This window comes from Gracilibacillus suaedae, from assembly GCF_017599345.1.
Classification (GTDB): Bacteria; Bacillota; Bacilli; order Bacillales; family Amphibacillaceae; genus Gracilibacillus; species Gracilibacillus suaedae.
Genome location: NZ_JAGFVL010000057.1, coordinates 57,672 through 115,342, shown reverse-complemented (window position 1 = coordinate 115,342; position 57,671 = coordinate 57,672). Strand labels below are relative to the sequence as shown.

The 57,671-nt window shown below is 36.8% G+C and carries 53 protein-coding genes and 1 riboswitch (2 of these 54 cut by a window edge); of the genes, 19 read left to right on the top strand and 34 right to left on the bottom strand.

Annotated elements, in window-relative coordinates:
• The 5 genes from J5J03_RS17315 to J5J03_RS17295 all read right to left on the bottom strand — a co-directional run.
• Window positions 1-704 carry the 5' portion of an acyltransferase family protein gene (locus J5J03_RS17315; RefSeq protein WP_208591219.1) on the bottom strand. 448 nt of this gene lie to the left of the window's left edge, so only the first 704 of its 1,152 coding nucleotides appear in the window; the start codon lies at window positions 702-704; its stop codon lies off the left edge, out of view.
• Window positions 705-711: 7 nt separating this feature from the next.
• On the bottom strand, window positions 712-1,365 hold the full coding sequence (locus J5J03_RS17310; RefSeq protein ID WP_208591216.1) for a GDSL-type esterase/lipase family protein: 654 nt from the start codon (window positions 1,363-1,365) through the stop codon (window positions 712-714).
• 351 nt (window positions 1,366-1,716) lie between these two features.
• The gene (locus tag J5J03_RS17305; protein ID WP_208591214.1) at window positions 1,717-2,451 is read right to left on the bottom strand and encodes an ABC transporter permease; all 735 of its coding nucleotides are present in this window, start codon (window positions 2,449-2,451) and stop codon (window positions 1,717-1,719) included.
• A gap of 12 nt (window positions 2,452-2,463) precedes the next feature.
• Window positions 2,464-3,222 (bottom strand): ABC transporter permease, encoded by a 759-nt coding sequence (locus J5J03_RS17300; protein ID WP_208591212.1) that lies wholly within the window; start codon window positions 3,220-3,222, stop codon window positions 2,464-2,466.
• On the bottom strand, window positions 3,219-4,130 hold the full coding sequence (locus J5J03_RS17295) for an ABC transporter ATP-binding protein (RefSeq protein WP_208591209.1): 912 nt from the start codon (window positions 4,128-4,130) through the stop codon (window positions 3,219-3,221). The genes J5J03_RS17300 and J5J03_RS17295 overlap by 4 nt, the downstream gene beginning before the upstream one ends.
• 256 nt (window positions 4,131-4,386) lie before the next feature.
• On the opposite strand from J5J03_RS17295, the gene J5J03_RS17290 reads away from it, so the two are divergent.
• From J5J03_RS17290 to J5J03_RS17280, 3 genes are all read left to right on the top strand, one after another.
• A complete protein-coding gene (locus J5J03_RS17290; RefSeq protein WP_208591396.1) occupies window positions 4,387-5,100 on the top strand; it encodes a response regulator transcription factor in 714 nt (237 codons plus the stop codon).
• Window positions 5,097-6,518, top strand: a complete 1,422-nt coding sequence (locus J5J03_RS17285) for a sensor histidine kinase (protein WP_208591207.1) — start codon at window positions 5,097-5,099, stop codon at window positions 6,516-6,518. Before J5J03_RS17290 ends, J5J03_RS17285 begins: the two co-directional genes overlap by 4 nt.
• 1,104 nt (window positions 6,519-7,622) lie before the next feature.
• Window positions 7,623-8,144, top strand: a complete 522-nt coding sequence (locus J5J03_RS17280; RefSeq protein ID WP_208591204.1) for a GNAT family N-acetyltransferase — start codon at window positions 7,623-7,625, stop codon at window positions 8,142-8,144.
• 216 nt (window positions 8,145-8,360) lie between these two features.
• Here J5J03_RS17280 and guaA read toward each other — a convergent pair whose 3' ends face one another.
• The 7 genes from guaA to J5J03_RS17240 all read right to left on the bottom strand — a co-directional run bounded on the left by guaA (window position 8,361) and on the right by J5J03_RS17240 (window position 18,465).
• A complete protein-coding gene (gene guaA / locus J5J03_RS17270) occupies window positions 8,361-9,941 on the bottom strand; it encodes a glutamine-hydrolyzing GMP synthase (RefSeq protein ID WP_269435846.1) in 1,581 nt (526 codons plus the stop codon).
• Between the two features lie 172 nt (window positions 9,942-10,113).
• Window positions 10,114-10,215, bottom strand: a riboswitch (purine riboswitch).
• 61 nt (window positions 10,216-10,276) lie between these two features.
• Window positions 10,277-12,496, bottom strand: a complete 2,220-nt coding sequence (locus J5J03_RS17265) for a transglutaminase TgpA family protein (protein ID WP_208591198.1) — start codon at window positions 12,494-12,496, stop codon at window positions 10,277-10,279.
• Window positions 12,493-13,761 (bottom strand): DUF58 domain-containing protein, encoded by a 1,269-nt coding sequence (locus J5J03_RS17260; protein ID WP_208591196.1) that lies wholly within the window; start codon window positions 13,759-13,761, stop codon window positions 12,493-12,495. Before J5J03_RS17260 ends, J5J03_RS17265 begins: the two co-directional genes overlap by 4 nt.
• The gene (locus J5J03_RS17255; RefSeq protein ID WP_208591194.1) at window positions 13,758-14,708 is read right to left on the bottom strand and encodes an AAA family ATPase; all 951 of its coding nucleotides are present in this window, start codon (window positions 14,706-14,708) and stop codon (window positions 13,758-13,760) included. Before J5J03_RS17255 ends, J5J03_RS17260 begins: the two co-directional genes overlap by 4 nt.
• A 445-nt stretch (window positions 14,709-15,153) precedes the next feature.
• Window positions 15,154-16,521 carry a TrkH family potassium uptake protein gene (locus tag J5J03_RS17250; RefSeq protein ID WP_208591193.1) on the bottom strand — a complete coding sequence of 456 codons (1,368 nt, stop codon included), beginning with the start codon at window positions 16,519-16,521 and terminating at the stop codon, window positions 15,154-15,156.
• A gap of 50 nt (window positions 16,522-16,571) precedes the next feature.
• Window positions 16,572-17,942 carry a TrkH family potassium uptake protein gene (locus J5J03_RS17245; RefSeq protein WP_407927851.1) on the bottom strand — a complete coding sequence of 457 codons (1,371 nt, stop codon included), beginning with the start codon at window positions 17,940-17,942 and terminating at the stop codon, window positions 16,572-16,574.
• 76 nt (window positions 17,943-18,018) lie between these two features.
• Complete coding sequence (locus tag J5J03_RS17240; protein WP_208591192.1) at window positions 18,019-18,465, bottom strand: hemerythrin domain-containing protein; 447 nt, start codon at window positions 18,463-18,465, stop codon at window positions 18,019-18,021.
• A gap of 113 nt (window positions 18,466-18,578) precedes the next feature.
• On the opposite strand from J5J03_RS17240, the gene J5J03_RS17235 reads away from it, so the two are divergent.
• Window positions 18,579-19,358 (top strand): ion transporter, encoded by a 780-nt coding sequence (locus tag J5J03_RS17235; protein ID WP_208591191.1) that lies wholly within the window; start codon window positions 18,579-18,581, stop codon window positions 19,356-19,358.
• Between the two features lie 407 nt (window positions 19,359-19,765).
• On the opposite strand, the gene J5J03_RS17230 is transcribed toward J5J03_RS17235, so the two are convergent.
• The 4 genes from J5J03_RS17230 to J5J03_RS17215 form a co-directional block, all read right to left on the bottom strand.
• Window positions 19,766-20,455, bottom strand: coding sequence for a uracil-DNA glycosylase (locus J5J03_RS17230; RefSeq protein WP_208591190.1), 690 nt, complete (start codon window positions 20,453-20,455; stop codon window positions 19,766-19,768).
• Between the two features lie 5 nt (window positions 20,456-20,460).
• Window positions 20,461-21,330 carry a ribokinase gene (gene rbsK / locus J5J03_RS17225; RefSeq protein WP_208591189.1) on the bottom strand — a complete coding sequence of 290 codons (870 nt, stop codon included), beginning with the start codon at window positions 21,328-21,330 and terminating at the stop codon, window positions 20,461-20,463.
• 15 nt (window positions 21,331-21,345) lie between these two features.
• Window positions 21,346-22,278: a nucleoside hydrolase gene (locus J5J03_RS17220; RefSeq protein WP_208591187.1), complete on the bottom strand. Its 933-nt coding sequence runs from the start codon at window positions 22,276-22,278 to the stop codon at window positions 21,346-21,348.
• A gap of 87 nt (window positions 22,279-22,365) precedes the next feature.
• A complete protein-coding gene (locus J5J03_RS17215; RefSeq protein ID WP_208591185.1) occupies window positions 22,366-22,695 on the bottom strand; it encodes a winged helix-turn-helix transcriptional regulator in 330 nt (109 codons plus the stop codon).
• A gap of 138 nt (window positions 22,696-22,833) precedes the next feature.
• Between J5J03_RS17215 and J5J03_RS17210 the strand changes: the two genes are divergently transcribed.
• Window positions 22,834-23,364 (top strand): YceI family protein, encoded by a 531-nt coding sequence (locus J5J03_RS17210; RefSeq protein WP_208591183.1) that lies wholly within the window; start codon window positions 22,834-22,836, stop codon window positions 23,362-23,364.
• Between the two features lie 24 nt (window positions 23,365-23,388).
• Here the strand turns inward: J5J03_RS17210 and J5J03_RS17205 are convergent, their stop codons facing one another.
• Both J5J03_RS17205 and J5J03_RS17200 read right to left on the bottom strand, forming a co-directional pair.
• On the bottom strand, window positions 23,389-24,645 hold the full coding sequence (locus J5J03_RS17205; protein WP_208591182.1) for an MFS transporter: 1,257 nt from the start codon (window positions 24,643-24,645) through the stop codon (window positions 23,389-23,391).
• Between the two features lie 51 nt (window positions 24,646-24,696).
• A complete protein-coding gene (locus J5J03_RS17200) occupies window positions 24,697-25,653 on the bottom strand; it encodes a LacI family DNA-binding transcriptional regulator (RefSeq protein ID WP_208591181.1) in 957 nt (318 codons plus the stop codon).
• A gap of 80 nt (window positions 25,654-25,733) precedes the next feature.
• Here J5J03_RS17200 and J5J03_RS17195 point away from each other — a divergent pair, with 80 nt between their 5' ends.
• Window positions 25,734-25,904 (top strand): hypothetical protein, encoded by a 171-nt coding sequence (locus J5J03_RS17195; protein WP_208591180.1) that lies wholly within the window; start codon window positions 25,734-25,736, stop codon window positions 25,902-25,904.
• A gap of 72 nt (window positions 25,905-25,976) precedes the next feature.
• Here J5J03_RS17195 and J5J03_RS17190 read toward each other — a convergent pair whose 3' ends face one another.
• Entirely contained in the window at window positions 25,977-26,738 is a 762-nt protein-coding gene (locus J5J03_RS17190) for a DUF817 domain-containing protein (protein ID WP_208591179.1), read from the bottom strand.
• A gap of 2 nt (window positions 26,739-26,740) precedes the next feature.
• Window positions 26,741-27,100 (bottom strand): nuclear transport factor 2 family protein, encoded by a 360-nt coding sequence (locus J5J03_RS17185; RefSeq protein ID WP_208591178.1) that lies wholly within the window; start codon window positions 27,098-27,100, stop codon window positions 26,741-26,743.
• 55 nt (window positions 27,101-27,155) lie between these two features.
• Here J5J03_RS17185 and J5J03_RS17180 point away from each other — a divergent pair, with 55 nt between their 5' ends.
• The 4 genes from J5J03_RS17180 (at window position 27,156) to J5J03_RS17165 (ending at window position 32,577) form a co-directional block, all read left to right on the top strand.
• On the top strand, window positions 27,156-28,139 hold the full coding sequence (locus tag J5J03_RS17180; RefSeq protein ID WP_208591177.1) for an NERD domain-containing protein: 984 nt from the start codon (window positions 27,156-27,158) through the stop codon (window positions 28,137-28,139).
• A 191-nt stretch (window positions 28,140-28,330) separates the two neighbouring features.
• A complete protein-coding gene (gene nrdD / locus J5J03_RS17175; protein ID WP_208591176.1) occupies window positions 28,331-30,274 on the top strand; it encodes an anaerobic ribonucleoside-triphosphate reductase in 1,944 nt (647 codons plus the stop codon).
• Entirely contained in the window at window positions 30,271-30,924 is a 654-nt protein-coding gene (locus tag J5J03_RS17170; protein WP_208591175.1) for a 4Fe-4S cluster-binding domain-containing protein, read from the top strand. Before nrdD ends, J5J03_RS17170 begins: the two co-directional genes overlap by 4 nt.
• Window positions 30,925-31,026: 102 nt before the next feature.
• Window positions 31,027-32,577 carry a BCCT family transporter gene (locus J5J03_RS17165; RefSeq protein WP_208591174.1) on the top strand — a complete coding sequence of 517 codons (1,551 nt, stop codon included), beginning with the start codon at window positions 31,027-31,029 and terminating at the stop codon, window positions 32,575-32,577.
• A gap of 238 nt (window positions 32,578-32,815) precedes the next feature.
• Here the strand turns inward: J5J03_RS17165 and J5J03_RS17160 are convergent, their stop codons facing one another.
• The 11 genes from J5J03_RS17160 to J5J03_RS17110 form a co-directional block, all read right to left on the bottom strand.
• Window positions 32,816-34,873 (bottom strand): CocE/NonD family hydrolase, encoded by a 2,058-nt coding sequence (locus tag J5J03_RS17160; protein WP_208591173.1) that lies wholly within the window; start codon window positions 34,871-34,873, stop codon window positions 32,816-32,818.
• A 29-nt stretch (window positions 34,874-34,902) separates the two neighbouring features.
• Entirely contained in the window at window positions 34,903-35,550 is a 648-nt protein-coding gene (locus J5J03_RS17155) for an ABC transporter permease (RefSeq protein ID WP_208591171.1), read from the bottom strand.
• A gap of 13 nt (window positions 35,551-35,563) precedes the next feature.
• The gene (locus tag J5J03_RS17150) at window positions 35,564-36,475 is read right to left on the bottom strand and encodes an ABC transporter substrate-binding protein (RefSeq protein WP_208591169.1); all 912 of its coding nucleotides are present in this window, start codon (window positions 36,473-36,475) and stop codon (window positions 35,564-35,566) included.
• 14 nt (window positions 36,476-36,489) lie between these two features.
• Window positions 36,490-37,131, bottom strand: coding sequence for an ABC transporter permease (locus J5J03_RS17145; protein ID WP_208591167.1), 642 nt, complete (start codon window positions 37,129-37,131; stop codon window positions 36,490-36,492).
• Window positions 37,131-38,246, bottom strand: a complete 1,116-nt coding sequence (locus J5J03_RS17140; RefSeq protein ID WP_208591165.1) for a betaine/proline/choline family ABC transporter ATP-binding protein — start codon at window positions 38,244-38,246, stop codon at window positions 37,131-37,133. Before J5J03_RS17140 ends, J5J03_RS17145 begins: the two co-directional genes overlap by 1 nt.
• Before the next feature lie 75 nt (window positions 38,247-38,321).
• On the bottom strand, window positions 38,322-39,029 hold the full coding sequence (locus J5J03_RS17135) for a TetR/AcrR family transcriptional regulator (protein WP_208591162.1): 708 nt from the start codon (window positions 39,027-39,029) through the stop codon (window positions 38,322-38,324).
• A gap of 100 nt (window positions 39,030-39,129) precedes the next feature.
• A complete protein-coding gene (locus J5J03_RS17130; protein ID WP_208591160.1) occupies window positions 39,130-40,572 on the bottom strand; it encodes a HAMP domain-containing sensor histidine kinase in 1,443 nt (480 codons plus the stop codon).
• The gene (locus J5J03_RS17125; RefSeq protein WP_208591158.1) at window positions 40,556-41,236 is read right to left on the bottom strand and encodes a response regulator transcription factor; all 681 of its coding nucleotides are present in this window, start codon (window positions 41,234-41,236) and stop codon (window positions 40,556-40,558) included. Before J5J03_RS17125 ends, J5J03_RS17130 begins: the two co-directional genes overlap by 17 nt.
• Before the next feature lie 203 nt (window positions 41,237-41,439).
• On the bottom strand, window positions 41,440-43,623 hold the full coding sequence (locus tag J5J03_RS17120) for a carbohydrate-binding domain-containing protein (RefSeq protein ID WP_208591156.1): 2,184 nt from the start codon (window positions 43,621-43,623) through the stop codon (window positions 41,440-41,442).
• A 15-nt stretch (window positions 43,624-43,638) separates the two neighbouring features.
• Window positions 43,639-44,334, bottom strand: a complete 696-nt coding sequence (locus J5J03_RS17115) for a DUF4956 domain-containing protein (protein WP_208591153.1) — start codon at window positions 44,332-44,334, stop codon at window positions 43,639-43,641.
• A gap of 18 nt (window positions 44,335-44,352) precedes the next feature.
• The gene (locus tag J5J03_RS17110; RefSeq protein ID WP_208591151.1) at window positions 44,353-45,033 is read right to left on the bottom strand and encodes a polyphosphate polymerase domain-containing protein; all 681 of its coding nucleotides are present in this window, start codon (window positions 45,031-45,033) and stop codon (window positions 44,353-44,355) included.
• Window positions 45,034-45,323: 290 nt separating this feature from the next.
• On the opposite strand from J5J03_RS17110, the gene J5J03_RS17105 reads away from it, so the two are divergent.
• From J5J03_RS17105 to J5J03_RS17085, 5 genes are all read left to right on the top strand, one after another.
• Window positions 45,324-45,584: a CD3324 family protein gene (locus tag J5J03_RS17105; RefSeq protein ID WP_208591149.1), complete on the top strand. Its 261-nt coding sequence runs from the start codon at window positions 45,324-45,326 to the stop codon at window positions 45,582-45,584.
• 91 nt (window positions 45,585-45,675) lie between these two features.
• Window positions 45,676-46,302, top strand: coding sequence for a FusB/FusC family EF-G-binding protein (locus J5J03_RS17100; protein WP_208591147.1), 627 nt, complete (start codon window positions 45,676-45,678; stop codon window positions 46,300-46,302).
• A 142-nt stretch (window positions 46,303-46,444) separates the two neighbouring features.
• Window positions 46,445-47,209 carry an ABC transporter ATP-binding protein gene (locus J5J03_RS17095; protein WP_208591145.1) on the top strand — a complete coding sequence of 255 codons (765 nt, stop codon included), beginning with the start codon at window positions 46,445-46,447 and terminating at the stop codon, window positions 47,207-47,209.
• 17 nt (window positions 47,210-47,226) lie between these two features.
• Window positions 47,227-49,083, top strand: a complete 1,857-nt coding sequence (locus J5J03_RS17090; RefSeq protein ID WP_208591143.1) for an FtsX-like permease family protein — start codon at window positions 47,227-47,229, stop codon at window positions 49,081-49,083.
• A gap of 66 nt (window positions 49,084-49,149) precedes the next feature.
• Entirely contained in the window at window positions 49,150-49,359 is a 210-nt protein-coding gene (locus J5J03_RS17085; protein WP_208591141.1) for a DUF3951 domain-containing protein, read from the top strand.
• A gap of 862 nt (window positions 49,360-50,221) precedes the next feature.
• Here J5J03_RS17085 and J5J03_RS17080 read toward each other — a convergent pair.
• Window positions 50,222-50,884, bottom strand: coding sequence for a hypothetical protein (locus J5J03_RS17080; protein ID WP_208591140.1), 663 nt, complete (start codon window positions 50,882-50,884; stop codon window positions 50,222-50,224).
• 50 nt (window positions 50,885-50,934) lie between these two features.
• The gene (locus J5J03_RS17075; RefSeq protein ID WP_208591139.1) at window positions 50,935-51,597 is read right to left on the bottom strand and encodes a reverse transcriptase-like protein; all 663 of its coding nucleotides are present in this window, start codon (window positions 51,595-51,597) and stop codon (window positions 50,935-50,937) included.
• 94 nt (window positions 51,598-51,691) lie between these two features.
• On the opposite strand from J5J03_RS17075, the gene J5J03_RS17070 reads away from it, so the two are divergent.
• Together J5J03_RS17070 and J5J03_RS17065 are read left to right on the top strand one after the other, a co-directional pair.
• Window positions 51,692-52,309, top strand: a complete 618-nt coding sequence (locus J5J03_RS17070) for a LysE family transporter (RefSeq protein ID WP_208591138.1) — start codon at window positions 51,692-51,694, stop codon at window positions 52,307-52,309.
• 56 nt (window positions 52,310-52,365) lie between these two features.
• Window positions 52,366-53,697, top strand: coding sequence for an amino acid permease (locus J5J03_RS17065; RefSeq protein WP_208591137.1), 1,332 nt, complete (start codon window positions 52,366-52,368; stop codon window positions 53,695-53,697).
• 159 nt (window positions 53,698-53,856) lie between these two features.
• On the opposite strand, the gene J5J03_RS17060 is transcribed toward J5J03_RS17065, so the two are convergent.
• Window positions 53,857-54,954 (bottom strand): GerAB/ArcD/ProY family transporter, encoded by a 1,098-nt coding sequence (locus J5J03_RS17060; RefSeq protein ID WP_208591136.1) that lies wholly within the window; start codon window positions 54,952-54,954, stop codon window positions 53,857-53,859.
• Between the two features lie 227 nt (window positions 54,955-55,181).
• Between J5J03_RS17060 and J5J03_RS17055 the strand changes: the two genes are divergently transcribed.
• Window positions 55,182-56,762 carry a spore germination protein gene (locus tag J5J03_RS17055; RefSeq protein WP_208591135.1) on the top strand — a complete coding sequence of 527 codons (1,581 nt, stop codon included), beginning with the start codon at window positions 55,182-55,184 and terminating at the stop codon, window positions 56,760-56,762.
• Between the two features lie 14 nt (window positions 56,763-56,776).
• Window positions 56,777-57,671, top strand: the 5' portion of a protein-coding gene (locus tag J5J03_RS17050) for a Ger(x)C family spore germination protein (RefSeq protein WP_208591133.1). The gene runs 311 nt beyond the window's last position; only the first 895 of its 1,206 coding nucleotides appear in the window; it begins with the start codon at window positions 56,777-56,779; its stop codon lies beyond the right edge, outside the window.

Below are 57,671 nucleotides of genomic sequence, written 5' to 3'. Positions count from 1 at the left end.
TGATCGGCAATCCTCCCCTCAAACATTTGGCTAGGTAAGCATAATGCAAGTATCGCTCCAATCAGCAAGGCAAACGCACGAGTATCAGTCCCGAAATATACCCTGCTTGTATCCATTAATCCCGGTTGATAAAAGAATGCCATTCCTAATACGGAAGCTAATGTACCAACAAGGATAAACCCAATAAGCAGCTTGCGATTATGAACGAAACGTAGTCCAAGTAAGAGCAAAAATGGCCAAACCAGATAAAACTGCTCCTCGACAGCCAGTGACCAGAAATGTAATAGAGGTGAAGGCTCACCAAAATTAGAAAAATAGCCAACATCATTAAAAATGAACCACCAATTCGTAACATAAAAAAACGAAGCTATAAAGTCACCCCAAATATTGGTTAATTGGGAAAAATAAAACAGCAACATCCATACCGCCACTACAATCAATACAAAGATTTGTCCCGGTAAAAGGCGTCTAGCACGTCTGATCCAAAAATGACGCAAATTAATCTGTCCGTTATTCATCCATTCCATATTCAACAGATCTGTAATGAGATACCCAGATAAGACAAAAAACACGCCTACACCTAAAAAACCTCCAGAAGCCCATTCAAAATTGAGGTGGTAGGCGATCACTGCAAATACAGCGATCGCTCTTATCCCATCTAATCCCGGCATATAACGACTTTTCTTGATTTCATTTCCAGCCATTTCTACTTTACCCTTCATTGCTTTGAGAAGACTGGACATGTTCTTTAATATGGTTCAACAAAATAGGATAAAAATCCGTCTTGAAATGTATTCCATCTTCTTTATACAGAGTCTGATTTTTTTCGAATATAGAAGACAAATCGATGTAATCAATCTTCTCAGTTACCGCCATTTTTTCAAGTTCCTTATTATAGTCTGGGATATGTTTATAACGTGGTTCTGTCTTTATTGCTTCTTTTGTCACCGGGGGAACCGATAAAACATGTATCTTCGCATTCGGCAGATTTTCCTTTAACTTTTCTATTAATTTAGCGTAATTCTTTAATGAATCTTTCTTCGGATTGTCTACAGGCATTAACAAATCATCTGAACCCAACATGATATATACATGTTCCGGTTTTTTATTTGCAATATTAGCAACTTCTTCAATGGCGAATAGAGCTGTGGCACCTGCATTGCTAATAACATTAGATTCTTCCAACACATCAGATAAACCGATTAAAAGTGAATCACCCAAAAAAACACTTTTACTATAAAAAGATTTATACGATTCCTTCACATCAGTAGTAACTGTTTCTTTTTCGTCCTGATTGTTTCCGCAGGCAGTAGCAAATATTGCAAAGACTCCAATAAGCACACTTAAAACTACTTTTTTGACCATAACAATGTACCTCCTAAATTTTTGGATTAAAGGACACTAAGATGCCTTTGTTAAAACAAACATGGTTTCTGTTACATGAGAAAGATTAATATAAGGAAATAAAGATGAGGTAAAGACGAGGACAATATCATTTAAAGAATGACAAATGGTTGTTTTGGCAAGAAATTGTCGTAATAAAAAACATCCGTACAATACTTTTGGTAAAAGTGCATTGTACGGATGATTCAAATGATTAGAATAGTGGTTTGCTCTCCAACGTCAACACTTTCAGCTACCTCTATAAGCAAAGGTTTTGTCAAAAGAACAAATAGAGCATTCTTTTGAATTCGCTCGGGGAGCCAATAGATGTAATTAAAAAGTATCCCGCTTCGTAAAATTCCGTAAACCATATATTAATAAAACTATGAATGTCCCAATCAATAGTGTATAAAATAATAAGTAAGATTGAATAGGTGATTCGTCTTCGGGTGACATGGCTAGCATAGGTTGTGTCCAAGGATAAATCTGCCCTAAAGGTGTGCTGGCAACAATAATTGCTGGGAGAGTAAAAACAATACTAACAGCTAATGGTATGCCAAATGTTTTAGCCCTTATGGATATAATTAGTTGTAGAAGAATCAATGGCAAACAAGCTAAAATCCCCCTAATCATGAACTCAAATATTGTAAATATCGGAAGACTGCCTTCTACTCCTTTTATAAACCCGAATCCTATAAAAAGGATTAATAAGATGATCATTGTAATAACTACCATTTTTACCACTGTTAGAAATTTCCCTAAAAAGATCTCCGAATGTTTAATCGGTAAGGCTAATAGTTGCTTCCATCCGCCCCCGACATGTTCACTTCTACAAACAAGAGCTGTGTAAATCCCAACTAGGATTGGCAATACAAAAGGGCCCATAAACAACGCTACTTGTGTCCACGCTTCGATCCATGCATTATCTCCAGGTTGCATAAAGAGATCATAGTTTTTAAAGAAATTAATATAAGCCAGAAACACACCTAATAAGGGACCTATTAAGTAAAGTAACCATAACTTGGAGCGTTTTAATTTTAATTGTTCAACATATAAAATATTTTTCAAAGTAATCTCTCCTTACTGGACATTTCGTTTAGCAAAATGCCTAGAACCTATAAATATTAGGATTATACCTAATATTAAATTGATAACGAGGTAGGCTGAAAAATCCGGATTATACCCTATACCCTCATATTGCAATATAACCGTTGATGATTGGATTGGATAAGCTAAAGGGAACCACCTTGTTGTTTGAGCAGCTGCTAAAAAAAGACCCATAATAGCTGAAATTGAACCAATAAGAATCGAGAAAGCCTGATTTTTAATGGTCATGGATAACCAAAATTGAAAAGCCATCATTGGTAATACTGTGATCAACATACCGTAACAATCGCCCATCAATAACACCAAAGGAATATTTCCTTCAAAACCTAGTAACTTTCCTAATAAAACCATGCCAATTAGAAAAATAGTAGTGGACAGGAATAGACTAATCGTAAGCCAAATAAATTTACTCAAATAAATTTTCCCTCTTGATATAGGCATTGAAAGTGTTTGTTTCCATCCATTTGCCTGATGTTCAATATTGGCTATCACTGATGCAGCAAGTGTGACAGCTAATGGGCAACCTAGACCAAATAATAAACTATTGTCATACAATAAAAACATCCACATAGAACCTGCACCGAACATCTCAGCTTGTTTTTCCACAAACTCGGCACGATAAGTGAAATTCACCAATTCATATGCCAAGATAAGTAAAGGAACCAATAAAACAATAATCAATAACGACGAACGTTTTAGTTTTAATTGATCTGCTTGTAATATCTTTTTCATAAGCTTCCCTCTGTACCAGTTAATTCCAGGAAGATATCCTCAAGAGTTTTTGTCACTTCTTCAAGTCGATATACAGATACACCCGCATGAACCAAAATGGAGTTAATTTCTGAAACAAATGCTGGTTCCGTTTGAGATAACCACAAGAAATCACCTTGTAAATTAGCCTTTAATTTTCGTTCTTTTAATATTTCATTTGCTTTCATTCCATCACTAACTCCTACTTTTAATAGAGGTTTCCGCTTTTGTCTTAAGCGTTCAATAGAGTCCTGGAAAATCATTTTTCCATTGTTAATGATCCCCACTTGTGTAGCCATTTGGTCAATTTCACTCAACATGTGGCTGGATACAAGGACACTCATTCCTGCCTTCGGTAATTCTTTTATCAACTCTCTAATCTCTTGGATACCCGACGGATCTAAACCATTAGTCGGTTCATCCAGTATTAATAAATCTGGATTACTAAGCATTGCAACAGCAATCCCCAGACGCTGCTTCATTCCAAGAGAATATTCTTTGGTTAGTCTGTTTGCCACTTTAGTTAATCTTACAATTTCCAACACTTCATTCACACGTTTTTCTGGAAGATCTCGTAACCTACGAACCGCCTCTAGATTTTCACGGCCAGTTAAGTTTCCATAGTAAGTTGGGGACTCCACTAACGATCCGATCCGTTGTAAAATTTGAAGACGATTCTTTTTCAGGCTTTGACCAAAAATTTTAATAGTTCCCTGTGTCGGTTTTATCAAACCTAGTAACATTCGAATCGTTGTCGTTTTTCCAGCCCCATTAGGTCCAAGAAATCCGTAAATTTGTCCACGCTCGATCCGTAAATTGATTCCATCTACAGACGTATGCTTCATATACTTTTTGGTTAGATCATTTGTCATTAATATTTGTTCATTCATCTTTTCCTCACCTCATTTCTATCGTAAACGAAATAAATTAAACATGAATAAAACTTTCCCTAAACATTTGCTTAACTATTTATTACTAATATTTTTCTATCTAGATTACATACTTAGAATGACTTGGGTTATGGAGTGATTACACTTTTCAGAAATTTGAACAGGATATAAATTCTTTACTCAACAGTCTCCTTTTATTTATGATTAATGTACAATAGAATGAAGATAGGAAGGAAGATGAAGTGTGACTTTAAAAATCGAAGATCATAAAATTCTTATCGTTGATGATGATCAGTATATTTTAGATTTATTAATGACAGTATTTGAAAAAGAAGGTTTTCAAAATGTCTTAATAGCCACTACTGGAGCAGAAGCATTTTCAATGACAACACAAAATACTCCTCACATTTTATTGTTAGATGTTATGTTACCTGATATAGACGGCTTTACTCTATGTGGCAAAATTCGTTCGGAGACAGATGTGCCTATATTGTTTCTTACAGCGAAAACCACAGATTTAGATAAGTTGCAGGGGTTTAGCTTTGGAGGAGATGACTATATCACAAAGCCTTTTAATCCATTAGAAGTTGTAGCTCGTGTGAAAGCTCAATTAAGACGTTCTATTCAAATTCCATCTCAACGTACACGAAAACAAATTTACGATTATGGTTTTTTTAATATAGATCCTAATACTGGAAGACTTATTGTTAATGGTGCACGGGTAGAGTGTCCTACTCAGGAAATGAAACTTTTACTCTACTTTTGCGAACACCCTAACCAAATTTTAAGCAAGCATCAAATTTATAAAGATGTATGGGGAGAATTATATGGTGGGGATAGTACAGTGATGGTACATGTACGACGTTTGCGTGAAAAAATAGAAGAAGAGCCAAGTAGGCCGAAATGGATAAAAACAGTTCGAGGATTAGGATATATATTTGAATCCAATACAAATGAGGAATGGTTGTGAAATTAAAAAACCGTGTTGCCTATTACTTCGTATCACGACTTTTCTGGTTAATGCTTATTTGGGGCTTACTCATCGTACTCAGTGTTATCTTGTTCAGCTTTTTTCTTGGTCATAACAAACAAGAAACTCCACGATTATCGATTAGCAACATCGTTGAAGATACGATTGTTGTGGATCAAAAACTTTCAATAGGCTCGAAGACAAAAGAGGATTTGGTAAAAAACAACATGTGGGTGCAAGTATTGGATGGGCAAGGCAATGAGGTCTTCTCCTTTAATGCGCCTAAAAGTATACCAAATCATTATACACCCGGGGAAATAGTGTCTGATTACTTGTATCCTGCTAAAAAGGGTTTTCAGTTGTCTACATGGTATAAAACGATAGGTAATCAGGACCTAACATGGGTTTTAGGGAAACCGATAACAAGTAATAATCCTTTTCAATATTGGGTGAATAATCTATGGGTTCTCTCCATCATTATAGTCGGAATATTAATTGCCTTATTCTTCGGAAAAAAATTAGGTGCTCCCTTGCTTTATATCGTATCTTGGATTGAAAATCTATCAATAGGCAAATATGAAGAACCTTATTATTATCGGAAATTTAATTCAAAGCAACGCCGGAGACATAACACCGAATATAAAACGTATCAAGAGTTGACGCAGGCTCTTTCCAAGCTCACATCAACCCTTCAGAGAAATACAGAAAAACGAGAGTTATTAGAAAAGACAAGGGAAGAATGGATGACAGGAGTCTCACATGACCTTAAGACGCCTTTGTCTGTTATCAAAGGCTATACTGTACTCCTTTCTTCGCATGAACATGATTGGGAACAAGACAAAGTACGTCACTTTTCAAAAATCATGACAGAACGTGTGGAGTATATGGAACAACTAATTGAAGATTTCAATTTAACTTTTCAATTGAAGAATGATGCGATTCCGATACAACTTGAACAAAAAAACCTCGTTAATGTTCTCAAAGATATTTTAGAACAACTGAAAAGATTGCCAGAATCAAAAAATAAGGTGTTTTTATTTGAAACGAATAAGGAACAAATATTTCTTGATATGGATATGAAATACTTAAAGAGAGCATTTGAAAACTTAATCGCTAATAGTATTAAACATAATCCGCCTAATACGAAAATTAAGGTCATACTGCAAGAAGACCTGTCTCATTTAAGACAAATTCGTATTTTAATTGAAGATGATGGAGTCGGTATGGATCAAGAAACGATTGAACATTTATTCGACCGGTACTTCCGGGGGACGAGGGCAACTTCTGATAATTCCGGAACAGGATTAGGAATGGCCATTGCAAGGCAAATTATTATAGCTCATGGCGGAGATATTGAAATAAATAGCAAACCTCAACTGGGAACCCAGTGCAATATTACTTTTCTACAAGAGGAATGATTAATCCTGTTTTTTAAGAAAAAGATAATTGGGACATAAAGATGTACAGACCACCTCAGGGGACTTATGGACCCCTTTATCCAAACAGTAACTTTCAAGTTGCCAATAGGTTAAGTAATGTGATTCCGTTTAAAAACAAGCGAGGATACACAAATTGAACATTACAGCAGTAACCAATTTGTGAGAATTTTCGAAGTGTGGCATAACTGTCCACAGAGAATATAAAAGCCCTAAAAACCCAGTGTTAACAAGGATTTTAGGGCTCCTATTATTATTCCCATTCTATAAAGTTTTTAGAGACTTAGGTAACACATCCCTTGATTTAATAGCACTTTGATACAATAGAAAGTAATTAAAACGGATGAAAACGGTTTAAGTGATGACCTTTCTGTCTGACCTCTCCCACCCTCTATCTAAATTCACCCATCTATTATTTACTATCACCTCAAATAATACCAACATCATTTATATATATTACCACTATAATGAGTCTCTATGAAGAAAAAGGCAACTATATTAACTGTTATTCTCCTAGCTTTAATCGGTAACGGCAGCGGATCATATTATATATGCTGAGAACCAAATTGCTGCAGCTATGAGTACCTTAAATGAAGAACAAGAAGCTTGAGTATCTATAAAAAATGACACACAAAACATAATATCTGATGAGGGATATCTACAAACGGATTTATCTGACGAATCTATCGTTGGGGTGTCGATTATCTTATTTGTCTATGGTTGACAATAGGAGTTTCACCTCCTTTATTTTCAAGAATTATAAGTAACGAATACAATGAACATAGAGGAACAGCTTTGGGGCTTTTTAATTTTTATTCGGTATACAGGTATCGAAATCGGTGTAATGTTCGCCGGACCTATCTAGTTCTATCACCTTTTGTTGTGTAGGTATCATACTTTTTCTCGCTTCCGTTTTATACTATTCTAGTTAAGGGCACGTGTAGCTAAAGAAACAGGTGAATTAAAGGAAGCGCACAATTTAAAACCACTTGCTATCCTCTTTTAGAAGTGCGTTTTGCTTGTTAAAACGGTATAAACTCGGTAATAATAAGAAAACACATTTTTAAAAAATCGGAGGATTAAACTATGTTCGTCTATACACGAAAAGCAACAATACATGACGCAGAAGCAATCATGTCGATTTTAAATGATGGAATTGCCTATTTACAGGAGCAAGGGGTGCCACAATGGCAAAATGGGGATGGCCCGACACTTGAATTAATTAAACAGGATATCAAAAAAGGATATGCACATGTCTTAATCTATGATAACAAGGTAGCGGGGTACGGTGCGTTAGTTCCTGGACCAGAAGCGCCTTACGAAAATATAACGGAAGGATCGTGGGAAGAACAAGAAGATTCTTACATCGTTATCCATAGAATTGCGGTAGATTTACATGTCCGTGGGAAAGGGTTATCTAAAATATTATTACATGATTTAATTGTACTCTCACGTCAAATGGAATTTAAAGATGTGCGTGTTGATACATATCCGAAAAATGAGATTATGCAAAAAGTGATTGTGAATGCAGGATTTAATTATAGTGGAATGATCTATTTTCCTATTGAACACGGTGAGCGTAAAGCATATCAGCTTTTGCTTGATTGATAGTTAGCCTAAAAATAGCCCAAACCTGATGGTATGGGCTATTTTTTACTTATTTAGTCAAAACATATAATACCTTGATTTTCAATTGCTTGGGCGTGCTTATTACCTATACCTTTCACTCGTTTTAAGTCACTGTATGATGAAAATGGACGGAGACTAACAATTTGCGATGCTCGTTCAGGACCAACCTGGTAAATAGCTAAATATTCTCTTTTTTTATTCCCACTCAATAGTAGCTGGTGGCTTACTTGTCACATCATACAGCACACGATTAATATGATCCACTTCATTAACTAATCGAACAGATATCTTCTCCAAAATATCCCATGGAATACGTGCCCAATCAGATGTCATACCATCAATCGACGTTACAGCACGGATACCAATCGCATAATCATACGTACGCGCATCTCCCATAACACCTACACTGCGAATGTCCGGTAAGACCGTGAAATACTGCCAGATGTCACGATCTAATCCAGCTTTTTTAATTTCTTCACGTAAGATCGCATCTGATTCGCGGACAATTTCAACTTTCTCTGGCGTAATTTCACCTAGTACACGGATACCAAGGCCAGGTCCCGGGAATGGTTGACGCCATACGATCTCATCAGGTACTCCAAGTTCTGTTCCTAAAGCACGTACTTCGTCTTTAAACAACGTATTTAATGGTTCAATTAATTGAAATTCCATATCTTCCGGCAACCCGCCAACATTGTGGTGAGATTTAATCGTTTGAGCAGTTTCCGTACCACTTTCGACAATGTCTGTATACAGCGTTCCTTGAGCTAAGAAATCCATGTTCTCTAGCTTTGCTGCTTCATCATCAAAAACATAAATAAATTCATTACCAATAATTTTACGCTTCTGTTCAGGGTCGGACACACCTTTTAACTTGGAAAGGAAACGTTCCTGGGCATCGATTTTGATAATATTCATATTAAACTGATCACGGAAGGTGCGCATTACTGTCTCACCTTCATCTTTACGTAATAAGCCGTGATCAACAAAAATACATGTTAACTGATCACCGATCGCTTTATGAATAAGTGCTGCAACAACAGAAGAGTCAACACCACCACTTAATGCACATAATACATTACGGTCACCGACTTGCTCTCTAATTTTGTCTACTTCCATATCAATGAAGTTTGCCATTGTCCAATCGCCTGCACAGTTACAAGCTTGGAAAACAAATGATTTTAATAAGTCATTGCCATACTCGGTATTGCGTACTTCTGGATGGAATTGTACACCAAATAGCTGCTTATCTTTATTACTCATTGCTGCAACTGGTGTAGAAGAGCTTGTTGCTTCAATATCAAAGTCTTTTGGCGGCTCGATAATCTTGTCACTATGGCTCATCCAAACTACTTGTTCTTCCGGAGTTCCTTCAAAAAGTAATGCTCCCTCTTTAACATGAATATCTGCTTTACCATATTCGCGCTCATTGGCACGTTCTACTACACCACCGAAATGATGGGTCATCAACTGCATGCCGTAGCAAATACCTAAAACCGGTATTCCTAAATCAAAAATACGCTCATCGCAACGGAAGCTGTTTTCACCGTACACGCTATGAGGGCCACCTGATAAAATAATTCCTTTTGGATTCATATCTTTTATTTCATCGATTGTTAAACGATGAGAATGCAGTTCACTATATACCCCAAATTCACGGATACGTCGTGTAATCAATTGATTGTATTGACTACCAAAATCTAATACTAATATCATTTCGTTATTTACTTCCAAGTTGTCCACTCCTTCAGTTTGATTCCATTCTATATCATACATGCATGATGATAGTTACTCATTAATTGTTGTGAAATCTCTATCGTTTATTGCGAAATTCACTATCTTTATTGCGAAATCCCTATTGTTTATTGCGAAACTCGCTACCTTTATTGCGAAATCTTTATCATAAAAAATCTGCCTTTCTTCTTAATAAACAGAAAGGCAGAAATCCCGGCAAGACCCCCGCCTTCATAGTCCGAACATTTATGGTGTTCCGGTAGAAACGTTTGAGCCTTATTCTCAAACATATATGAAGGTGATGTGATGATGCAGGGAAGACTGCATCGAATATTCGCTTTAATTTTTATCTATTCTATCAATCGATACGAGACTGGTCAAGCTAATATTTGATCAATCATCTGTTGAAATAAACCTTGTAATCGCTTGTTATCCTTTGATGATGATGTTTGGTCACGATACAAGTATTCTTCATATGCTAGTGTGATATCATACATTTCTGAAGTTCCTAAACGCTGATCAACTTCTTTGGCATACTGTCGTAATGTTTGCCCTTTCGTTCTAGGCATCCCTCTTTTTTCTAGTATTTCCAGTAGATAGACATAAGATGCTTCTATCTCTAATCTTTCTTTTAATCGTCCCCATTTCTTTAGTAAATACCAATCTCTTAGTTCTGTACGTTTACGATAAATGATGGTAGCAAGAATCGCTAAGATAAACAGCACAGCACCTATCCAATAATAGTTCCCGTCATTTCCTTCTTCTTCGTTATTAGCACCACCAACTTCATTTTCATTTTCAGCTGGATTTAGTGGTTCATTTTCCTGCTCTTCCTCACTTGATTCTTGTTCACTTTCCTCTTCTGTTTCCTCATCATCAATCATGTAATCTTCAGTGTTCACATCTCCGCTTGTTTCCACATAAAAGTCTGTAGGGTTCGTAAAACCACTTGTTGGTTCAAAAGGTACCCAGCCACTTTCAGGAAAATATACTTCTACCCATGAGTGCGCGTTATTATTCGTCACTTCATATAAAGAATAATCGTCGGGAAGAGGAGGTTGATCTGCCGCTTCCACGCCACCGGTGAACCCTTTCACCCATCGTGCTGGGATATCCAAGGCACGTAGCATTACGACCATAGATGTTGAAAAATTATCACAATAACCTACTTTCGTCTCGAATAGAAATTGATCAACATAATCCTCACCTTCTTCTGGTACAGATACATCTTCAATTTGATACACATATCCATTTGTAGAGAAATAACTTTCGATCGCCTGTGCTTTATCGTACCTATTGTCTTCTCCTTCTGTCACTTCAAGCGCTAACTCGCTTACGCGTTCAGGTAGACTATCTGGTAATTGCAAATACTGTTCTCTAATATCTTCAGGATCATTATTTGAATTGTTCCTTAATTCATTAATCTCAAAGGACGGAGCATCATATTCAATATTATAAGATAAATTTTGATTCTGTTCTGACGATTCGAATTCTATATGACCATATTCCCTATCCGAGAAAAACAAATCTTGCCCTTGTCCCAATGATGAAATACGATTAATACCATATGGATATACTACTTTCGGCAATTGGTTTTGATTCACTGGTCGTACTTCAGCACTATATGAAGATGTCTCTACCTGTTGCGAAAAGGTACTCCACCCAACACTACCATTGGTTAATTCCTGAAAGTCTAATTCCTTTGAACGCTCCCAGCCCTTTCCAGTATACAAGTCTTTCGATTCTATTCTCCAATAAATATCATCATGGGCAATAACCTCAAACACAGGAGAATCATCCTCTACAAAAGACCCTCCCAATTGTGAATCGTCTTCCCCATAACCGACTTTTTGTACCGGACCATCACTAAAACCAACATGTCCTGCTGTACTTTGAATAAATGGAACAGGATCTGGCCATTGTGGGTTCAACTTCGGTGAATAGATGCCAAGAATGGTGGCAAACAGGACAATAACAAGAACCGGTGTCATCCAACTCCAAACATGTTTCTTACGATCAGTGGTATCCACATTATTCATCAATTTTACATATCTGCTGAGGCCGAGAACAAGAAAGGATACGACGAACGTTCTGATCATGGCTAATTGAGCATCATATACCGTATACGTATCTAATACTGCTAAATAAATAAACGTTAAGACAACAAATAGAAAGAATTTATTAGCGACCATAAACCAATAGTGTAATAAATAGCTCATAAGCCATAACAATAACAAGAATAGAAAGCTTCTGAAAAAGGATGTCATTAATGCCCAATCGTTTTCCCAAACGACTGCGAGATTATACCTTAACTCGAGTGTTAAAGTCTGGATCCATTCATGGGATAACAAAGTAGCATCAAGAAATAAATAATCTAGTATAAACAGTAGTGAAAAAGATTTGATCACGAATTTTGCCCAGCCATTTCTTGTTAAAAAAGAAGTAACAAAGCAAATAGCCGTATAAATGACAAACAAATGCACACTGCCTGTATCTGTTATTTGTTCTAATGGACGGATCCATTCCCAAAATAATAGAAAACCTGCTAATAATAGAATAAAAGAAGATACAGTTTCTAAAGAAATATTTTTTTTCATCGAGATGCCTGCACCTCCCATTGCTCTTGCATTAATTGCTTTTCTGTTACAGTTTGCACACTAATACTTTTCAAACGCAGCGCCCGAATATATTGCTCTTCTTTATCATCCAATTGTTTTTCTGGAATAACATAGCAAACTACTAATGTATAATCTTGTTTCTTCCAGTTGGATAATCTCTCTACTAATAACTCATCTAATTGATGAATAACAAACAAAATGACACTCCCTCTTGATAGTTCCTTCATCGGTATTGTTATTCGTTCTGCTAACGACACGTGCTCTTGTTTTACAGTTGAGAGGTAGTTTTGCACTGCTGGAAATTGGAACTGCAATTGTTGATTGGAGAAAAATCTCTCAGATTTCCCGAACGTATAAAACGAGATGCTTTGGTCTTTTTTACGCAATGATTGTAGAACAGATGCTGTCCATTCTACCACTGCTTCAAACACTAATCGTTGAGAATGTTGTAGTCCACCCACATCTAAAATAACGACTATACTAGAGTCTTTTTCCTGTTCAAACTCTTTTGTCATCACAGTATTTTTTCGAGCAGTTGTTTTCCAATCAATCCATGAAAAGCGATCCCCAGGAATATATTCACGAACACCTGATACAACATTTGTCAGCTTTTCGTCATGGATATGTGAGGAAGTAGAGCCTTCTTCTAAACTCAGAGATTGCTGTTTCCACTTCAAGTCTTGAATAGCAGGATAAACAAAAAACTCTTTTGCGGCATAAAATCGATGGTTACATTCAACAAAACCGAATGGATCACCCATTTTCAGGCTGATATCGGACAATTGATGGTTTCCTCGTGGCAGGTGTTCTATCCGATACGAAATAGCGAATTCTTTCTGAAAACCTGGATATATGACTTTTTTTACATAACGTTTTCTATTAAATGATGGTTGATCCGAAAGATATTGATATTTTTTCTTACCAATATCTTGAAATTGAAGTGTTTCAGGAAGCAGCTCTTCCAAAACTAAATAGAAAATAGGAAATCGTGATTTTCGTTTGATCGTAATCGTTACCTCTATCTCGCTACCTGTTTCCAAATACCGGTCTGATAACGTTCTATCGATCTTCCAATTGTGAATGGGATAGAATGGGATAAACAGCATATAGAGAATAATAGGCAGCATACTGTAGAATAAAAACCAGCTGACAAACCCTCCTTGAAACATCGCAAATACAAACAAGATCCCTAGTAAAAGAAGTAGTTGCAGTTCTCTTACAATTTTTCTAATGATTCGTTTCATCCATGCAATTCCTTCCTTACAGGTACATCTATTTCCTCTAGTATTCGCGTAATCAGAGAAGATTGGGTAACACCTTCATATCTTGCCTCCGGACGTAATATGACCCGATGTGATAAAACATAAGGTGCTAAATAAACGATGTCATCTGGTATCACATAATCGCGTTTTTGAATATAAGCGTATGCTTTGGCTGCTTTCATCAATGAGATCGAACCACGTGGACTAACTCCTAGTTGAACGTAGGGACTCTTTCTCGTTTCGGATACCAGTTGAACAATATAACGCTTTACTGTGTTATCAACATAAAGACTGTCTACTTCTTTTTGCATATTTAGTAATTGTTCTTTATTGATAACTGCTTCTATCTCATCAATTGGATGCTCACGGTCAGTTCGATTTAACATTTCTAATTCATCCGCTTCGTTGGGATATCCCATACTTAACTTCATGAGGAAACGGTCAAGTTGTGCTTCTGGTAGTGGATATGTTCCTTCATAGTCTACTGGATTTTGAGTTGCCATTACGAAAAAAGGCTTTTGCAGCGATTTTGTCATGCCATCTACCGTTACATTCATTTCTTCCATTGCTTCTAGTAAAGCGGATTGGGTTTTCGGTGAAGTTCTATTAATCTCATCCGCTAATACGATATCGCCAAAAATAGGACCACTTCGGAATTCAAATACCATTTCTTTTGGATTATATATCGAAACACCTGTTACATCAGAAGGTAATAAATCAGGTGTGAACTGGATTCTTTTAAAATCACAATTTAATGATTTTGACAATGCTCGTACCATCATTGTTTTTCCTACGCCTGGTACGTCTTCCAATAATACATGCCCGTCAGCTAACAGGGCAACAAGGCTGAGTGTTACCTCACGTTCCTTTCCTATCATGACTTTTTCAATGTTTTCTAGAATTTTTCCTACTTCGTTTCCGTAATCCATCTTATCCGCCTCCATTCTTACTACTCTTTTCCGAAACCATTACTACCTATAACTATACTATATTATAACCCCCTTTTCCTACTGATTAATCTAGGTGAATGAAGAAAATCTTGGATTTCTCAGAAACTGCGCAGACTCGAGCACACCACAAAATGGAACGTCAACTCGGTGCTAATGTTTGTTGAGCGGACATATAGTGCGTTATTTGGCAAAATAACTACCATTTCTCGATGTTGGCGGACATTTAGTTCCTTATTTGGTTACTTTTGGTGAAAATTAGCGTTATTTTCGATGAATAACGGAATAGATGTCCGCTAGGATCCTAAAAACATCACTTTTGTCATAAATAGCGGAACAAATGTCCGCCCTAGGTCAGGTTTATTTTGTCAAATCGTAATATTCTATACTTCCCAAAAAGAAATAACCTCAGGCAAAGGCCTTGAGGTTATCCGATAATTACTCGTTCAGTTGGGTAATGGAAACGATCTTTAGTATCATCTCCACGGATGATAAATAAGAAGGTAAAGAGACCGATCCGACCAATAAACATGAGACACATGATTAAACATTTACCGAAAGTAGATAGTTCAGGAGTAATACCCATTGATAAACCGGTAGTACCAAAAGCAGATGCTACTTCAAAGATAATTTCCATCAGACTGAACGGTTCTGTTTTATTTAGGACAATCACTGATCCAACACAAAGCATTAAGGCAGTCGTAATGACGATAAAAGATCGCATCATATCTTCTTGGTGTATCTCGCGTCCGAATACTTTCACACTTGAATTTCCTTTCGCATAATTCCAAATCGTTAAGAGCATAATCGCAAAAGTTGTGGTTCGAATCCCACCGCCTACACTGCTAGGAGAAGCACCAATAAACATTAAGGCACTGATTAAGAATAGCGTAGCCGTTGAGAGTTCGGACACCTCCATAGTTGCCAAACCACCACTTCTACTAGTAACCGATTGAAATAAACTATAAAAGAAAGTTTCATGCCATGATTTATCCACAAAAAAGGCATTTTTCTCCAACAAATAGATTAGTAATGCTCCAATTACAACTAGCCAAAAAAATGTAACCGTGGTGATTTTAGTAAACAGAGAAAATTTATGTCGATCATTAATTGCTTGGCTTCTTCCTTTTAGAACTTCCTGCACTTCGATTAACACCGGAAAACCAATAGCTCCTAAAACAATCAGAATCATATTGATAAATTGAACAAAATAATCATCAGCAAACGGAATCAACGAAGCACCAGTAATATCTAATCCACCATTAGTGGTCGCACTGACCGCACCAAATAATCCGTGTAACATTGCTTCTCCGACACTGTCATAATAGTTGAGAAAATGAATCGATAAAATCGCCGCACCAATCAACTCAATCAACAAAATCAGTTTAAAGATTTCCAGCATTAATTTAACAAGGCCGGATAATGTTTTACTATTTTGTTCAACCATAATCATTTTCCGATTGCGAATACCTATTTTTTTACCAAGCACCACCCAAATAAAGGTACTCATCGCCATAATCCCTATACCCCCGAGATGTAATATCACCGCAATGGCAACCTGACCAGCTGGGTTGAAGACATCTGCAACAGGAATAACCGTTAATCCTGTCACACTTATCGATGTAACTGCAGTAAACATTGCGTCAATAAACGATAATTCTACCCCAGGTCTATGAAAAAATGGCAAGCTTACAATAATAGTACCAATAATCACTGCTAATAAGTAATAGATAACGATATGATGAATAGCTGTCCACTGTTTCATCACACTTTTCAATTTTCCGATGCTATTCATTTCAATGACCCCTTAGTGTAATTCAAACTAGAGGATAGTTTATCATAGATTTATCCAATTATCATCTTTTCTTTCGGGTAGCGATAACGATCATGAACATCTTCACCACGAATTAAGAATAGAAATGAGAAAATACCGATACGTCCGATAAACATCAATAAAATGATCACTATTTTACCGACTGCTGATAGATCGGATGTAATCCCCATTGACAGCCCTGTTGTACCAAAAGCCGAAAAAACTTCAAAAACAATCGCCATATTCGACAAAGGCTCTATCCAAATCAATAATACGATCGCACAACCACATAATATAATCGCTGTAATCACAACGATGAATGATCTTATTACATCATCTGGATCAACCTCCCGTTTGAATACTTTAATAGTATTATGCCCTTTTGCGTAATGAAAAATAGCTAACATCATAATAGCAAAAGTTGTCGTACGAATCCCGCCACCTACACTGCTCGGGGATGCTCCTATAAACATAAGTGCACACAAAAGGAATAACGTAGGTGTCGTGAATTCTGCAACATCCATTGTTGCCAAGCCACCATTCCGTGTTGTTACAGATTGAAAAAGACTATAAAATAGCGACTCATGCCATGTCTTTCCCTGTAAAAAATGATTATGTTCAAATAGAAAGATACCTAATGCACCAGCCACAATTAATATAAAAAACGTAATCGTAGTTATTTTAGTAAATAAGGAGAATTGATATTTCCATTCTAAATTGCGATACCTGCCCCAAAGTACTTCCTGTATTTCTAGTAAAACAGGAAACCCAATCGCCCCTAGAACTAAAAGAAGGATAGTAATAAATTGCACGAAATAGTCATGTGCAAAAGGCACAAGTGATGTACCTGTAATATCAAAACCTGCATTTGTTGTCGCACTAACAGATGCAAAAATCCCTTGTATTATTGCCTCCTGCCATGTATCAAAATACTTTAGAAAGTATATCGAAAGAACGACAGCACCAAACAACTCAATGACTAAAATCGTTCTTAAAATTTTTAGCATCAACTGGACCAATCCTGCTAATGTGTTACGATTTTGATCAATTTGAATTAATTTTCTTGTTCGTATTCCAATTTTTTTACCAAGTACTAAATAAATAAACGTTCCTAATGTCATAATTCCAATACCGCCAAACTGTAAGACAAACGCTAAAACGAAATAACCAATGTTATTAAACGTGTCAACTGTGGATACAACCGTCAGCCCTGTGACACTGATCGCACTAACTGCAGTAAAGAAACTATCTAACAAGGATAGTTCGACCCCTTCACGGTGGAAGTATGGGATACTAAGTAAAAATGTAGATAATAATGCAGTTAAAAAATAAAATAAGACAATAAGATGAATACTAGATAAATTACTTAATTTATTAAAGAAAATACCTAATTTTTTACGCACAGTGTTCACTTCTTTCTATTTTCTAGTGCTACAACTGACATTATAGCAAAAAATAGAAATGGAATCCTGATTAATATTAAAATCCACTATATGAGTCACGATGAAACCTGCCATTCGCCTGATACAAATAATTCTCAGGAATAGTTTGTTCTATCATCGGAAAAATTACTCGTTCTTCTAACCGGACATGCTTTTGCAACAACTCCCCTAAGTTACGGAAAATTTGACGATCTTTACATTGCCCCCCTCTGATCTCTTGAACATAGCTTCTTATCTGCACATGTTGAATAAGCATTTCACGAATTTCAGGGATATCTACCGCTTGATATTGAGCAAACAATGGTAATAACACTTCTTCTTCATCACGAAAATGATCTTCTCCATCGTATTTCCAAAAGTCTATAACATCTCTTGTCATCTTCTGAATACTCCCTTTTTGATCTGCATTTTTTAACTGTTGTGCCATTACTAGCGTGTGGTGATGATGATGAGATAAGGGATGCAATGCTTCATGTCTTTTCATTTATACCGACTCCTTTTTTATCCATAGTATCAAATTTGTGTTTGTCTTCATTTCATTTTAAAATAATTTTGTGAGATACAATGTGATTTGTTACATAGAAAAGGAGAAATCGGATGAATTCATTAAGAAAATTTGTCATGGATATACGCTTTAATCGCTTTATTACAGGACTAATTATATTTAACACGATATTAATTGGCCTTGAAACCTTCCCAAATATTTATGAAAACTATCATACTTACTTTGTTGTAATTGATATAATCATTCTCGCCATTTTTGCTTTAGAAGTTATCTTAAAGATTATGGTGCTAAAAAAAGGGTTTTTCTCTAATCCCTGGAATATTTTTGACTTTGTAATAGTACTAGGAAGTTTGATTTTATATAGCACCCCTTTCGTTAGTGTTTTACGTATTTTCCGTGTATTGCGTGTTTTCCGTACAATTACTGTTATTCCCTCTTTACGTAGAGTTGTAACAGCATTGTTTATGGCAATACCAACTATCAGCAGCGTATTGTTAGTAATGTCAATTATTTTTTATGTATATGCTATTTTAGGAACAACTTTTTATGGTGATATTGCCCCTGAGTATTTCGGTAACATCTTTTTAAGTTTCATTACATTGTTCCAGATCTTCACTTTGGAATCTTGGGCTAGTGGTATATTTCGACCGATTTTTGCAGAGGAATCATTATCATGGGTGTATTTTCTTTCCTTCATTGTAATCTCGGCATTTATTATGATTAATTTAATTGTTGGGGAGATTGTTAATAATGCACAAAAAATTACTGATGATATCGAAGAAGATACAGACGAGATTAAAGAGGATACAGGTGAAATAAAAGAGTTGCGCAAAGAAATACGAGAGATTAAGGAAATGTTGCAGAATAAATAATGATAAAGTAAGACTTCAATCAGTGGGCGTTTAAAACGCCCACTGATTGTTAGCGAAATCTTATCAGAAAGTTAGCGTCCGTTTATCCCATACTTACGCCCATATCTTAAAGTGGGGGTATTACACCGTTATAAAGTTCCTTATTGGGGATAAAGATCCGATAATCAACAAATCTTTTGGGGTGTTGCTTGGATTTGTTGATTATCCCAGTTTATTCAACAAATCTCTTGGCTCGTTGCTTAGATTTGTTGATTATCCCAGTTTATTCAACAAATCTCTTGGCTCATTGCTTAGATTTGTTGATTATCCTGATTTATTCAACAAATCTTTTGTTCGTTTCTTAGACTTGTGGGTTATCTCCTCTTTATATTTGAACTCTAAAGAGACTAACTATATAAAGTCAATAGTTAGTCTCTCTTATCATATCCTATCTCCCATTCAATTGCTTGCTGACCATTTTGCTCAAGAATTTGATTGGTTTTAGAAAATGGTTTGCTGCCAAAAAATCCCCGATGAGCTGATAACGGGCTTGGATGGGGGGATTTGATAACATAATGTTTGGATAAATCAATCAGGGCTTGTTTTTTCTGGGCTGCTGCTCCCCAAAGGATATATACGACAGGTGTTTCTTTTTGGTTCAACGTCATAATGACTTGATCAGTAAATTGCTCCCATCCCTTACCACGATGAGAATGTGCTTGTCCCTGCCTTACTGTCAATACGTTGTTTAGTAGCAACACACCTTGTTCTGCCCATTTCACGAGATAACCATGATTAGGAATTGGACAGCCAATATCTGCATGTAATTCTTTATATATGTTTTTCAGGGAAGGTGGAATATCAACCTCTGGCTTAACAGAAAAACTTAAGCCGTGCGCCTGATTAGGGCCATGGTAAGGGTCCTGGCCAAGAATCACCACTTTTACATGATGAAAAGGTGTGTAATGTAACGCATTATAAATATCATACATATTGGGATAAATCGTGTAGTTCTGATACTCCCGCTTCAAAAACTCTCGTAATTGTACATAATAGTCCTTCTGAAATTCAGTTTCTAATAGATCTGCCCAATCATTGTTCAATATATTTGTCGTCATAACTATCAACCTTTTTCTAAAAATTGTTCTACTTGTTCTCTAGTCGGCATACCGCCTTGGGCTCCTATCTTACCAACGGATAACGCTGCTGCTGCATTCGCAAACTTGACTGCTTTCGTTAAAGCTTGTCCTTCCGCTAACGCTACTGCCAATGCACCATTAAAAGTGTCACCTGCACCTGTTGTATCAACAACATCTACAGCATGTCCTGCTACTTCTTGCTCTTTGCCAGCTTCCATAAACGAAACACCTTGTTTTCCTTTTGTGATGACTAGTTTCTCGTTGTGCTGATTCCCGAATAGTTGTTGCCGTTCGGTTTCATTAGGAGTAATATATGTAGCTTTTTCCCATGTTGCTTGATCCAATTCCATAGCTGGTGCAGGATTAACAATAACAGGAACCCCGTGTTTATGACATAATGCCATACTATACGCAATCGTTTCTTTCGGAATTTCAAATTGAAGCAAGACATAGTCACTATCAAGTATGGTAGCTTTTATTTGCTCAATATAATCCTTTGTCACTTTACCATTTGCTCCGGCAATGATAATGATTCGATTATCCTGTTCAGATAAGATAATATTAGCAAGACCTGTTGGTATTTCCCTTACATGATCAATGTGGTCTACTTGAATGTTTTCTTTCCGCAAATGATCCATCAAGACATCACCAAATTGATCGTCACCAACACAACCAACCATCGTTACTTCCGCTCCAAGACGAGCAGCAGCTACTGCTTGATTTGCACCTTTCCCACCAGGAATCGTTTGAAAATTGGTCCCTCTTACCGTTTCACCTTGGACTGGCACCATATCTGTTTCCGTAACTAAGTCCATATTAATACTGCCAATCACTGTTATTTTGGGTTGATTCATTCCTTACATCTCCTCTCACTCGGAGTATGATTCTAACGATTTTTTGAATAAGCTCCAAAACTTTTCCTGATTGAGCCCTGTAGCAAAATAAGCATTTGGTTCCCGACCTGTAACAGCTAAACGATCGACAACCGTCATCCCGTAGCTGAATTCTCCTTTTGTTTCTATGGCAACATGAACATCTTCAAACTCAAAAATAGAAGGATCAATGAGATGTGCAATCGTACATGCATCATGAATCGGACCACCTGGAAATGCAAAATAGTCTTTGTATGCTTGCATAAAAAATACTAATAACTCTGCCACAAATTCACTTACCGGGTTGGCAATTTCTTTTAACTGTTCTACTGTTTCTTTGGTAGCCAAGGCCTGGTGTGTTACATCCAGCCCAAACATCCGGATTGGAAGTCCACTCTCGAACACGACTTTGGCAGCTTCTGCATCAACGTAAATATTAAATTCGGCTGCAGGTGTCCAATTACCAAAGGTGCCCCCACCCATTAAGACAATTTCCTTTATCTTAGCCTTGATAGAAGGATCTTTTACTAGAGCCAAGGCAATATTGGTTAACGGACCTGTTGGCACTATTGTAATCGCCTCTTCTGCACGGTGTAATTGCTCAATAATAAAATCAACCGCATGTTGATTAATCGCCGTTCTTTTAGGTGTATTCGGCAGATTAGGACCGTCTAAACCTGTCTCTCCATGAATATGTTCCGCTATTTCTGGTTCTCTAACCATCGGCCTTTTCGCACCTTGTACTACCGGAACATCATCTAAACCGATAATATCACAAACTTTCAATGCATTTAAGGTATTCTTTTCTACTTCTACATTTCCGGAAACAGTTGTAATGCCGACTATATCTAACGGACTAACTTTAGACGCTGCTAGAATAATAGCGATTGCATCATCATGACCCGGATCACAGTCTAAAATCACTTTCATATTTATCACTCCTTAACCTATATTGTACACAAAAAAACTGCGAATCATCTACTCCGCAGTTTTAGTTCCACTTATTTCGGGTAAGAGTTATATAAATGATTGTTTTTCTTTTTCCATCCAGCCGTCTGCCCATTTTTGGATGCTTTTCAATACCGGTTCTAGAGCTTTTCCTTTTTCAGTTAGGGCATATTCAATTCTGACCGGTGTTTCATCATAGACCTGGCGTTTCACGATGCCTTGTTTTTCTAAGTCTTTTAACCGTTCCGATAATACACGTCCACTAATACCAATTGTTGCTTCAATGGTAGAAAAACGTTGTGCACCTTCTAATAATTGAAAAATGATCAATCCAGTCCAGCGCTTATTTAATATATTTAATGCCGATTCAAACTTCGGACAAATCGTTTTGTCTGCCATAGTTCTCACCTCTTTAGTTATAGTATAGCAAATTTTTTTACATAAATAAAATAATTAATTTACTTGACGTAAGTAATTAATGTTTGTATACTTAGTTACATAAAGTAAGTTAATGATTATTAGGGAGGAATTTTCGAAATGGCAAATGTAAATTTAGACAAAGTACACAGTGCATTGAATTTTGAAGTAAAACATATGATGGTATCTAAAGCAAAAGGTGAATTCCAAAATTTTGATGTGGATTTTAACGGAAGCTTTGATGACCTTGAAAATGCTAGTGTCAAAGTGACAATTGATGTTGCGTCTATCGAAACTAACAATGAAGACCGTAACGGGCACTTAAAATCAGGTGACTTCTTTGATGTAGAAACATATCCGAACATTACTTTTGTTAGTAAAAACATCGAAAAAGCAGGTGATTCTGAATTTAAAATCACTGGCGATTTAACTATTAAAGGTGTTACAAATGAAGAAACTTTCACGGCTGAATACAATGGAAAAGCAAAAGACCCGATGCAAGGTAATACGATTGCCGGTGCAGATGTATCCGGGAAAATCAACCGTGAAGATTATGGTTTAACTTGGAATGCACCACTTGAAACTGGCGGGGTATTAATCGGTAAAGAAGTTAAATTTACTGGTGGATTTGAATTTGTTGTAGAAGAATAATAGTAAACATAAAAAGCCAACGCTTCATGATGCGTTGGCTTTTTCAGGCTGTGTAGCTAATATCGCAGCAATCACCCCAATAAAAGGAAAAACTAAAGAGATTAATAGCACAGGCGTATAACTCTGAAAAATATCATACCCTATTCCAAACGGTAACGGTCCAAAAGCAGATGCAGCTACCATCATAGTTGCACCCACTCCATTAATACTACCGATGAACTTCCGCCCAAAATAATCTGGCCAAATCACATTTGTAGCAATCCGACCGAATCCGTTGGCAATTCCCCAAAGAACTCCAACAATGATCGCAATAATAGCATTTGCTAACATTAGTAATAACAATAGAATCATAAGTTCCAAGATAAATATAAGCACAAATAAATAGTTTGTTTTTATTTTTTCGGTAATAAACCCTGATGCAAGTGACATCGGAATCCCAACAACAGCCATTAGGCTTAATACTGTCGCAGCAATTCCCGCTGGTAAGTCATGAAAGGCAAAAATTGAAATGATATGAAAGGTTACCCCTGTATTAACTAATGAAGGAATGCCAATACAAATTAAAATCATCCAAAAAGCACGCGTTTTAACAGCTTCATTTAGTTTCCAATTCACCTCTGACAACGACTTTTTCTGTTGTTCCTTTTTTTTATCCGCTTTTCTCTCTAGTCCGTCTGGAACAAGCCCAACATCTTCTGGGCGATTTCGCACCCCGAAAAATGCTAGTGGTACAAATATAAAAAGAAGCAAGATTCCCCAAAACCGCCAGGCAAATTGCCAATCCCATGTTTGGATCAACCATGTATTGGCGATTGGAAATAACATCGCACTCGCAAAACTTCCGAGCGAAACAAAACTAACCGCACGTCCCCTTTTTTCAATAAACCATTGAGCGACAAGCGTATTAGGTATCAATGTCATACTACCTTGGCCAAGTAAACGGATCAAAAAGAAACCAACGACAAACATCCACATTGTTGATACGATACTATTAAAAAAACACGCTAATGAAAGAAGTGTACCAACTGTCACCATCATCGTACGTTGACCAAATCGATCGATAAATCGACCGACAAGCATCATAACGAAACCAGCAATTAATGTAGCAACGGAATAAAGGCCGGAAACTTCAGATCGTGACCATCCGAACGTGGCGATATATTCGTCTACAAATATCGAATTCGAATAGGTTTGCCCTGGACCAGAAAAAAAGACGCCAAAAGCGGCGATCGCGACGATTACCCAACCGTAATAAAATCTTTCAACAAATCGCTTTGTCATGTTGTATCACCTTTTGCTATTATACACAATTTACAAAGCGTTTACATTTATTTAAACTGTTCCTCTTTCGATAAGATTGATCGCAAGTTCTTCATGACGATTAATTGCTTTTCCTAAAACATGCTGAAACAGCCGCTCACCCATTGTTGCAATTGGAATTTCAAATGTTGTAATATCCATCATTTTTGCTATTGGTTGATTATCGAAACCAATGATAGCCATGTCCTTAGGTACTCTCATATGTGCGTTCTTACAAGCGGTCAGAATGCCTGCTGCCACTACATCACTCGTTACCAGTAGTGCATCTGGTTTTTCTGTTAATTCTGAGATTTCATCCATTACTTTTTGACCATCTTCAAAATAATAGTTTTCAGTAAAAACAAATTCCTTTTGTGGATATTGTCTCAAAAACTCTTTATAAGCCAGTTGGCGAAAGTAACTATTTGAGCCTGATTCACGCCCTATACAGTAACCGATTCTTTTATATCCCTTATGTTTTAGGTAAGCTAATGCATCCATAAAACTTTGGTAATGGTCAACAAAAACGGAATCTATGCTTTTATTCCCTGCTGCATTTTCACTGACAACAATTCTTCCATATTGCTGGTAAGCTTCAATGGTTGGTAATTCAATCCTATGAGAACAAATAATCAGTCCATCAATTTGTTTATGTTTCAACATATCTAACGCTTCCTGCTCTCTTTCTTTTTCGTAATTGGTCTGAATGAGTACAAAATGATAATGATTTTCCACCGCTTGCTTTGCTATCCCCTCGATAAGCAGCCCAAAGTATGGATGCTTTACAAAAGGAACAACTACACCGATTAGATGAGATTTTCCTTGGCTAAGACTTACCGCAGTTCGATTCACCTGATAGTCTACTTTCCTCATCACATCGATAACTGCTTTCCGCTTCTCTTCACTAACATATGGATGGTCATTTATTACTCGAGACACAGTTGTCACTGACACGCCGGCCATTTTTGCGATATCACGAATATTTGCCAAGATTTTCACCTTTTTTCTTAAAAATTTCTTGCTCTGAAACGCGTTCCACCATCTAAGCTAAGATTAAAGGAGGGGGAATGATGGAAATATTATTTGGTATTTTTATCTGGTTATTTATGTGTGGTAGTATCCTTATTTTAGCATCCTTTGCCATTCAATTAGAAGGAGAAGAAAAAAAGCATGATTTGAAGGGGTATCTGGCTTATATCGAAGAAGTGTACAGTCGGAATATTACAGATCAGAAAAAATAAAAGGAAGGCACATACAGAATCATTCATTGTTTTCTGTATGTGCGATTCTCTCTTTGTAACAGCCTCCTACTATTAATAGGATTCTCTCCTTTCCTTTAAATGTTTTAACATTGCAACTATTAGGAAACTAACAATCACTAACAGGAGCCATGAGCTAATTTTACCTAAATGAACGATTTGCCATGTTTGAGATTGTCCGGGATATTGCCATGCTCCAAAAAAAGTAGCAATATTTTCCGCAATCCAAATAAAAAAGCCGATTAATACAAAGGCAAGAACCAGCGGCATCTTATATGTACGATGATTCACACGATAATAAACAATCGTTTGTAAGAATAATAGAATCGTGGCAACCTTTAGCGCCCAGCGAAAATCATAGATATAGTGATGGGTAAAAAAGTTAAAATAGATTGCAGCACTTAGGATAGCAACCGGCCAAGTCGGCGGCCACTTTTCTAACTGGACATCAAGTCGACGCCAGGCCTGACATAAATAACTGGCAACACTGGCATACATAAACCCACTATATAGTGGAACGCCAAATACTTTTGTAAGTGCTTCTTCCGGATAGCTCCAGGAACCCATATGTACTTTATAAATTTCCAATGCCAGACCGATAAGGTGAAAAACACAAATAACTTTTACCTCATCCCATGTTTCCAGCTTAGTGACGAGCATGAGCACTTGGGTAATCAGACAAATGATAAGGATAAGATCATAGCGGTGAATAAATGGCACATCTATCATCTGAGTAATCGCTAATGTGGAGAAAATAACAACAGCAAAAACGCATGATTTTGCCTGCTCAATTCCAAACGTCCATAATTGTCGCACGGCTAGATCTCCAACACATAACTAATGATTTCTTTTATTTGTCCATTCTTATGTTTATTTAATTTGTAAATATCACAGAAGCTGTAATGACGCTGCTCACCACTCTTATCTGTCGAATGGATGATGCCATTAACTACTCCTTCTTTTCCATGCGTAATCAGATGTTCGATTTCTAACTCGAACTGGTTACCATTATCCATTCCTTTGAGTGCGTATTCTAAGTTTTCTATTCCCTCTATCGTGTCATTTCCGACCATGCGCCACGTTATATCAGTAGTGACACTTTCTAATATTTTTTCACTGTTTCCTTTTACAAATGCTTCATTAAATGCTCGGAAAAATTGTTGATTTTTTGTTTCCATATATTGTACACTCCCTCTTCTAAATTAGTATACCATAGGAGGCTTGTTTGTTATAATGAAGCGGAAAGGAGATGATTTATTGATCGTTAGACCTCCACAAAAAACAGATCAATTGTTGCAGTTGGAAGTGATGCAAGAACGTTACCTCGACGTCCCTCCAAATATCTCCGAATCGTTTGGCAGAGAACTCGCCGGCTATCTTGGAGAGAAAAGTTTACCTTACTTCATAGACCTCATTACTACTACATCCCATTATGATTTATATGGCCTTAGACTAGAAAGAAATAACCACCACTTCCAAATCGATGGCTTATTTTTATTCCCTGCCTTTTTCTTAATTACCGAAATCAAACACTTAAAAGGGAAACTTTTTATTAACGAAGCACATCAGATGATTCAGTCGAAAGAATCAGAGGAGAAAGTGTACCAGCACCCTCTTTCCCAAGCAAAATTACAAAAAGAACAGCTTAGAAAAGTTTTAGAGGACCTCGGTTTTGAATCCATCCCCATCTACACGTTAGTTATCTTCACTCATGATCAAGCATATTTAACCTTTGAACAACCAGATATGATACCTGTTCAACAACTTCCTTTTCGATTGGAGGAATTAACACGGGAATTTTCAGATCCTAGGCTAGGTCGGAATCCATTATTACAATTAAGCAAAAAGTTGGTGAGTATGCATCGAGAGCGCCCGCTTACTTTTTTACAGCCAACCGGAGAGGTGCTTCGTAATATTAGAAGGGGTGTGTTTTGTCCTAAATGTAAACCGCTAGTAATGAAATGGACATATGGTACTTGGAAGTGTGGTAAATGCGGCTATAAAGATAAAAATGCTCACATTCCTGCTTTGATTGATTTTGTTTTTATGTTTGGATACACAATCAATAATAGGCAGGCAAGGTGGTTTCTATTATTAGACTCCATTTACACTGCATCACGGATTTTGAAGAAATTAGAAGTGGAATCATATGGGGGAAATAACAATAAAACTTATAACTTAAGATTTTTACTGAATAGCTATAAAGGAAGGACCTAATCAGGTGTCCTTCCGTTGTTATTCATGATTTATTAACTCAAGACTTTTGGCTTGTAACTTGCACGGTTTACTTGCAACTTTCCGCATTTATTTGCAACACCTATCAAAACTATATATTGTGATAAAAATCACTTAACAACACTACATATTGTGTTACATTCTATTCATCATACTAAAAGGAGAGTTGATCAATGTTTCAGAATACAGAGCAGATTATCAAGAAGTTTACATCCAGTGAAGATGATAAAAAAGCTGATTATTTAAAAAGGGAGAATAGTAATTATGTATATTCGCTTCCACTTCTTAGGCACAATTTAACTAATCATGCGGAGGAGCAGTTTCTTTTTCAGCATATTCTTCCTCCAAGAATAAAGGAATTATATGATGAGGGTATTGTCTATGTTCATGACAAACAACTCGCACCGTATTGTGTATCGATTAGCTGTCGGGATATTGCGATGAAAGGTATTCCATCACTTGCGAAAAATATGATTACGTCTAGACCCACAAAACGATTATCAATTCTACTTAGACATTTCAGCAATGTGGTTACACTTATTTCGCAACAAGTATCAGGGGCTGTCATGCTTGCGCAGCTCTCAACAATAGCCGCTTCCTATCTCCAGGAGGAGGAAAATCACAATATTACATACAATCAAGATGAATTAAAACAGCTTTTTCAAAGTTTAATTTGGGAATTGAATATGCCATTAAGATCAGGCGCACAGAGTAGTTTTTCTAATATTACATTGGAATTCGGAAAACCTTCTGAAGAAATAAAAGATGAATATGTTGTAATTGGTGGAGAACCGCTCTCTATCAAGTATTCAGATATTCCTTCTCATTATTTTGATCGCATTAATCAAGCGATTATCGATGTGATGAGTGAAGGAACTGGAAGTGATGGTATTCCATTCACCTTTCCACTACTGACTGTACAAATCGATGATGACTTTAATTATCATAACCCACTATTTCTGGAATTACTCGATAAAATGTATAACTGGGGTGGTGTTTATTTTGAGAACTTTAAGACGAAGCCTTTTGAAGATCCTTATTATAAAGCATTAAATCCAACGATTCAGGCGAAAGATCCCGAAGTCAGTCGCAGTCTCTGTTGCAGGTTACAAATAAATCTTGAAACCTTATCAAAAGCTGGTGGTGGTGTCTTTGGTTCTTCGACCGGTTCCACAGGAGCTGTGCAGGTTCTAAATCTTAATATCAACCGCTTGTTACTAGAGTTTGGCGACGATATCGATACTGTCAAAAAGAGAATGCGTGAATATATGGAAGTAATGCAAGAAGCGCATATGGCAAAACGAAAATGGTTAGAACAAAATAAAGAACTTTTCCCTACCTTTTTCTCGTATAATCATAATCTAAGAAACTATTTTAATGTATTTGCAATCACAGGAATGAATGAGGGACTTATCAATATCGGTTACCAGAAAGGAATCAACGATACTAATGGTAAGCTAATTGCACATGAATTAATGCAGTATATGACTGAGATAGTTAATGAGTTTATTGTGCGTGATAAAGTGGCATGTGGTATTGAGTATGCACCTGCTGAGAATGCTGCGATTAAATTAGCACGACATGATCAGAAGTGGGCAGAGGCTCACAACAAAAATATTTTCACACAAGGAGAAGGTGAAAATCCTTACCTTACCAGTGGTTGTATGACGCCTTTTTCAGAGGATGATTTCTTAGATCAATTAGAAAACAGTGCAGAGTTCCAAGGCTATGCTACTTCAGGAAGTGTGCTGCACCATTTCTTGGAATCAAAAGTAACACCCGAAAAATTGGTAAGCTATTTGGATAAAATTTTTGAAAAACCGATTAACTATATCACATTAACACCAACCATTACATCATGTATGGATTGTGGGCAAAAAATGGTAGCAGAGGATGCGAAAAATGTCCAAGAATGCCCGACATGCGGCTCCCATGATATTGCTTCATTTAGCCGTGTGATTGGTTATTTAAAAATGATTGCTCGCAATAATATTAATGTTGATGAAAAAGGTTATTACAAAGGGAAATATAATTTCTGGTCGAAAGCAAGACGCCATGACTGGAATGTACGCAAACGAATGAAGGAAGAAACTATAGAAGAAGTTGTTCATTCGTGAAGTTTTATAACCGTTTTATTCGCACATTTCAAGACTTGCCCGACCATACAACATTACTGATACATTCTTTATCTGGCTGTCTGCTTCATTGCTATGGCTGTCACAATTATGATGAAATTATTGCCAATAAACCGAAAAACTATAAAACTAAAGAAGATCTCTATGCTTATTTAGAGAAAAGCGGCTTTCTGTTTGATGCTGTTATGTTTAGTGGGGGAGAATTTTTAATCGATAAAATAGAGGATATTATAGATTTACTGCATCAAGTTCGCACCATTTTTAACGGAAAAATTATTGTGACAACTTGTGGCGTATATAATACAAAACTCAAACGATTGATTGCAGAAGGCCTAGTGGATGGTATTCATATCGATATGAAGCTTCCATATCATGTATTAGATCCAAAGGAGGATCAAAACATTTTCCATGATGTGATGGGGATTAAGCCTAACCAGCAATTAATTGAAAATCTGTTGGATAGTATTGATGTCGTCATTCAACACAATTCACCACTGGACCAGGTGCGAACTGTAAAATATCCGATTCTAGCTGAAATCTTTTTTGATGAAATTCGTGATTATGTAGAACGAAGAAAGAGCTATTTTCAAAGTGATGTTCCTTATTATTTAAATCAATTTCAATATGTGTAATGGAAGGATACGAATAGTTCGTATCCTTTCTTTGTTTAATTTTCCATATATGTGGTAACTCATTATTGTACCCGCAAAAAAATAGAAGGAGAGTGAGTTAGTATGAAACAAAGAACTGGTCAAGATTGGCATTTAATTGATCATAAAATCTTTATTCCATCCTTACTTTTCATCATTATGATTAGCATTCCTTTTTCTATTTACGAATCTGAATCATTAAATCTGCTGAATACTATATTTGATAAAATTGTAGATGTTTTCAGTTGGGGGTATATTTGGTATGCGCTTATTTTGGTAGTAGCCGGGTTATATTTATCATTTTCCAAATACGGAAAAGTAGTGCTTGGGAATCCAAATGAAAAACCGAGATTTACTATGTTTGAGTATGCATCGATCTTGATTGCAATGGGTGTTGGCTCCACCATTATGAGAACAGGGATGGTCCAGTGGACACAGGTGGCGTTGGACCCTCCTTTCGGTGTAAGCCCTGAATCGCAAGAAGCACTTTTATGGGGAAATGCCTATAGTATGTTCTTATGGAGCTTTCAAGTTTTTGCAATCTTTGTGATGGCAGCTCCAGCAATGGCATACATTATCCATGTTAAGAAAAGACCGTTGATGCGCATCTCAGAAGCATGTCGTTGCATTTTCGGCGATAAATTCACCGATGGCCTGGGAGGAAAAGTGTTAGACATTCTTTTTTTAGTCAGCATCTTATCTGGTGCTGCTGTTACGTTAGGATTAGGTACACCAATCATTACCTATAATGTTTCAGCACTGCTACATATTGAGGTTACCTTTGGCCTTACCATGATTATAACGATTATTTGGGTTTTTCTATTCTCTGTAAGTGCCTATCTCGGTATCGAAAAAGGGATCAAGCGCTTGAGTACATTTAATATGTATTTAGCTGGCGGACTTGCTATCTTTATTTTAATCGCTGGTCCTGGTATTTTTATTTTGGATTATTTTACAGACACGGTTGGACATTTGCTTCAACATTATCTGCAATTGTCCTTTTATACGGATTCCGTCGCCATGGAGACGACTACTCATGTACAAAGCCATATGATCTTCTGGTTTGCTTATAGTGCTACATGGGCGATGCTGCACAGTATTTTTGCAGCGAAAATTTCTAAGGGTCGTACTGTCAAGGAAATGATTCTCACTTATTTACTGGCGCCTACCATGCTTTCCTGGATCGCAACAGGTGTCTTAGGTGGATTGGGAGTGGAACGTTATCTTACAGGTGAAGTACCTGTTCTTGATATTACAGAAGGCAATAATCCAATGAATGCAATACCTGAAATTCTTCTTTCTTTACCATGGTCGAGCATTGCCATTATTGCTTTCGTCGTAGTTTCAATGATTTTCCTGACCACTACATTGGACTCCACGACATACACCATTGCGGCATATACGAGCAAACGGGATATGAGTAAACTGGAGCCATCGAGAAAACTAAGAATTATTGTAGCGGCTATAATTACCACACTTGCATTAATACTCATGCAAATTGGTGGGCTTGCACCACTTGAAGTCATTTCCGGATTAATGGGAATTCCAATTATCGCCATTCAATTGCTAACCATATATGCAGCAAAAAGAATGATGGATGAAGATAAAGCATGGGTTTATAATGTGCGACAATAAATAAGAGGATGGAACATAACTAAATAAGAAGAACGAAAATCCGAACAATCTGAATCTATCCTAGGCAAAAGACGCAGACTTCTCATGACGAGCACGAGTGAAGATCCATTGTTGGAATGTTCTTCTCCACACAGTTAGCTGAATGACCCACGGAAAGTGAAGTGTTTTGCCGAAGTGGTTAGATATTAATGTTCGGATTATTCCTATTTAATTAGCTTTTTGCTCCAGCCTCTTATTACTATTGAAAATCTCTCTTTATCGTTTTTTTCCATTCTTTCTGGAAAATTTCTTCTCCATTTTCAAATGCTATTAAACGATTCAAAAGATAGAAATTCTCTTCATCACTAGTCATTTCACTAAAAGTATCTAGTTTGGTTTGCCAGTCGTCACGACCAACTACGAGTTCCCACTCACAAGTTACCTTAGCAGATAATGGATCGTTTTCTTTGATCGAGAATGTGTTTTTGTTGATGCTACCGTGCTCTATTCCATTGGTTAAAAGCTTACGTTCACCCTCATCAGAGAAATCTTCCAACTGCCAAACACCATTAATGAGATCATGTTTAACTTCTCGTGTACGTCTCTCTTGGCGAAGAATCTCTTTTTCTACTACTTCAGCTGTTTCAGGCACTTGAAAATGTGAACCAGCATCCCTATCCTCCGGTTGCGGTGTACGTACAGGCAAAGCAAGATAAGTGTTCTCGTTTTGATACACTGTCAAATTTACTGGTTTTGGAGATGGCCAGGCTTGTGGCCAATACGTTGGCGATAACACTAACTCAATCGAGTGACCGGCAGGAATTTGCTGACCAAGTACATTTAAATCTACCGTCACCTGATAATTTCTTCCACGCTCCAAATTCTGAGGATGTTCATGTGACTCAAGATGATTAAGGTTTAACATTCCCCAAGTAATCATGGTCGACTCACCTGTTGGTGCTTTGTCATTTACCTTTGCAACGATAAAAGCATTTTCCTGATCTACCGAAAATTCAGCACAGAGCTTCGGCTGTCCTAATAGATCAATTGCTTCTTCTAACGGATCAGACGTAAATACGACCGCTTTTCCATTTTCTAATCGCTGGTCTGCTGGTAAATCACCTGGCTGACCAAATGGACAAAATACACCATTATAAAGTCCATGTTCTTGTACACTCGGAATCACGATTTGATCACCCTTTTCCACAGGATTTGTTGAAATCGTCTGTCCTTCCATATACCATTTTTTCATTTGGACATTGCTTGAGGGCCATGTGTTATCACTCACCCATTTTCCTGGGCGTTTCTCATAGGTTACTTGTGGTAATTCACTGTCCTGTATCCATGAAATGAGCTTAGGCTCCTCTCTAATGCCAGTATCAATTCCTCTTAACCATTGATCCCACCAGCGTAAGCATTCTTGCAAGAAACCAATATTTGGCTCAGGTGTTGCCACTTCCGGATATTCATGTGCCCACGGACCTACCAAACCTTTACTTTCGTTCGGCAAATGTTCTAATAAACGGAACACCGCATTTGTATACCCATCTTGCCAGCCACTTACTGCAAATACAGGAATATCTACTTTAGAAAAATCCTCACACACCGAGCCATGCTTCCAATACGCATCACGACGTTGGTGCGTTAGCCACTCCTCGACGAATGGCGGGGTATTTTCGAGACGATCTAGCCAATTCTCTCTCCAGCTATCCCCCACTACAGCAGGATCTTGTGGCCTGGCATTATACACAAACATCGTAGATGCCCACCATAACATATCGGACGCCAGAACATTTCCGCCTTTGTAATGTACATCATCAGCGAAACGATCATCTGTTGAACATAGTGTAATAATAGTTTTTAAAGCAGGGTGCTGCCGGGCTGCGACTTGCAAACTGTTAAATCCTCCCCAAGATTTACCGATCATGCCTACAGCACCTGTTGACCAGTCTTGTTCACCAATCCAATCTAGTATCTCTAATGCATCATCATGCTCCTGCTTTAAATACTCATCTAACAAAATACCATCCGAATTACCTGATCCGCGAATATCCACTCGAATACTGGCATAACCATGTCCAGCAAAATACGGGTGCCTTACAGAATCGCGAATTGCAGTAAAATCGTTTTGACGGTATGGAATATATTCTAATATCGCCGGTACTGGATTTGCTCTTGCATCCTCTGGTAACCAAATGGTTGCAGCAAGTTTAGCACCATCAGACATCGGAATCCAGACGTTTTCCAGCTTTTTTACCTGGTGTGGAAAATCCTTTTTTACTCGGCGCTCATGTGAATCTTTTATGTTAAAAACCAATGTTGTCCACCTTTCTTTTCTTCAAATTCTTACGCTAACGCCATTCTTTTCTTGGCCTTTTTCTCTAGAAGACCTAATGCTAAATCGGCCACAATTGCCAAAAGTGTTGCAGGAATAGCACCTGCATAAATTTTCACTTCTGATTGCAAACTGATTCCTGAAATTATTTCTTTTCCTAATCCTTCCGCTCCAATATATGGTCCGATACATGCAACAGCTATCGCAATAACTGACGCGACACGTAATCCAGCCAGAACAAATGGAATCGACAATGGAAATTGCACTTTGGCAAGTAATTGAAAAGGTGTCATCCCTGATCCTTTACCAGCTTCCATAATGCTGTCATCTACTTCACGAATACCAACATAGGTGTTACGTACGATTGGCATTAAAGAGTATAAGAAGAGTCCAATTACCATTGTTTGAAAACCTAATCCGAAGTAAAGCATGAGAATAGCTAACATTGCCAGACTCGGAATTAGTTGCAGGATATTCGTCAACGAAATAATAAAAGGTGCTAAGCGTTCAAAACGCGCCGCTATTATCCCCAATGGAATACCGATGGCTAGCGCTAACACTATGCCATAGATAACCATTAATATGTGTTCGATTGTTAATTCTAAAAGTAAATCACTGTTATCTAGCATGTATTGACCGAGTTCTTGAAGAAAGCTCATGTCATCACCTATCCTATTCAAGCATTCCTTTTTCTTGTAAAAATTCTCGAGCTACATTTTCCGTGCTTTGTTCTTCCATATCAACTAAACGAATTAATTCTGTCATTTCTTCTGTACTCACTAAGCCAACAATAGAATCTAGTATTTCAGCTACCTCGGGATATTCGTCAATAACGGCATTACGAGCAACTAACGAACCCTCATATGGCGGAAAGAACTTCTGATCATCTTCTAAAATCGTTAAGTCATATTCAATAATTTGTGGATCTACTGTGTAGGCAGTAACCGCATCCACATCGCCATTTGCGATCGCTGTATACATTAAGGCTACATCCATCCCTCTTGCATCTGCAAATTCATAACCGTATGCTTTCTTATAACCTTCATAACCATCATTGTCTCGTTCAATCCAAGAATTATCTGTACCTATCGTTATTTGATCTGCAACCTGACCTAAATCAGACATTGTTTCAATCCCTTGTTCGTCTGCAAAAGCTTGTTTAACGGCAATACTGTATTGGTTACTGAATCCAATTGAGTCATACCATTTCATATCATGTTTTTCACCGAATAAATTCTGTGCTTGTTCTAATGTCTTCTGAGGATCTGTTGAATATTCCACTTGGTCTTCATCAAAATGATTGTTGTAAACTTCACCTGAGTATAATGTGGCAAAATCAAAATCTTCTTGATCAATTGCACTCATAATCTGTGGACTTGCTGGAATATCTTCCGTAATGTTTACTTCATGGTCTGTTTGGTCTTCAATCAGTAGTTTAACGATTTGCCCCATAATTTTAGGATCTGTATTTTTCTGTGCACCATATTCAAATACTTCACCACCATCTGCCGAACTGCTGCCTCCACATGCTGTTACAATCATTAATAATACTGCTAACATACTTGCTACCAATACTTTTCTCATGTTGTGACTCTCCTTTAAACTTTAGAATAATTTTTCTCAAATTTATGAAATAATAAATCTAATAATAATGCGATCACAATGGCTAGAATGGTTCCAGTAAAGATCATATGTTTATCGTTATAGCCAATACCAGCCAATATTAAGTCTCCTAAACCACCTGCTCCAATCAATGCTGCAAGGGTTGTCCAACTGATAATATATACTGTTGTTACCCGAATACCTGACATCACATAAGGCATCGCTGCAGGCAGTTCTACTTTAAATAAGCGTCCGAAAGTACTGAAGCCCATCCCTTTTGCTGCTTCAACAATACTGGGATCAATTGATTGAATACCGGTGTAAGTGTTTCGAAGCAGTGGTAATAAAGCATATAAAAACAATGCCGCTACCGCCGGCTTAAATCCTATCCCTAATAAGGGAATCATGATCGCTAATAATGCTACAGTCGGAATCGTTTGGAAAATGTTCGCAATGTTGAAGATAAGTCCTTTCACTTGTTCATTCTTCATTTTTGTCATATAGATAGCTAACGGTACCGTAATGACAATCGATAACAACATGACAACAAATGAAATAACGAGATGCTCCCATGTATAGGTCAAAATAGAATCAAATTTATCCTGCCAGAATTCTATATAATCTGATAGTAATTCCACTATTGCCCACCACGCTTAAGTTGATAGAAATGCTGTAATACTTCCACCCATTTTTCTCTTTGCAGAATACCGACTACTTGATCATCATTTGCTACAACTGGTATCCATGCTTGGTGTTCTAAATGCTCATCGCTGATTACTTGGTCTGTTCCAGTGGTTTCTAATATAGCTTTGGGGTGTGTCCATACATCTTCTATGTTTTGCTCTTTATGTTTTAGTGCGGAAAAGAGACCTAACATTCCGATATATTTACCATCTTGGTCCACTACCGGTATGTCATGATATTGTTTATCAACCATCGTCTGAATTGCCTCATCCAATGGTGTCTTGATATTTACTGTCTCAAAAGTCTCCGTCATTAAACTTTTCACAGAAGGTAATACGCTACCGAGGCGCTCCTCACCAATAAATTCCTTCACAAAATCATTTGCAGGATTAGCTAAAATTTCTTGTGGTGAACCCTTTTGTACGACATGACCACTTTTCATAATAATGATTTGATCAGCTATCTTTATTGCTTCATCCATATCATGTGTAACAAAGACGATTGTTTTATTAATTTCCTGTTGTAATCGAACTAATTCTTCTTGTAATTGCTCGCGACTGATCGGATCCAATGCACTAAATGGCTCATCCATCAAGATCGTTGTCGGTTCCGCAGCTAACGCACGGATAACACCGATTCGCTGTTGCTGTCCACCACTTAATTCGGCCGGATAACGATCACGATATACTTCAGGGTCTAAATTGACCATACGTAATAGTTCATCTACTTTTTGTTTAATTTTTTGCTTGTCCCACTTTAAAAGCTTAGGTACGGTTGCAACATTGTCAAAAATAGTCATATGCGGAAATAAACCAATGTTCTGAATGACATAACCCATTTGTCGTCGCAATTCAATCGGATTGATTTGCTGGATATCTTTCCCGTCTATTAGAATTTGGCCTTCTGTATAATCTGTTAAACGATTTAACAGTTTCATAGTCGTTGTTTTACCGCAACCACTTGGACCAATAAGAACATTTATTTTTCCCTCTTCAAAGGTTAAGTTAATGTCTTGTAAAGCTTGAAACCCATCATCATAGACTTTATGAATTCCTTTCAACTGTATCACATACGCTCCCCTTTCCAACTCTATCATGATCAAATTCATTTGATGAACATGTTCATCATTTTTAACAAAAAATAATCATGTATCTATTTTCGTAAAAGATACAGTGATTTGATCACGTTTTTCTGGTTTTATAACCTTCATGACACTTTCATATACATAATATAGTGTCATTTGCATCGCTTCTTCTTGTGTGTAATTTCGGCGTTTATTAATGATCGTGTTCATCATACCTTTCCAAATTAATAACGTCATATCCGAAATCATTTCAATGTCTTCTTCTTCCATAAACTTCTCTTCTACTGCTGGTTGAATAAATAAGGCACTGCGTTTTGCAAAACTATGTTCCATAATAATATCTTTCACTCCATTAGGGAGTCCAATTAAGTCATTTTGATAAATTTTATAATAATGCTCTAGTAACTCCTCAGGGATAGAACCTAAATTATCCATAAAAATGACAGAATAAATTTTCGGCTGGGCAAATGAATGTTTACAGAAGCATTCCCAACTATATAGCCATTTTTCAACCGTATTATTTCCTTTTTCTAAATAAGTCGGAAGCTCTTCTAAATAATCAGACATGAACCTCATTGCAGCGAAAAACTTCAAATGCGATAAATCTTTAAAATAATTGTATGCAGTGGAACTTGTAAAACCTGCTTTATCTGCAATTTTCCGAATGGTAAAATGATCAATGCCATCTTCTTCGATTACTTCTGTTGCAGCATCAAGGAAATAGCGCCACATCCGAGCACGCTGAATTTCTTTCCTGCTTTCCCTCATCGCTTCACTTCCTTTGGTTATCATTCATTTAATGAACAAGTTCTTTTCGTGAACATGTTCATGTTATCATAACAATACTTTATTGTAAAACCCCGCTAATTTATTTATTAGCAGGGTTTTGTTCTGAAAGTGGTAATACAACTCGAAAAGTAGTGCCAGAATGATTACTTTCCACAAGCGTGAGATCACCTTTTAATACGTTTGCAATCATTTTGCTAAAAGGTAAGCCAAGTCCCAATCCACCTATTTTATATTTTTTATTTTCCCCTCGGTAAAATCGCTCAAATATATATGATTGATCGTGAACAGGAATTCCAACTCCAGTATCATTGACATCGATCATCACCTTATTTGGACCAGTATGGAGTTTCACGGTAATCGTTCCTTCGCCATCCATTGCCTGTGACGCGTTATTGAAGAGATTCGTTATAATTTGTTGAACACGGACTGCATCAACTTCAACAGTCAAATCCTTTTGCAATAAGGTATATTCTACCTTAATGCTATCTGTTAGTTGTGTCTTTTTCCACAGGTCTATAGTATCCTTCATTAATTCATTGATCAAATACGTATCGAGCGTTACAGGTATTGCGTTTGCAGCGAATTTATTGAAAGCTAATAAATCTTCTACCATTTTTTTCATTTTTTCTGTTTCTTTGATGGAGAGTTCTAAAAATTCTTTTGCCTCTTTCTCATCTACTACGTCATCATTAATTGCCCGTAATAAGCCACTAATGGAAGTAACAGGAGTTTTTAATTCATGTGATACACCTGCTAAAAGCTCTGTTCTTAACGCTTCCAGTTGTTCTAGTTTTTGTGACATTTCCTGAAAGGATTGAATTAAATCATGTACTTCTTCCTCTTTTGCCTTCGTTGAAAATTGAACATGATAATTACCTTTTTCAATTTGCTTAGCAGCAGTTGCTACTTCTTTTATCGGCTTAGATAATCGCCCTGAAATAAAATAAATCGCTACCCAGCCAAGAAGAAGAAGACTCGTTATCATGATCATAAGTTGGCCATATTCCTGATCCACTCTGGATAGATTAGCTTTGGTTTCTAAATACAATACCCAGCCCATTATTGCTTCGTCTGTTTCAATTGGTTTTTTAACAAGATAAAACTCTGTTGACTCTTCATCATCGGCAGTGATGGTTTGTACTGTTTCCCCTCTTTCTAAAATGGAAGACATAATGTTTTTTCCATGAGTGCTATCTGGTGGCAAATTACTATTAACAATCAGACCTTCATCATTAGTTACATAAATAGTTGGATTACTTTCGATATTCATAAATCGGCCTCTGTCAGATAATAGACGATGCATATCAACTTCCGATGGCAATGAATCATCACTCATATTTGTAATACGGTTAGCTGTTTCTTCTGCCATAAATTCCATCATATTAAGACGGTTGTCCAATGTCGTATGACGAATCCACAAGGCTGATACAATAGCAATAATCGCAAGACCGATCACTAAAGTCATAAGGTAGCGGGTTGTCCAATAGCGCTGCAATGATACTTTTTTATTTTTGGTGAACACGGAACTGATATCCCACCCCTCTTAATGTCTTTATTTCCCCTTCTTCATTTGGCCAGTCTTTTAATGATTTCCTTAAGCGCTTAATCGACAAATCTACGGCTCGATCGCTCCCATCATAATCCCAGCCCCAAACTTGATCAATTAACTGATCTCTCGTGAATGTTTTGTTCGGGTGTTCTGATAAAAACAAAAGTAATGCCAAATCACGAGGCGTTAATTCTATCTCTTGTTGATGAAGTAAGACTCGGTGTGAATCATGATCAATATGTAAGTGGCCAAACTTTTTCAACTTTTCTTGCTCATTTGTCACTCTGCGTAAAACCGCATTGACCCGTGCTATAACCTCCTCCCCTACAAACGGTTTGGCTATATAATCATCGGCTCCACCGTTTAACCCGTTTAAACGATAGTTTACATCACCTAAAGCTGTCAGCATAATAACAGGACATTTACTCACTTCTCTTACTTCTTTTAATATTTGCCAGCCATCTTTACCGGGGAGCATCACATCTAATAAAACTAAGTCTGGATCCCATTCCTCAAAAGATGCGCTAACGCTATAACCGTCTATGACGACTTTAGTTTCGAAACCCGCTTTTTGCAAATAAGCTTGTAGTACTTTAGTTATTGCGAGCTCGTCTTCTACGATTAGCACTTTAATCATTTCCTTCAACTCCTAAAGGTATTGTAGCATATACCAATTATGATCGTGCAGAGCATCCATTTCCAATTTTGAGTTAAAGTCTCACTGAGAAATGTCCTTCCCCAGATAGCTTAAGAGTAATACAGGATTTTACCTAATTTCGGTCGCTCTGATATTTAAATAATGAGAACAAAGCGCTCCTCCAAATGAGGAACGCTTGCTAATTATTGAGGTCCTTGCATGCCTCTTCCACCTTGTCTTTGACCTTGTCCACGATCGCCTCCAAACATACCATTCGTTTGTTCTGTTTCACCTGATTCATTTAAATACATCATCGCACTTGTCAACGAAAATGCTAACACTTCTGTTCCACCATCAATTGTCACATCTTGATAGAGTCCATCTGTTTGATCACCGGACAACTCACTATCAGTATAAATCGTATAGGATTCATCCTGTTGTAAAACTGGCGAGCTAATTAAAATCGATTCAAATGTCTTTTCAGGTGCAACCGCAACTACTGTGTCTCCACTGCTATCCTTGACATAAACAGTAGTATCCGCTTCAAGCATTTCTGAATAAGTCATCATAAATGTAGATTGAGCAGAGTCTTCAGAAACACCCTGAGCCATTCCACTGCTGCCTGCTGCAATCAATGTTCCACCTTTGATTTCAAATGACTGATCATAATCTAGTGCACCATTACCATTATTCGTTGGACCATATACAAGTACTGTACCACCAGTCATTTCAATAGAAGTATTGGAATCTAAACCATCTCCATTTGCATCAATATAAATGTAACCACCTTCTATCAGCAAATTTCCATCATTAGTTTCAGTATCTGTACTTTCTTCAACGTCTTCTTGATTACTATTAGACGCCGACATTCCCATTTGATCTGTTCCGACATTCACATTTAAACCGTCATCTTCTGCTGTAACATGAATATTTCCGTCTGAGATAGTTATTGCTTTCGCTTCAATTCCTTCATAACTTTTGTCAACTTGTATGGAACCATCACTTATGGTAATTTCCTCATCTGCATGTACAGCATCATCACCTGTAGCCAAATTTATTTCACCGCCAGCGATAGTCATTTCTTTATTACTGTGCAATGCATCATCATTCGCATCTATCGTAATGGTTCCACCAAAGATTTCTAAATTATTTTCTGTTTTAATCCCTTTTGTGCTTGTTGATTCTTCTGCTACCGTTTCCTCAGCATATTCTGTTTCTATATTACTTTGCTCTTGTTCACTTTCTTCCATTTGTTCAGGAGGCTGACTGTTTTCAAATTCGCCCATATCACCCTGTGCAGGTAATTCTTCTCCTTCAGCAAAATCCAGTCTTTCCGGCATATTTTCTTCTGAAAACCCTTGTCCATTAGGCATTGCTCCCTGACCAGCGAGTCCTCCATCGAATTCAGTTGTAGTCTCGATCGTTTCCGGACTTCCTTCACCAGAAATAATGTCGTATTTTCCGTCTACTATGGTTACGGTATTTTCTGATTGTATACCATCGCTACCAGCTTCAATCGTTAATGAACCTTTATCTAATACGATGTTTGCTTTATCTTCATCTGTATCATTGGAAGCTTTCACCCCATCACCACCGGCATCAATCGTAATTTGAGCATCATTCATCGCAAATAAATCACGCCCTACAATACCGTCATCTTTTGCTATAATATCGATCGTTGTTTCGATGATTTTCAAGTCATCCTTGCCTGTAATCCCATCATTATAATTACCATTCACCATTAAATTTCCTGTTCCATTAATCGTTAAATCATCCTTACTGTATATGGCAGCTTTCGGTTCATCTGTATCCTCTTCATACACATATTCGGATGGATCTGTGATTGTGTTACTTGTTCCTTCTTCTACTGAAATAATGGTTTTATCAGCCTGTTTAATGAAAATTGGAGCTGTTGACTTAGATTCTAATGAAACACCGTTCAAAATCAAACGAACAGTTCCCTCATCTTCAGCATCAATAACAATATTATTGTCTGTTGTATTTCCTTCTAAAACATAGGTGCCAGAAGTGTGGATTCTTACCGTATTGTCGTTTAAACTTACACCATTATTGTCTTCTTCTATGTCAATGGATTGGTTATCGAATGTTATATTCGTGACATTTCCTTCATCCCAATCGGTATACGTATCCTCTGTATCATAGCTAACTATTGCTTGCGCAGACTCAATTAAGCTAGTATTTTCAGTTGATTTACTACAGCCGGAAATAAGTACAGCAACAACGATTAGAAAAGCGCAGAGCGCCCGTTTAGAAACGTAGTGACTGGAGCGGATCAACTGGCGCTTGTAGCTAGACTGGCACCTATTTTTTATCCTTTCTTTCCTGATTAGAAAAGGAAGGATAAACCTTCCTGTTGATTTATGCATAAGATCCCTCCTTGATTACGCAGTGAAATTACCGTCATAGCTCAACATCACTGCTGAACACACTCCATCAATCTGTGAAACTGTTGATGTTATTTGTGTATCATTTTCCTTCACTCGTACTTCATATGTTACTTCTACTTGATCACCTTGCATCATGGATTTTGATTTCAGTACATATTTTTTCACACTGTTATCGATAACTTGCTCTACTTTCTCCCCAACAGCATCTTTATCAAACTTCACAACTAATAAATACGGATTCTCGACTTTAATTTTATTAGAGAATAAAGCAATTACTATACCTATTATTATGGAACCAACTAATCCTAATAAAACAAATCCCGCACCACTTAGAATCCCTGCTATAACTGACCAAAATAAGAAAACTAAATCCATTGGGTCTTTAATAGGTGTACGGAATCGAACAATCGATAACGCACCAACCATTCCAAGTGACAAGAGAACATTTTGGCTGATTCCCATAATCACAAGTGCGGTTGCCATTGTCATAATCACTAGTGAGATGTTAAAGGAATGTGAATAAATCACCCCTTTAAAAGTTTTCTTGTAGATCCCATAAATAAATAAACCGATAATAAACGCTGCACCTAACCCTAGTAATGAATCAATAATGGAAAAAGATGCGGTGTTCTCCATAAAGCTAGACTTAAAAATATCAGAAAAATTGGTTGTAGTAGTTGTAAATATCATGTTCTTCTCTCCTCTTCTTTACCCATACATTCTGCTTAATTGATATTTGGAATATGCATCTTGTCTCGTATCTGAAAACTGCAGTAAATATTTAATAACATCTGGTAAATACTCATCATACTTAACTTCCAGAATCACGATATCCGGTTCTAATACGTCTACCATTGGTAAATCCCGTGCGAACATGTTCGTATTATGCATACTTGTCTGTACTTTTAAATCAAACGTGATCCGAACATTCCCAAATGGATATACATATGGTTCACGGATATAATCAACGACTGTCCTTGGTTTTAGTTGATAATATTGCATTTCGAAAAACAAATCTCTTATTAAGGAACGGTCATCTTCTCCCATCCAGTCAATATCTGCTTTTCTGATTTTTTCAAACTCTTGTCTTGTGATCTGACATTTCGTTTTAAAGGTTAGATTATTTCTCTTACTTTTCCTTTCTAAATTAATAATGTGATCACATTTTCCGTATATCCTAACGCGATATTTCTCTCGGTTTAAATAACCTTCCTTTTTCTCTTGCAACACCTTATTATCAAAATTATCGAAATACGTAGAACGAATCATATATTTCCCGTTTGATCCTGCATGGGGATCAACCCTCATAAAATGAGATAGTTTTTTTCTTAACACTTTATATTCTGCAACTGAGATAGCGTGTTTTAATTCTTGTCTTCCTAATGACATTTACCTTCCTCCTTCCTGGTACATTTGCTATGTTAAAACAGAAATATGTCAGCAAGATGTCAAATAAATTTTTTGTTAAGTTTTTTGTTATAGTAAGATGCTACCTTTTTGTGTAAAATGATAATAAGTGGAGGTGTTTTAAATGGCAATGTCACAAATATTGCCTGAATTACAGCTAGCCCATGCAAAGCCTGACAAATAAGGCGATACTTTGTATGGGTGATTCACATATCGCCTTACTTGCGCAAGCTTTGCCCTTATAGAAAGACTAAAATAAGGAGCTGGCAACAATGAAAACAAGAGCGCAAGATATACTCCCTAAAAAATTGTTAAATGCTTTACAGGAATATGTCCAAGGAGAAAGTATTTATATTCCGAAGCGAGATGGACGAAGAAAGTGGGGAGTCAAATCTGGTAACCGAGCTTATTATGATCAACGAAATCAACAGATTCAACAGTTATTCCAGGAAGGAATGACGTTAGAAACATTAGCAGATAGCTTTTGTTTATCAATCGAAACTATTAAAAAAATCGTATATAGAAGAAACTAAATAGAAGATATGGCGAGAATAGTGAAGAAACATTCTTGCCATATCTTTTTATCATGGATTTGGTAAACTATACATGTAAGGAGTGTGAACAATGGAAGCATTTATTTATCCACATCAATTTCATCATATCAAACAACAAGCCAAAAGAGTTGTCAATGCACAATCCCATTCTAATGATCAGCAGGTTATCGCTGCCGTGAAAGAAATTGCTATTGAAGCATTAGAAAAACAATTGCCAGATCAGCAAGAGACCTTATCATCTATTCGAACAATGAAAGCAAAAGAGGATATTGAACCCTTCCTTGAACAGGTAAAGCAATATGTTATCCCTTTTCCAATGGTTAGTGATAAACAGATTCAAAAGGCTTTTCCAAAAGCAAAAAAACTTCAAATTCCTGACCTTGGGCAGATAGACAGGAAAGAAACGGTCTATTTAAGGTGGTATGATAAAGGTTCAGCAAAAACATATATGCTTATCCCTAAGGAAAACAAGCTGATTGGAATCCAAGGTTACTTAGAAATCTCTCAACATAAAGGAATTTGCACAATTTGTAATGGCCTGGGAGACGTATCATTATTTACGACAGAGAAGAAAGGGCAGATCCGTGGAACCTATTCGAAAAAAGGAAACTATATTTGCAAGGATCCTGTCACTTGTAATCAGAATATTACCAATATAGAATTGCTTCATCAATTTATGGATCACCTTAAAGCATGAATCTAAAGATGGATTCATGCTTTTTATATTTCTCCTCACTAACCTTACAAAAATGTAAGACAGTTGAAAGGAAAATCGATAGGTAGTTTTCACACCTTCTTTTACCCTATAGATAGCAAAACAAAATTGGAGGTATGAAACGATGACTAAATCTGTCGTAAACGTAGAAAACGTTCAAAAAATATTTGGTAAAAAATCAGAAAATCAATATAAAGCACTAGATAATGTTTCCTTCACGATTAAAGAAGGCGAATTTGTAGGGATTATGGGGCCTTCGGGTGCAGGTAAAACAACTTTACTCAATGTAGTATCCACTTTAGATAAAGCAACATCCGGAAAAATAGAGATTGCCGGTCAGGATATTACAGATATGAAACAAAATGCATTAGCTGATTTTCGTTCCGAGCAATTAGGATTTATCTTTCAAGATTTCAACCTGTTAGAAAACTTAACGGTTTATGAAAATATAGCTTTGCCTCTTTCTTTACAGGGATTTAGCTCTAAAAAAATCAAACCACTAGTGACACAAGTTGCCGAAAAACTAGGGATTAAGTCCATTCTTCCCAAATATCCGGTGACCATTTCTGGCGGACAAAAACAACGTGCAGCAGCTGCCAGAGCATTAGTTCATGAACCAGCCATTATTCTGGCAGACGAACCAACAGGTGCACTCGATTCTAAAAATGCACACAGTTTAATGAAAACAATGGAACATTTAAATCAATATCATGATGTTTCTATTATGCTTGTAACACACGATCCGTTAAGTGCCAGCTACTGTGAACGAATCTTATTTATACAAGATGGTACGCTTTACAAAGAAATCACAAAATCTGGTGATCAACAACAATTCCACCAACAAATTCTAAATGTGCTTGCGGAATTGACAAGCATCCAATCGTCATAAGGAAGGGAGTGAGTGACATGTTAGTGAAACTACTATCTGGTAGTATGAAAAAGATGTGGAAGGACTATCTTGTATTATTATTTGGCTTAACGATATCGATCGCAATTTTCTATATGTTTGAAACATTGGCGCAGAATAAAGCCTTTCTGGAAGCAAACGCTCTTATAAGTTCCATTGTGTTCGTCTTCCATGTTGGGACATTTATTTTAGGGCTTGTTACCATCTTTTACATTTTCTATGCAACATCCTTTGTTTTGTCCTTGCGTCAAAAAGAATTAGGTATGTATATGACCTTGGGAGCGAAAAAAGGAAAAGTTACCCAAATGATGTTTCTAGAAACTTTGGTGATTGGGATTATCTCACTTATTATCGGACTGATCGTTGGGGTAGGACTTTCGGAAGGAATTGCCCGCCTATTAATGGCGAGATTAGATTTTTCCGGCGAAGGATTCCATGCTCTTTACCAGTCATCACTATGGACAACTGTTATTTTCTATATGATATTGTTCCTTTTAACCGCGATTGTGAATGCTATCAGAATAGCACGCAAATCAGTTCTAGAACTGTTACACGCTGATCAAATTGCTGATAACAAAGTAATTAAAGGTTGGAAAACTTTTGTAGGAACATTATTTGCAATTGTGCTCATTGCAGTCGGTTACTTTGCCATGATCAACATGGGCGAGCTTGCACATGCAGGTGTTATAATTGCTACAGCTACCGTTACACCAGGAACCTACTTTTTCTTTATGGCGATGTTGCCCTTTATTATTAAGAGAATTAAAGGAATTCGTACTATCAATGAAAAAGGTCTAAATGCGTTTACCTATGCACAACTTGACTTCCGCGTCAGTCAGTTATCCAAAGTACTCGGGACAGTTGCGATGCTCATTGCATTAGGTTTAGGAGCAATGACAGCAGGTTTATCCTTTTACCATAATACCGAAATTCAATCGTCGATGATGCATGCTTACGATGTCAAAGTACTCGAGCCAACAGACAAAGAATTAACAGAAATGGAGAATTGGGAATTCGAGGAGCGAAACCTTTATTCTTATCGTGTTACGGATGAGGGTGTTTATTTTTCCAAAGATGAATTACAAACAAATCCTCCTGTTATTAAAGAAATAACCGGTAATTTGGATGAGTTAACGAAAGAAACAAGGTTAGAAGATGATTTAACAGCACCAGTTTACACAACAGATGAAACAGATAATGCAGAATTGATGCCTGAACAGTGGCATACAGCATTAAGATCTGAATTAATGGCCAATTTCTACATCTTCGGTGATCGCGCCTTATATATTCTAGACCAAGAAAAATTTGAAGCAATCAATGCAGATACACAAACTGTCTTTGTTGGAAAAGTCGAGAATTTCATCGATCATGCGAATACACTAGAAGAGATTGATGAGCGACACCACCAATTAGCTGTAAAATATACAGGGGAAGAACCCACAATGAGTGGAAGTAAGTATGAAGATTATATATCCTTAAAGAGTATAGCAAATGGTACCATTTTTATGGGAATGTTTCTTGGGGTAGCTTTCTTAATGATGATGGCTAGTGTATTAATGTTCAAATTACTATCAAGCGCAACAGTAGACATTGATCGCTATCAGATGCTAAGAAAAATTGGGGTACGTCACGCAAAACTGAAGAAATCAATCTATAAAGAACTATTTCTTGTCTTCCTTTTCCCTGGGTTAATTGGTCTTGTCCATGTGCTTATTGGAATGGAAATGTTCTCGTTTATTTTAATTGAACCATACACCAAAATTTGGCTTCCGATTAGTATGTTCCTTGTCATTTACGGGCTTTACTACTTATTAACGGTCAAAATGTATCAGCGGATTGTGTTACCGAAGAATTAATTGTCCAAGTTGATTAACTACTGTAACATGATAACCAAAGCCTTTCTATTTGGAGGGATGGTTATCATGTTTTTTTCTTTCTTAAACATTGTTATCCTCTTTTTAATCATTGTATTAATTTTGATTGTTGCATGTAAAATTTTTATTAAAAACGAGCGTCCAGATAATTATTATACACCGTTTGACCATATTACCGGACAGGAACATAAAGCTTTTCATGAGGAAAAACAAGAACAAATACAACATGAAGAAGAAACTGATGATATACGAGATTAGTTACCTGATAAGACAGTCATAATAGTCGAGACTACAAAGATAACCACAAAGACCGTAATAATTCCGTAAAACCCCTTCTTCGTCAGTTCATTCCTGTCATTACGGGCTCTTTTTGATATCAAATAGGTGACAACAGCTCCTATAAGTATCAGAATTAGCCAATACCCTTCCTAGGATAATTGGTTGAATATCTTGATTTATTCAACATATCTTTGTCTTTCGCAAGACGATTTGTTCATTATCTCCGTTTATTCAACATATCCTCCCTCTTCCCAATTTGATTTGTTCATTACCTCCGTTTATTCAACATATCTTCTCTCTTCCCAATCAGATTTGTTCATTACCTCCATTTATTCAACATATCTTCCCTCTTCCCAATTTGATTTGTTCATTACCTCCGTTTATTCAACATATCTTCCCTCTTCCCAATCAGATTTGTTCATTACCTCCGTTTATTCAACATATCTTCCCTCTTCCCAATCAGATTTGTTCATTATCTCCGTTTATTCAACATATCTTCCCTCTTCCCAATTCGCTTTGTTTGTTATCTCCATTTATTCAACATATCTTCCCTCTTCCCAATTCGATTTGTTTGTTATCTCCATTTATTCAACATATCCTTCCTCTTTCCAAATAGATTTGTTGTTTTTATCCCTTTTTTCTATCTCATGTTAAAACGATTATTTATCTTGTTACGGGTTTCTCAAGACATCACACTAATGAATCATTAGCGAAACTTATCAAAGTGTTAACCCTAAACTTATCATGGTGTCACTTAAGCTTGAAGTGTGGGGTTACAGACGTTTGGTATCATGGTAAAAAACCGGATGTTGTTCAAACGCACATCCGGTGTTCCTGTTAATTATGAAAACCATCCCTTTATGGTATCGATTATTTTCTGAAAAAAATTTCGCTCCTCGCCTTGTTGAGTTGTTACCTCTTTATCGTTTTCCATTACATTATCCATTGTTTTCATTTCTAATGTTGTTGCCTGTTCGCCTTCTACAATCTCAACTAATTCTTCTCCATATTTATCATGGAGATATTGAACGTTTTCTTCGTTCAATGGGTCAATTCCAACTACTACTTTACCTGTAATGATGTCTACACCCGTATGATAAATGGTGAAGTTATCATATTCAAAGCCGTCTCCGTCAATCTCTTTTTGCTTCTCTATTAATTGCTCTTCAGTATAATCTACTTCTCTTATCTCAAGATCTTCCGGCTGTTCAGCGAATGTCTTCAGTGCTTGACGATGTTCATCGGCAATAGGTTCGATAAACATTAAAACGACAATACCTGACTGTTTCTCTTCACGGTCAATATAGAGTCCTGCGAAACTGTCAGCCAAATGTTCCTCAATATATTGTTTGGCATTTTCAATTGTTTCGGTATGATTCATCCCCTCTTCCGATTCAATCGTCGTTCTTTTCAGTTCTTCTTTATCCGCTTCAGCAAAAACCACTGCTGGCAAAAGCAGTACACTTCCTACAATGACAGGACAAATCAAGAATTTACTTTTCATGCTTATTCCTCCATTTCTTTAACGGATTAGTCGTTCATCATGAGCAAATGTTACAATTTTTCCAATTCGATATGGCTATTTATTTCTACATTTTCTAGAGCCTTCGTGGCTAACTGATGTGCTTCACGATTTTCTTTTCTAGAGATATCTTGATATAACGGTTCAATTCCGATTGTCTCCAGCTTCTCCTCGATTCGGTCTGCCCACTGATTTAGCGTTTTATCCATACACGGCCATTCGCCTAATAGTTGATTGATTACCACTTTTGAATCCCCTTTAAATGTCACTGACTGATGGTGAGTACCCAACTCTTCTAATTGTTTAATTCCCTCAAATAATGCGACATACTCTGCTTCATTATTCGATGTCAACTCTGACACTACCATATTTTTTCGAATGCGATAGGACTTATGATTTTGTCTATAGTATATTGCACAACCTAGGCCTGCTTGGTTCGTTTCTAAATCATATCCCGCGTCAAAAAATACGGTAACATGATGTGGTTCTGTTACTATTTCCTTGGTATATGCGATCAGTTCTTTTTTATCCCAGCGATTACCTTGATGATCAAAAAAATCTATTGACTCGGTACGATTCCATTTTTCAAAATCATTAGCAATCTCCAGTGCCATTTCTGCATCGATATCCTCTGAAAAAAATGTCGTGCGAATTCCTTTTGGTGATATATAAGCTATTTCGATTGTGACATACATGAATGACATCTCCTTTTGCTCATATCTTTATTTTCTATAAATAGAATAGTAATGGTACAAGCTTTGTTATCGAATGATGGGGGAGTGAAAGCAGTTGACAATTTTTCTTAGTTATATGTTTCTCGGCTTATCTTTAGCCGCACCACTTGGTCCAATTAATGCGGCACAAATTAATCAAGGAATTAAAAATGGCTTCCTGCATTCATGGATGATCGGATTAGGTTCCATTATAGCAGAGTTATTTTTTATTCTTGCTGTTTATTTTGGGGTTGTCCATTTTTTAGAAACTCCTTTTATGAAGACATTCTTATGGTCGTTTGGTGCATTTGTTCTCTTGTATACAGGTATTGAAAGTATGGTTTCCACACAATCTGTCCAATTAAGAGAGGAACGTGATTCATTACGAAAGACCTTTACTTCTGGATTTCTGATTTCCATCAGCAATCCGCTCTCGATTTTGTTTTGGTTAGGGATTTATGGATCCGTACTAGCTAACACAATCGATAAATATGATACACTTCATTTGTTTTGGTACAGTTCAGCAATTATGCTCGGCGTCATGATCTGGGATGTGTCAATGGCTCTTATCTCCAGTGGATCTCGTCGTTTATTGTCAGAGAAAACCTTGAAGATGATTTCTGTCGTTACAGGCCTTTCCTTAATTGGTTTTGCCATTTATTTTGGTTATCAAGCCATTCTACTCATATTTTAGATCACCTTATCTCATACTAAACATGGTTTAGTATAATTGGATAAGGAGAATGTTGTGTGAGTGAATCATCATCTTCATCTGAAAAGAAAATAGCTTGGTGGCAATTAGCCCTGACCGGAGTCGGATGTACGATTGGAACAGGCTATTTTCTTGGTTCGAGTATTGGAATCAAACTTACCGGTCCTTCAATCGTTTTTTCTTTTTTGATCGCGGCTATCGGCACCTATATTGTCTTTAATTTATTAGCAAAAATGTCAGCTGCTGATCCTCAGGAAGGTTCTTTTTGCTATTATGCGGAAAAAGCATTTGGTAAGTGGGCTGGCTTTAGCTGTGGTTGGAATTATTGGTGTTCGAGCATATTAATAATGGGCAGTCAATTAATTGCCTTGGCTATTCTTACAAAAGCATGGTTTCCTAATATTCCGCTATGGGTGTTTGCGGCTATTTATGCGACACTTTCTATTTTGGTCATATTACTAGGCACACGAGGGTTTGACCGTATTGAAGATTTTTTAGCAGTGATTAAAACCGCTGCGATTATTATGTTTATTATTATTGCCACCATTGCACTAGCTGGCGGAATTCCGGGTGGATCAGACTCCGAGCCAGGCATTCCAACTAACTTTGGTAATACTTTTACCGGCGGATATAAAGGATTTTGGGCATCATTAATATATGCTTTCTATGCTTTTGGTGGTATTGAAGTCATCGGGTTAATGGCAATCCGGTTGAAGAAAAAAGAAGATGCGCCAAAAACCGGAAAAGTCATGTTAGGATTACTCGCTATTATCTACATTATCTCCCTTTGTCTGGCAGTAATCATGGCTCCAGTTGACAAATTCGACCCAAGTGAATCACCTTTTGTAACAGCTTTAGCCGATTATGCACTACCATTTTTTCCACATGTTTTTAACGCAGGCATCATTGTCGCTGGCTTTTCTACGATGACTGCAGCATTATTTGGAGTCGTTACTTTATTAGTAACATTGGCAAAGGATGGAGACGCACCAAAGCTTTTTTCGAAGAAACTAAAAAAATTTAAAGAATTGCCTGTTCCTTCTTTATTACTTGCCACAATTGGCTTAGCAGCTTCGGTTATTACAGCATTATTATTACCGGAAAAGATTTACGAATATATTACAACAGCTGCTGGAATATTACTGCTATTTAATTGGGCATTTATCATCCTTTCATCATGGAATGTTTTAAAGGGAATAAAGCTGTTAAATAAGGTGATCGCATGTGTTGGCCTACTGTTTATTGTGGCAGCAGTATCGGGGACACTAATGGATACAAGCATCCGTCCTGGTTTTTGGATTAGTTTGTTATTTCTATTTCTCATTGGTACCGTAACTTTGATCATGCAAAGACATTGGAACAATCAATGAACGATTGTTCCAATGTCTTTCTGCATGATGGCTATTCTATTTTTACTACTACACTATTTCGAAATGAAGATAAGTAATGTCTTCATAACTGCCAGTAAATTCTCCCCTCTCTATTTTGATTTAATGAATGACTGGATTATAGAAATAGAGCTACAACATTCATAGTCCACGGAACTTTTTCCTTATTAAAGCTACTAACACCAATAACAATGGCAAAAACAACCCAATCGTAAAATCATAGAACGGCCAAATAGAACTCATTTCATTTATATACGTAATATTAGGCGAAATAATAAGAGACAGGACAAACATAATTAGTCCAAGGGGATAAACAGTTGGTCTATAATCCTTAAGATTAAGTGCTTGTGCTAAACCATGACAAGTAAAATAAAGATAAATAGTCATCCTAAAGAAAATAGTAATAAACCATATTCCTGCAATTACAATTTCAACCCTTGTAATAAAATCTCCGACATTAATTTTTTGAGCTAACAGGTAACCCGGATACATATATCTTGATGTCTGTTCATACCCAAGAACTAAAATGGTTAAGGTTGTAAAAACAACTAACACAATTCCACCAACCAAAACTCCACGAAATAAATTCTTCTTTATTTTGGCTTTTTCATTAACGTAAGGAAAAAACATCATAAACAGGACAAGTTCGACAAAGGGGTATGTAATAAATGTTAACGAGGCACGAACAATTGGTTGCACCCCTTCTTCCATTGTTGGCTGAATATTCTCCAAATTAATTTGAGGAATTAAAGGAATAATAATTATTATTAGCAACAAAAAGATATAAGGATAAAAAATTTCTACACAGCGTGCCATAGTTTCAAGACCAAGTCGAGTAGCCATAAGAACGATTATTAGGAATAAAAGGTGAATAGCTTCAATTGGAGTATCAGGTAGTACTTCTGTTGTGATAAAATCACCAACTTCCCTTAATGCCACGGCTGCATATAAAAAGGAATAGGATAAATATAAGAAGGAAATACAGGTGCCGATAAATTTCCCCATCACCTTTCTATTTAATTCGATGATAGTTAAATTAGGAGAAATTTTACTAATACCATAGTAGACCATTACTATTATCAGACCAATAATCAAACTAAAAACTGCTGCAATCCAAGCATCCTTCTTCGCTTCAAGAGCAATGATAGATGGCATTATTAAGATAGCATCTCCAATAACATAAATAATGACCAGTATAGTAAATTGGTGAATACTAATTCTATGGCTGTTATAATGCATTGCTTTCTCCTTTACTGTATATTTTAAGAATTTGTTTATCCTCTCTTTAGAAGTGCCTACTTATATGTATCATTAACATGAATTGCTTTTTTAATCATTTATTCAGATATGTAACATATTGCTAGCAGAATTCAATAAAAAGGGAATAATCTTAATGATTAGAGACATACTATTTTTTGCTACTGGAAAATATTCGGGCTATGAGAGAGATAAAGAAAGGTGAAGCTATGCGACGACGTATCCAAAAACTAATCAAAAAGAAAACGAAAGATTTAAATTCTAAAACTTTAGATCAAAAGCAAAAGAAGTCAATCATTTCATCCTTAGAAGAAAGTATAAAGCATCTCAATGAAACATTAGGTAATAGTGATGATTTCGTCGTAAGAAAAATTAGCGTTGGGAAAGAAGAAGATATAAATATAGGTATTTTTTATATAGAAGGGCTTGTCGATACTGAAAGAGTAAGTGACTTTATAATCGAACCATTAATGTTTGATTTTCAAGAGGATGAAAGTATTCATTCAAAGCAAGATTTATTGACCGTAATAAAAGATTCTACTATTGCTGTTGGTGATATTCAAGATGTATCTGATTATGAATCTTTAGTTTCTTCACTTGCTTCTGGCTACGTGATTATCCTAGTCGATGGATTTACAAAGGGATTTACTATTGGGCTTACTAATGAGAATTATCGGAATGTAACAGAACCTAGTCAAGAAACCGTAGTTAGAGGACCAAAGGAAGGCTTTACCGAAACTTTAAGAACAAACACGGCATTGATTCGCCGAAAGATAAACAGTCCTAATCTTAGGATTGAGACAAGAAAAATTGGAGAAGTTACCCAAACACAAGTTTCTATTATGTTCATTAAAGGTATTGTCAACGAAAAAGTGTTAGAGGAAGTGAGAGCACGTCTTAGCAAAATAAATATTGACGGACTATTGGAAAGTAATTATATTGAGGAATTAATTCAAGACAAGACATTCTCTCCATTTCCTACTATATACAATACGGAACGGCCTGATGTTGTTTCCGCCTGTCTTCTAGAGGGACGGGTAGCAATTTTAGTAAATGGCACTCCCTTCGTTCTTGTGGTTCCTTCATTATTTATCCAGTTCTTTCAAGCTGCAGAAGATCACTATCAACGATGGGATTTTAGTACATTCATTCGCTTTCTTCGTATAGCCTGCTTTTTTATCACTTTACTCGCTCCGTCGTTATTTATTGCTATTACTACTTATCATCAGGAAATGATTCCGACACCACTTCTGATTAGTTTAGCAGCCCAACGAGAAGGTGTTCCTTTTCCTGCTTTTGTTGAAGCGTTATTGATGGAAATAACATTTGAAATATTGCGAGAAGGTGGCATAAGAATGCCTAAGGCAGTTGGACAAGCCATATCCATCGTTGGAACATTAGTAATTGGAACAGCCGCAGTAGAAGCAGGATTTATATCAGCTGCAATGGTCATAATTGTAGCAATAACTGCAATTGCTAGTTTTGTCATACCTGCACACAATATGAGTATTTCGATACGATTGATACGTTTCTTGTTTATGGGGCTAGCAGCATCATTTGGATTATTTGGGATTACTGCAGCATTTATTGGGCTAATCCTTCATTTATGTAGTATTCGTTCATTCGGCATACCTTATATGAGTCCCTTTGGCCCATTCAATGTTCCAGATCAAAAAGATTCTCTTTTCAGGCTTCCTCTTTGGAGATTGTCTACCCGACCTCGGTTGGTTAATCAACAAAATATCAACCGTGAACAAAGCCCTTCTCCAAAACCACCATCTAAAAAATAAAAGGGGGTTGCTAGATGACCAAGAAAATAATTATATTCATGATTATAAGTATCTTATTTCTATTTATTACTGGTTGCTGGAATCGCCGCGAACTAAATGAACTTGCCATAAGTGTAGGCGAAGGAATTGACAAAGAAGAAGATCTTTACAAAGTATCAACCCAAATCGTTATACCAGGCCAAATTGAATCAAAAACAGCTGGCCCTTCTTTTGGTGCACCTGTAGAACTATTTACTGCAACAGAAGATACAGTCTTTGAAGGCGTGCGTGAAATAACTAGGGAAAGCCCTAGGAAATTATATCATTCTCATCTTCGTGTCCTAGTAATTGGAGAAGCCTTAGCTAGAGAAGGAATAAGTGACGTGTTAGATTTTGTTTCTCGGGATCATGAATTCCGAACTGATTTTTATATTGTCATTGCCAAGGATACAAGTGCTGAAAACGTTCTCTCCATCTTAACATCCATTGAGAAGATACCAGCAAATAATATGATTTCCTCTCTAGAAACTTCTGAGGAAGTATGGGCTCCAACAACGGCCGTGACATTAGATGAATTAATTAAAATGTTAGTAACAGAAGGGAAAAATCCTGTGCTAACCGGTATTATGATTCAAGGCGATCCATCTATCGGTGGAACTACGCAAAACCTTGAAAAAATACCTCCTTCAACACATTTGAGATATTCCGAAATGGCTGTATTTAAGAAAGATAAATTAGTAGGGTGGTTAGATCGAGACCAAAGTAAGGGCTATAACTTCATTATGGATAACATAAATAATACGGTAACAGATGTTAGTTGTCCTAAAGAAGGGAAATTCAATTTTGAGATCATACAGTCTAAAACAAACATGGAAGCAAAGATGGAAAAAAATACACCTAAAGTAGATATCATTATTCAGTCTGAAGGCA

Excerpts from the sequence above, each read along its gene's own strand:
- J5J03_RS17195 (WP_208591180.1), top strand. The coding sequence starts at position 25,734 with ATGGAAATATTATTTGGTATTTTTATCTGGTTATTTATGTGTGGTAGT.
- J5J03_RS17185 (WP_208591178.1), bottom strand. The coding sequence starts at position 27,100 with ATGGAAACAAAAAATCAACAATTTTTCCGAGCATTTAATGAAGCATTT.
- J5J03_RS17295 (WP_208591209.1), bottom strand. The coding sequence starts at position 4,130 with ATGAATGAACAAATATTAATGACAAATGATCTAACCAAAAAGTATATG.
- J5J03_RS17240 (WP_208591192.1), bottom strand. The coding sequence starts at position 18,465 with ATGAAAAGACATGAAGCATTGCATCCCTTATCTCATCATCATCACCAC.
- J5J03_RS17125 (WP_208591158.1), bottom strand. The coding sequence starts at position 41,236 with ATGATTAAAGTGCTAATCGTAGAAGACGAGCTCGCAATAACTAAAGTA.
- J5J03_RS17220 (WP_208591187.1), bottom strand. The coding sequence starts at position 22,278 with ATGAAAGTGATTTTAGACTGTGATCCGGGTCATGATGATGCAATCGCT.
- J5J03_RS17135 (WP_208591162.1), bottom strand. The coding sequence starts at position 39,029 with ATGAGGGAAAGCAGGAAAGAAATTCAGCGTGCTCGGATGTGGCGCTAT.
- J5J03_RS17230 (WP_208591190.1), bottom strand. The coding sequence starts at position 20,455 with ATGACGACAAATATATTGAACAATGATTGGGCAGATCTATTAGAAACT.
- J5J03_RS17095 (WP_208591145.1), top strand. The coding sequence starts at position 46,445 with ATGACTAAATCTGTCGTAAACGTAGAAAACGTTCAAAAAATATTTGGT.
- J5J03_RS17155 (WP_208591171.1), bottom strand. The coding sequence starts at position 35,550 with ATGAGCTTTCTTCAAGAACTCGGTCAATACATGCTAGATAACAGTGAT.
- J5J03_RS17235 (WP_208591191.1), top strand. The coding sequence starts at position 18,579 with ATGAATTCATTAAGAAAATTTGTCATGGATATACGCTTTAATCGCTTT.
- J5J03_RS17080 (WP_208591140.1), bottom strand. The coding sequence starts at position 50,884 with ATGAAAAGTAAATTCTTGATTTGTCCTGTCATTGTAGGAAGTGTACTG.
- J5J03_RS17260 (WP_208591196.1), bottom strand. The coding sequence starts at position 13,761 with ATGAAACGAATCATTAGAAAAATTGTAAGAGAACTGCAACTACTTCTT.
- rbsK (WP_208591189.1), bottom strand. The coding sequence starts at position 21,330 with ATGAATCAACCCAAAATAACAGTGATTGGCAGTATTAATATGGACTTA.
- J5J03_RS17250 (WP_208591193.1), bottom strand. The coding sequence starts at position 16,521 with ATGAATAGCATCGGAAAATTGAAAAGTGTGATGAAACAGTGGACAGCT.
- J5J03_RS17105 (WP_208591149.1), top strand. The coding sequence starts at position 45,324 with ATGAAAACAAGAGCGCAAGATATACTCCCTAAAAAATTGTTAAATGCT.
- J5J03_RS17150 (WP_208591169.1), bottom strand. The coding sequence starts at position 36,475 with ATGAGAAAAGTATTGGTAGCAAGTATGTTAGCAGTATTATTAATGATT.
- nrdD (WP_208591176.1), top strand. The coding sequence starts at position 28,331 with ATGTTTCAGAATACAGAGCAGATTATCAAGAAGTTTACATCCAGTGAA.
- J5J03_RS17180 (WP_208591177.1), top strand. The coding sequence starts at position 27,156 with ATGAAGCGGAAAGGAGATGATTTATTGATCGTTAGACCTCCACAAAAA.
- J5J03_RS17210 (WP_208591183.1), top strand. The coding sequence starts at position 22,834 with ATGGCAAATGTAAATTTAGACAAAGTACACAGTGCATTGAATTTTGAA.
- guaA (WP_269435846.1), bottom strand. The coding sequence starts at position 9,941 with ATGTATGATATAGAATGGAATCAAACTGAAGGAGTGGACAACTTGGAA.
- J5J03_RS17100 (WP_208591147.1), top strand. The coding sequence starts at position 45,676 with ATGGAAGCATTTATTTATCCACATCAATTTCATCATATCAAACAACAA.
- J5J03_RS17310 (WP_208591216.1), bottom strand. The coding sequence starts at position 1,365 with ATGGTCAAAAAAGTAGTTTTAAGTGTGCTTATTGGAGTCTTTGCAATA.
- J5J03_RS17265 (WP_208591198.1), bottom strand. The coding sequence starts at position 12,496 with ATGAAAAAAAATATTTCTTTAGAAACTGTATCTTCTTTTATTCTATTA.
- J5J03_RS17120 (WP_208591156.1), bottom strand. The coding sequence starts at position 43,623 with ATGCATAAATCAACAGGAAGGTTTATCCTTCCTTTTCTAATCAGGAAA.
- J5J03_RS17060 (WP_208591136.1), bottom strand. The coding sequence starts at position 54,954 with ATGCATTATAACAGCCATAGAATTAGTATTCACCAATTTACTATACTG.
- J5J03_RS17215 (WP_208591185.1), bottom strand. The coding sequence starts at position 22,695 with ATGGCAGACAAAACGATTTGTCCGAAGTTTGAATCGGCATTAAATATA.
- J5J03_RS17280 (WP_208591204.1), top strand. The coding sequence starts at position 7,623 with ATGTTCGTCTATACACGAAAAGCAACAATACATGACGCAGAAGCAATC.
- J5J03_RS17300 (WP_208591212.1), bottom strand. The coding sequence starts at position 3,222 with ATGAAAAAGATATTACAAGCAGATCAATTAAAACTAAAACGTTCGTCG.
- J5J03_RS17255 (WP_208591194.1), bottom strand. The coding sequence starts at position 14,708 with ATGGATTACGGAAACGAAGTAGGAAAAATTCTAGAAAACATTGAAAAA.
- J5J03_RS17115 (WP_208591153.1), bottom strand. The coding sequence starts at position 44,334 with ATGATATTTACAACTACTACAACCAATTTTTCTGATATTTTTAAGTCT.
- J5J03_RS17205 (WP_208591182.1), bottom strand. The coding sequence starts at position 24,645 with ATGACAAAGCGATTTGTTGAAAGATTTTATTACGGTTGGGTAATCGTC.
- J5J03_RS17165 (WP_208591174.1), top strand. The coding sequence starts at position 31,027 with ATGAAACAAAGAACTGGTCAAGATTGGCATTTAATTGATCATAAAATC.
- J5J03_RS17090 (WP_208591143.1), top strand. The coding sequence starts at position 47,227 with ATGTTAGTGAAACTACTATCTGGTAGTATGAAAAAGATGTGGAAGGAC.
- J5J03_RS17055 (WP_208591135.1), top strand. The coding sequence starts at position 55,182 with ATGCGACGACGTATCCAAAAACTAATCAAAAAGAAAACGAAAGATTTA.
- J5J03_RS17085 (WP_208591141.1), top strand. The coding sequence starts at position 49,150 with ATGTTTTTTTCTTTCTTAAACATTGTTATCCTCTTTTTAATCATTGTA.
- J5J03_RS17075 (WP_208591139.1), bottom strand. The coding sequence starts at position 51,597 with ATGTATGTCACAATCGAAATAGCTTATATATCACCAAAAGGAATTCGC.
- J5J03_RS17110 (WP_208591151.1), bottom strand. The coding sequence starts at position 45,033 with ATGTCATTAGGAAGACAAGAATTAAAACACGCTATCTCAGTTGCAGAA.